This window comes from Sodaliphilus sp., assembly GCF_045598405.1.
Lineage (GTDB): Bacteria > Bacteroidota > Bacteroidia > Bacteroidales > Muribaculaceae > Sodaliphilus > Sodaliphilus limicaballi.
Genome location: NZ_JAZLLZ010000041.1, coordinates 1 through 42,785, shown reverse-complemented (window position 1 = coordinate 42,785; position 42,785 = coordinate 1). Strand labels below are relative to the sequence as shown.

Genomic DNA, 42,785 nt, shown 5'->3' with positions numbered 1-42,785 from the left:
GAGGATGACATATCGCCCCAACTGGAGCTCTTCCCACAAGAAGAGGGGCCCAATTTTGAGAATTACAAGACCAATGCCTATTTACAGGCAGTTAACCAATAGAATTAATCAAATCCCGATTTTTATCGGACAGCAATAAATAAAAATAGTTTCTTTTTTTACCGGACAACAATAATTTTCAATGAAAAAAATCAGTGAGTTCAGTGCGATTCGCACGGGGAATTCTATTGCTGAATAGTTACGAGGTCTCAATGATACTTGCGATACTGGAATAATTTTATCAAAAAATTTCTTCTGATTTCGGATAATTTCTAATTGCACAACACGCCTAAAATATTACCCCCATGTTACAATGTTTTTAAAAACAAACTTATAATTATCCTAGAACTTTTATACAACAAGAGCCCCGGAGAATCCTCCGAGGCTCTTAAGCGGTGCGTACAGGACTCGAACCAGCGACCTCCTGCGTGACAGGCAGGCATTCTAACCAACTGAACTAACGCACCAGTTGCTTTTAGCGTTGCAAAGTTAGTGCTTTTTTGATATATCTTCCAAATTTTTTGGAAAGTTTTTTTCAAAAAAATGTACTTAACTTTTCGCTAAAAATCGAGTGAGCTAATCTAACCAATTAGCTCACTGATATTTATTCGTATTTATAGATATCAACAAGTTTCACGTCAAACTGGAGCACACTATAGGGCTTGATGAGCTCGTTGATGCTATATGCTCCATATCCCTGCGGGTAGTTGATGACGATGCGGCAGCTGTCGCCCACATGCATCTGCGGCAAGGCGATGCCCCAGCCCTCAATCACGCCACCCTTCGAGGTGTTGCCTATGGTGAAGCGTGAGATGCTGTCGGCAGGGGTGGTGCTCAAGAACGACGAGTCAAAGGGGGTGTTGTTATATAAGCACCCTTTGTACTTCACATCTACTGTCGATGAGTAGAGCGGAGCGAGGTTGTCCTTGGTGAGCTCACGGTCGTTAAACCAGTGCACGAGAACCTTGGCATTGGGGTCCCAGGGAGCTGTGACGACGGTGTAGTAAAGTTTCCCTTTGTCGTCAAGCTTGATCTGCTGCTCGTTAAACCAGTTTTGGTTTTTCTCGCGCCAGTCCTTGTATTCGTCTTCAACGCCGTTGCCCAGGCATGAGGTAACCCCCATGGCTGTGGCAACGAGCATTATTGCATAGAATATTTTTCTCATAGTGATTTGTTTGCCAAAAAATGTTGGATTCTTTATGCTTCGAGTTTCTTGAGCAGGCTGTTGAGGCTGCACTCGCGGCCAATGATTGCGGCGAGGTCGTCGATAGCCACGCGCTGCTGCTCCATTGAGTCGCGGTCGCGCAGTGTCACGGTGTTGTCCTCGAGAGTCTGTCCGTCAACGGTGATGCAGTAGGGGGTGCCTATTGCGTCCTGGCGGCGGTAGCGCTTGCCCACTGAGTCCTTCTCGTCATACATGCAGGCGAAGTCATACTTCAGTGCCTTCATGATTTCCTGTGCCTTCTCGGGCATGCCGTCTTTCTTCACGAGGGGCAGGATAGCGCACTTGACGGGGGCAAGGGCCTTGGGCAGGTGCAGAACCACGCGGGTCTCGTTCTCCTCATAGGAAGAGCACATCACAGAGAGGAACATGCGGTCCACGCCGATAGAAGTCTCGATGACGTAGGGAGTGTAGCTCTCGTTGAGCTCGGGATCGAAATACTGTACCTTCTTGCCCGAGAATTTCTCGTGCTGCGACAGGTCGAAGTTAGTGCGGCTGTGAATACCCTCAACCTCCTTGAAGCCGAAGGGCATGCGGAACTCGATGTCGGTAGCAGCGTTGGCATAGTGAGCCAGCTTGTCGTGGTCGTGGAAGCGGTACTTCTCGTCGCCCATGCCCAGGGCCTTGTGCCATGCCAGGCGGGTCTCTTTCCACTTGTTGAACCACTCGAGTTCCTCACCGGGACGAACGAAGAACTGCATCTCCATCTGCTCAAACTCACGCATGCGGAAGATGAACTGGCGTGCCACAATCTCGTTGCGGAAAGCCTTGCCTATCTGCGCGATACCGAAGGGGATGCGCATGCGGCCGGTCTTCTGCACGTTGAGGAAGTTAACGAAGATACCTTGAGCGGTCTCGGGACGCAGGTAAACATCCATGGTGGAGTCGCTGCTTGAACCCATCTGGGTCTTGAACATGAGGTTGAACTGACGCACGTCGGTCCAGTTCTTGGTGCCCGAGATGGGGCACACGATCTCGTTGTCGATGATAATCTGCTTGAGCTCGTCGAGGTCGTTGGCGTTCATTGCCTTCTCAAAGCGAGCGTGCAGCGCGTCGCGCTTGGCCTGGCGTTCAAGCACGCGGGGGTTGGTCTGGCGGAACATAGCCTCGTCAAACGAGTCGCCGAAACGCTTTGCGGCCTTTGCCACCTCGGCGTTGATCTTATCGTCGATTTTAGCAAGTTCGTCCTCAATGAGCACGTCGGCGCGGTAGCGCTTCTTGCTGTCGCGGTTGTCAATCAATGGGTCGTTGAATGCGTCAACGTGTCCCGACGCTTTCCAGATGGTGGGGTGCATGAACACTGCCGAGTCGATGCCCACGATGTTGCCGTGCAGCAGGGTCATTGCTTCCCACCAGTAGCGCTTGATGTTGTTCTTGAGCTCTACGCCGTTCTGACCATAGTCATAGACAGCGCCCAGTCCGTCATAGATGTCGCTTGATGGAAATACGAAACCATACTCTTTGCAGTGCGATACAATTTTCTTGAAAACGTCTTCTTTCTGTGCCATAGTTATATGCTGTTTTTAAGTTTTAATTTTCTTTCAACCTACAAAGGTAATATTTTAATTTATAATAACACGCACATGGGCTCATATTTCACATTTTTTATAATGCAAACACAGGGAATGTAACTATTCAGCAATAGAATTTTGCATAGTCCCCGCACGGATCAGATTACGCTGAATTTATTAATAACTGAAAGAAATTAAATAATTAGAATAATTTCTTATTCAGTTAAATCAGAGCAATCTGTTGTTTTTTTTTCGTGAGATCTGTGCGGGGATATTACCCAAAATACCATTGCAGTATAGTTGCACATGGGAAGTGACTGTACGGCAACAACTATTAGCGTTTAGGCCGTTGGCATCAGGCCGGCTTTGATTTTGTCGATGAGGGCTTTGATGGATTCGGGGTTGTTGGGGTCGAGCTCGAGAAGATTGAGGAAATCTAGGTCGATGTAGGCCGCGGTCATGTAGGTTGTGAACCTGTGCATGAGTACATTGAGCATCAGCTCGGGCTTGATCCCGAAGTCAAGCATGCTGGTTTCTTTGAACGTGAGCCCGTAGTCCTTGGCAATTTGATTCTTCAAGTCGTTGTAGTGGTCGTTGAAGCCCGAAACTGTTACAATCGATGCTGCCAGGGTGCCTTTGTTGAAAGCATAGATGATAGCCGTCTGCGTTCTCTCGTTCTTAAAGAAAACGGTGTTGTCGGTGCTTGTGGTCTCAGTCCACCCGGGTGAGGCTGCCATGTAGGCACGCACGTCGGCAGGTGTTGCGTTCCAGTCGATACCGGGTTTGAAGTAAGTGTATTGTGGTGCGGGTTCGTCGTCGTTGCACGAAGTGAATGCCACAGCTGCAATAATGAGCAGCATCAATGAGAGGAGTTTGTTGTTCATAAGGCTTATATATCAGGGTTGTTTATCGTCTCTTGTAGGTGCGTAGTTGGAATGAGCGCATCATGTACATTTGCTTACCGTCGCTCATGCTGATGGTTACCTCGACGTTGCCGTCTTTGAGTTTGTGTCCTCCCACTACCTCGGCCTTGTAGCGCACTGCGCCGCTGGGAGCAAGCTCGCTGATGATGGCTGTGGGCGACAGATAGATGTGCTTGGTGCCGGTGACGGTGATCACGGGAGCGATGTCATAGACGTAGTTGCGGCCGTTGTTGCGCACCTCAAACACGAGTTGAGCGTGCTCGTCGGCTTCGAGCGAACGGCTGTTGTTCTGGTCGGCGAAGTGCAGGTTGTCCACGCTGATGTCCATGTAGGGGCTGTCGTAGTCGTTTGTGTAGTAGCCGCCGTCATTGTCGCTGGGATACTTGCTGGTGCTGTATTCGCCGTTGTCGGTCTTGGGGGCAGTCACGGCAGCGCCCACGGCTCCGCCTATCACCATGCCGGCAAGACGTCCGGCGTCGTGTCCGCGCCAGCCGCCCATGATGCCGCCGATGGTTGAACCAAACAAGCCGCCCACTGTGGCGCCGGTCATTGTGCCATAGAACTGCTGCGACGATGAGCAACTGGTGCCCAACATCATTATCATTGCCATTGATGCTAATATTACCTTTTTCATAATCGTGTGGTTTGTGTCGTTATTATTTAGACTTTGGCAGTTGTCAATGGTTTAACCCCCCACCGTCCGATTCACAGGGTGAGCAGGTAGTCTTTCACCTGGTTCATGAGCCAGCTGGGGGTTGATGTGGCACCGCAGATGCCTATGTTGCTGGTTCCTTCAAGCCACTTGGGGTCGATCTCGGTCTCGTTGCTGATGAGGTGCGAGTTGGGGTTGGCGTTGAGGCATTGCGCAAAGAGTATGCGTCCGTTGCTGCTCTTGCTGCCGCACACAAAGAGGATGAGCTCGTGCTGCTGGGCAAACTCGCATATTTGCGGTATGCGGTTGGCCACCGAGCGGCAGATGGTGTCATAGCTCTTGAACTCCACGCCGGGGGCGATGCGTTGCTTGATTGTTTCCACTATTGACTTGAATCCTTGCAGCGACTTGGTGGTCTGTGAGTAGAGCACGATGTCGCGGGTGAAGTCGATCTTGTCGATTTCTTCGACGCTCTCAATCACCAGTGCCGAGCCTTGTGTCTGCCCCACGAGCCCGTTGACCTCGGCATGACCGCGCTTGCCGTAGATCACAATCTGCGGGTTGGGTATGTCATGCTCGTGGTAGCTCTTGTGGATGCGTTGTTGCAGTTTGAGCACCACGGGGCATGTGGCATCGATGATCTCGATGTTGTTGCGGCGTGCGGTCTCGTAGGTCGATGGCGGTTCGCCATGGGCGCGCAGCAGCACCTTCACGTCGTGCAGTTTCTCGAGCTGCTCGTGTGTGATGGTCTCGAGCCCTATGCGTTGCAGGCGTTCCACCTCGTTGCTGTTGTGCACGATGTCGCCCAGGCAGTAGAGGTGGCCCGTCTTGTTGAGTTCTTCCTCGGCCTTGCTGATTGCAGTGGTCACACCGAAGCAGAACCCCGATCCCTTGTCAATCTCGATTTTCATTGCGTGAGACGGTTGAAATGATCCATGAGCCACTTGTCCTGCTCTGCGATGGTCATGTGTGAGTTGTCGAGCACCAGTGCGTCGTCGGCCTGACGCAGGGGGCTCTCGGCGCGGGTTGTGTCGATGCGGTCGCGCTCGGTCACGTTGGCCAGCACTTCCTCGAGGGTGGTTGTGGTGTCGCCCTTGCCGCGCAGTTCGTCAAAGCGTCGCTGGGCACGCACCATGGGGTCGGCGGTGACAAACACCTTCATCTCGGCGCCGGGGAACACCACGGTGCCTATGTCGCGGCCGTCCATCACGATGCCCTTGTCGCGGCCCATGGCTTGCTGCTGGCGCACCATGTCGCGGCGCACGAACCCCAGGGCGGCAATGATGCTCACCTTGCTGCTCACGCGCATCGAGCGTATCTCTTGCTCCACGTTCACGCCGTTGAGGTAGGTCTCGCTGCGGCCTTCGTCGTTGGCCTTGAAGGTTATGTGTATCTCGGGCAGAGCTGCTTCAAGTGCCGCCTCGTTGACAGTGTCGCCGTCGATGAGGTTGTTGTCGAGACAGTAGAGTGTGACGGTGCGGTACATGGCGCCGGTGTCGATGTAGGCATAACCGATTTTCTTGGCAAGTGCCTTTGCCATAGTGCTCTTGCCTGTTGACGAATAACCGTCGAGGGCTATGGTTATTTTTTTCTTTTCCATTACTAGTTTTGTTTATCTACTGCAAAGGTAATTCTTTTTTTAGTAATACATCGCTTTTTTAACAAAACTCATGCCACTTCGCCCATTATTTTGTAATTTTCTACTCTATGGAAATTTCCTTGACGTCGATGTAGCTGCCACGTGGGCCGTCGATGAAGTTGCCGAAGTAGATGCCAGTGAAGCCGCCTGCGGTCTCGGTGCTGATGAGGCGCGCGTCCATTTGTGCAATCTCCTTGCCGTTGAGCAGGAAGTGGTAGTCGTGGGCGGTGCCGCTGATGGCTATTGTTGCCGCTGTGCCGTCGAGGGCGATTTCTTTTTCCACGTGTGTCATCTTGCCCAGGCGGTAGGTCACCTGCGCGATGCAGTTGCCGTCGCGCTTCACGATGGCGATGTCGTAGTGGTATTCCTTGCCCATGTAGGCGGTGATGCCGGCACGTGCGCCGTTGCGCAATGTGGCAGCGTCGATGGTGGTTGAGTAGGTCTGGTCGATTGCAGTCTGGCGCACACCTATGAATGTGGGCGAGCCTGCCTGGTTGATGGTCTTGTTGCCGGCGCGCATGCGCAGGTAGCCCGGCCGCTCGTTGAGTGAGTAGTTGGCCTCAACGGGGTTGCACAGGTAGTTCAGGCGCATGTCCAGCTCTTGCCCTTGCGCGAAGGTGATCTTGCTGGACGGCTGTGGCAGCACAACCTGCGGCAGGGTGCGGCAGTCCATTTTGAGCTCGATGTTGTTGCCGCCGTTGAATGTGGGCCATTTGCCCTTGGGCCACTGCACGGGGGTGAGGAATGTCTCGCGTCCCAGCAGGTGGTGGGTGCCTGTCTGCCAGCGGAATGCAAGAGCCACTGCCCAGTAGCTGCCGTCGGGTGCCTCAACGATGTCGGCATGTCCCACGCCCTGTATCATGTTGTCCTGCCCCTTTTGGGTGAGGTGGGTGAGCACGGGGTTGCCCGGGTGTCCCTCGTAGGGGCCCCAGATGTTCTTGCTGCGGGCCATGGTCACTTTGTGTGAGAACTCGGTGCCGCCCTCGGCGATGAGCAGGTAGTAGTAGCCGTCGCGCTTGTAGATGTGCGGTCCCTCGGGGTAGCGTCCGCCGGTGCCTTGCCAAATCACCTTGCGGTCGCCTATGCGCTTGCCAGTGTTGAGGTCAATCTCGGTGAGCAGGATGCCTCCCCATGCATTGCCCACATAGTAGCAGCGCTCTTTGCCGGTCTTGGGATCGGTGTCCCAGAAGAGAGTAGGGTCGATGCCATCCTGATCTACCCACACCGGGTCGCTCCACGGCCCCTCGGGACGGTCGGCGGTGACAAAGAAGTTCCCGCCGTTTGCCTGGTTGGTGGTGATCATGTAGAACTTGCCGTTGTGGTGGCGAATTGTGGGTGCCCATATTCCTCCGGCGTTCTCGCTCTGTTTGAGTTCGAGCTGTGTGCGGCGGGTGAGGCAGTGTCCCACTTGCTCCCAGTGGATGAGATCCTTACTGTGATAAACGGGCACGCCAGGGAAGAACTGGAATGAGCTGTTGACAAGATAGAAGTCATCGCCCACACGACACACGCTAGGGTCGGGGTGGAAACCGGGTATCACGGGGTTATTGTATCCTTGCGCGCTGGCAAGTCCTGCGGTGACTGTGACCAACAATGATGCGATTGCTTTTACAAGTTTCATAGTTTCTGAAAGTGTTTTAAGTTGCTGTTACAAATTTAGTCATTTTTTCCGAAAAAGAAGTTGTTTGGAGGAAAATATCTACTTTTACCTGTCACCAAACCTCTCGCAGATTACGCTGATTAAACGAGAGGCAGAAAGCCCGTATTACTGCGCTTGCCATCATGGGGACTGTCCCTTTGATGGCATTTTCAAAGAACATAGATTAATTAGAAACTCAACTTTTGCTTTTATAGCAATTGTTGCTAATATATTGTCCGGCAGGACAATACCTGAATAACCCCCACCGTCGAACCGAGCGAAGCGAGCTCGGCAAAGTGAGCAGCGGTAAGTCGGCAAAGCCCGTGCTGCGACCAGCGAACCTCCCTTAAAATGGTGGACTCTGTTCACAAAATAAAAATACTCTATCTATCAGGTAATTATATTTTGCTTGCAGAGCAAGCTATTTTCTAAGCGAAGCATAAAAATCATAATAAAAATATTTTCTTTTTTTACCGGACAACAATAAAAATTATTATCTTTGCAAATTAATAAGTAAAGGAAACATAACATAATATGAGAAAACTAATATTCGTTCTTGCGGCGATGGCGTGCTTCAGCACGTGGGCTGCTGTGCAGAGGGGTGACACTTTCACCCTGGGTAACTTTAATTATCAAATTAACTTTGCAGCGTCATCTACCGAGCGTGCCGAGGCTATCATCACGGGCTTCTCGAGCGCTGGTAAGAGCACCTCGTTCTCCAACCTCACCCTGGGTGGCATCATTACCTATAACGGTGAGCAAATCGATGTTGAGACCGTTTCGTCACGAGCCTTTGAAGGCCAGACCAACTTCACCGAGGTTACTTTCAACTACGGTATGCGTGACGTGGGCACCTACGCCTTCAGCGGCTGTACCAAGTTGAAGACCGTGCACCTGCCCAGCAGTATGCGTTCGCTCCAGGGCAACGCCTTTGCCGGGTGTACTGCGCTGCAGGTCGTTTACCATGCATTGAGCGACCCCACTGGCTGCACTTTCAACTCCAGTGCATTCCCCAGCAACTCAACCATGCTGCTCTATGTGCCCAAGACTCACCCCAACTCGGTGGAGAAGTACAAGGCCATGAAGGCGTGGCAAAAGTTCATGATGGTCATCAAGTCGAGCGACGCCTGCGACTTCTCGCTCACCGATGGCGCACAGCTGGTGGTTACCAACAGTGCCAGCCTCAACAATGTCGGCAGCGTCACCCTGGTGGGATTCAACGGCAATGCCTCGGGCGCGACCAGCGGCAACTTTGTTCCATCGTGCGGAACAAGCTACTACAACCTGCTGGGTTACAAATATAACATCACGGCAGTAGCCGACAGTGCTTGCCTGGGCAACACTAAACTCAAGACCGTTGACCTGAGCAATATGAACAGCCTCAAGAAGATAGGCGTCGCTGCATTCCAGCACTGTGCTTATCTCACTTCGATAAAGGTGATGGCGGGCGAAATAAGCAACTTCGCATTCCGCTACAACTATGCCCTCACATCGTTGATTCTCAGAGAAGGCTGCGTAACAATGGGTGAGAAGGCACTTGAAGCATGCGACCAGATCGTAGGCATCGTCATCCCCAAGAGCATGACATTTGTCAAAAGTAATGCCTTCGACGGCTGCACCAAGCTCGCCACTATAAATGTCAATGACGGCAACCCGATGTACCGTTCGGTCAACGGCATTCTTTACAGGACCAACGACGGTGTTTGCTTGGTGCGCTGCCCCGAGGGACATCCCCAGGTTAGACTTGAAGAGGAAGACTTCTATATCGCTATGACGCGCATGGACGACTATGCGTTCTACAACTGCAAGAATCTTAAGGAGATATACTTCCCTTATGGTCTTCAAATAGTAGGTCAAAGTTGCTTTGAGAACTGTACAAATCTCGCATTTGTAAAGATTCCCGTTTCTGTTTCTGATATCAATAGCCGCGCATTCTACAACTGCACTTCACTCAAGGAAATGACGAGTATGTCTATTCCTAATCTGGGTTCAACCGTCTTCTACAACTGCCCCAAGACTAAACTCCACCTTTTAAATAGGGAATACATGAAACCTGAATGGAAGGATTGGGGTCAGGTAGTTGACAACATGCCATACGATGTGCGCCGTAAAGACTTCGTGGGCAATAATGGACAGACGGGGTATGTATATTATAGACTGTACAATAAGCCTACCGAAGTGGGACCAGACAGATACGAAAATAATGCAACCCTTTCGAGAGCAGATATAACATCCTTCCCTGGTACGCTCAAGGTGCCCGATGTTATCATTGGTCCCACAGGCAAGGAGTTTCCTGTTATTAATGTGGGAAGCGGTAAATTAGGTGTGTTCTATGGCGAGAAGCAAAACATTCAACCGTATGAGTTTGCTGTGGAATTAGGGCGATGTGTAAAAAAGGTGAGCGGCTATGATGACGAAGGTGCATTTAAGAACCAAACCAAACTCACTCGCCTCACATTGAATCCTTATTTGGAACGTATAGAATTATGTGCATTTGAAAATTGTCGCATTGCCAATGACCTCATCTTCCCTTATGGTTTCGGTACTCTTGGTGACAAGGCTTTGGCCGGCAATCAGTTCAAGCGCATTCTGCTTCCGTCGTCGCTTTATGTTATGTATGCGTCTTCTCTTCAAAACTGTAGCCAGTTGAGTGAAATCATCGTTAACAGTTCCGATGCTCACATTGCTAACCTGGGCACGACTTATAACTTCGACGGTGTTCCCTCGACTGCAGTGGTGCGAGTTCCCACTGGATGGGTCAACCAGTATAAATCTAACGAGAAGTGGAAGAAATTCAATATCACTGCCGGTGCCTACGACTTCTGTTACCAGAACAACCCCGACGGCACGATTTATTTCATGACCATTATGTCTGATAACCAGCAGTCTGATGGTAAAGAGACTTTTGACGGCATGGCGAAGTATGTTTACAACCCCAGAATCGCAGCCAGCACTAACACTGTGTTCTACTGTTCAAAAAGCGAAACCGACAAGACCTGCGGACGCAACAAGAGGTATATGATGGTAGCCTTCGGCGACAGCTGTCTCTATGGCGCGAGCCAGATTAAAAAGATAGATGTTGAAAACATGTCTGAACTTACCCAGATAGGCAACTACGCCTTTGCTGGCACAGGCATTACCAGCCTCAACGTGTCGTCTAGGGTGTGGAAGTTTGGCGAGAGGGCAGTGTATGGCTGCAAGAGCCTTACCGAACTCATTTTCAACATCAAGCACACCGAGTGGGAGCTGGGCAACAACTTCTATGGCAACAACGGCGGCCAGTTCTACTGCTATGTGCCTTGGGAGTACTACGATTTCTATCGCTCTAAATTGCCTGCAAGCGCAAGTCGCCCCAGTGAGAAGGCTCCGCGCGAGCAACTCAACGCCTATCTCTACATGACTATGTCGGGCCACAAGGCTTGTCTCGCCGTCGATCATCCCGTTGATTGGGAAAAGAGCGGCCTCAAGGCATGGAACGTGAGCGACTATGACGAGAAAACTCTCACTGTCAGGGCTACACCCATAACCGCCACACCTGCCAACCATGGCGTGCTCGTTGACTGGTATGACCTGAATACATGGAGCGTACAAAAACTGTATCGCCCGCAGTCAACACCTGCAGCACCCGCAACAGTGCTTGCCGGCGTGAACGATGAGCCCCTGAACATTGCTCCCATAGGCGTGTGGAACGTTGGCTACAAGTACAACCCCGACATCTACGGAGTGCCCAACAACGAGACATTCAACCACCCGAGCGATGCTTACTACATCAAGCCAGGTTATGCCTACATGGCACTCGATAAGACCCGCGTCACAACCAACTCGGGCACCGTTATCAAGGTCGTTTACGGCGACACTCCCACCCCCGGCGTGCTTGGCGACGTGGATGGCAATGGCGTGGTTGACATCACCGACGTGAATATCCTCATCAACATCGTGCTGGGCAAGGACAGCGCAAGCAAGTATGCTGGCGCCGATGTTGACGGCAACGGCGAGGTTGACATCACCGACGTGAACACCACCCTCAACCTCGTGCTTGGGAAGTGATCGCAACGCAATGCTGCTACTATGGTATAACCGACCAGCGAACCTCCCTTAAAATGGTGGACTCTGTCCTCAAAATGATAATAGACTATCTGTGAGGTAATTCCATTTTGCTTGTAGAGCAAGTTATTTTCTAAGAGCATAAAAATCAAAATAAAAATATTTTCTTTTTTTACCGGACAACAATAAAAACGTAACTATTCAGCAATAGATCTATTGCAGATTCCCCGCGCGGTTCTCACTGATTTCACTGATTTTTTTCATTTTTGTGGATTTTTTAGACCTCAGAGAGGTCGTAACTTTGGTTAACCGCTGGTCGCAGACCTGCGGGCTGCCGGTGGGGGTGTAAAGTGTGACAAAATCGCGGTTGAAGACCGCTACCTTGCACGTTTCGAGGTGGCGGTCTTCAACCGCAGTGTAAAACACCCCGGTGGTTTCGTTTTAAAAGTTTGTGATTTCAAACGAAAGAGTTTTTAATTTTGTTAAAAAGTTAAGGGTATTTTTATTTTTTAAGTCTTAAATTTTGTTATTTGAGCCAAATGTTATAATTTTGTGCACCTTTACGGAATAAAACAAACTTAAAATAAACCTAAACAACTATCTTTTAAAAGTTATTAACTATGAAGAAAGCATTAAGTGCTTTGGCGGCGTTGTCACTTCCCGCCTTGCTTCATGCTAGTGAAGCTAATCTGGAAATGCCTGCAGGTTTTGCCAGCGACAGCAAGATCCTTTACTGGGGTTTTGCAGTTGTATTGTTGGGCATGCTGTTTGGCTATTACCAATTTTACCGTGTAAAGAAACTCAAGGTTCATGCGTCAATGCTTGAAATGGGTAATGTGATATTCAAGACATGTTCCACTTATCTCAAGCAGCAGGGCAAGTTCCTGGGTATCCTGTTCCTGTTTATCGGTGCGGCAATAGCATTATACTTCGGAGTGCTGGAAGGCATGGAGATTTATAAAGTGTTGCTCATCCTGGCATGGACCGTAGTGGGTGTGCTGGGTTCTTACCTGGTGGCATGGTTCGGCGTGCGCATGAACACATTTGCCAACTCTCGCATGGCATTTGCCTCGCTGCGCCGCAAGCCCCTCGACCTGCTCAACATCCCGTTGAGCGCAGGTATGAGCATCGGTGTGCTCCTCATCTGCGTTGAGCTGGTGCTCATGCTCACCATCTTGCTGTGCATGCCTGGCGACCTCGCTGGCAGCTGCTTCATCGGTTTTGCCATCGGCGAGTCGCTCGGAGCTAGCGCGCTGCGCATCGCGGGCGGTATCTTCACCAAGATTGCCGACATAGGCAGCGACCTGATGAAGGTGGTGTTCAAGATTGGCGAGGACGACCCCCGCAACCCCGGTGTGATTGCCGACTGCACTGGTGACAACGCTGGCGACAGCATTGGCCCCACTGCCGACGGTTTTGAAACCTATGGCGTTACTGGCGTGGCTCTCGTGTCGTTCATCCTGCTGGCTGTTGACCCTCAGTACCAGACCCAACTGCTCGTGTGGATCTTCGTGATGCGCATCCTGGGCGTTGTGTCTTCTATACTCTCTTATTATATTAATGGTGCTATCGCAAAGGCTAAGTACAGCAAGGCCGATGACCTCGACTTCGAGAAGCCTCTCACCAGCCTGGTGTGGATCACTTCTATCCTCTCGATTATCGCTACATTTGCCACTAGCTACTTCCTGCTCAAGGACCTCGGTCATAACTACTGGTTGGGACTTTCTATCATCATCAGCTGCGGCACGCTCGGAGCTGCGCTTATCCCCGAAATCACCAAGTGGTTCACTTCGCCCACATCGACCCACGTCAACGATGTTGTGGAGACCTCTCGCCAGGGCGGTGCTTCACTCAACATCCTGTCGGGTCTTGTGGCAGGTAACTTCGGCAGTTTCTGGACCGGCATGGTATTCTTCGTGCTCATGCTTGGCGCTTTCCTCGCGTCAACCGAGTTCGGCATGGCAAACATATTCAGCGAGTATCACTCAATCTTCGCTTTCGGCCTTGTAGCTTTCGGTATGCTGGGCATGGGTCCCGTGACCATCGCCGTTGACAGCTATGGCCCTGTGACCGACAACGCGCAGAGCGTGTATGAGCTCTCGCTCATCGAGGACGACAAAGAGAAGGCAAAGAAGGAAATCGAAGACGAGTTTGGCTTCACCCCCGACTTTGAGAAGGCTAAATACTACCTTGAGGCCAACGACGGCGCTGGCAACACCTTCAAGGCAACTGCTAAACCCGTGCTCATCGGCACCGCTGTGGCTGGTGCAACAACCATGATCTTCTCGCTCATCCTCATGATCAAGGAGACCCTGGGCATCGAGCCTGCACAAATCCTCACCCTGCTCAATCCCTATTCAATCCTGGGATTCCTGCTGGGCGGTTGCGTGGTGTTCTGGTTCACAGGATCGTCAATGCAAGCAGTTACCACTGGCGCTAATCGTGCCGTTGAGTATATCAAAAAGAACATCAAGCTCGACTCTAACGCACCCAAGAAGGCCGACATCGCCAAGTCGCAAAAGGTGGTAGAAATCTGCACCGAGTATGCCCAGAGGGGTATGATCAACATCTTCATCGCCATCTTCTGCTTCGCGCTGGGCTTTGCATGCCTCTCGTCACCTGCCAGCATCGGCGGCGACGACGCAGTGTGCCTCTTCGTGAGCTACCTCATCTCTATCGCAGTGTTCGGCTTGTTCCAGGCAGTGTTCATGGCCAATGCCGGCGGCGCATGGGACAATGCCAAGAAGGTGGTTGAGGTTGATCTCAAAGCAAAGGGTACCGACCTGCACGACGCATCGGTGGTGGGCGACACCGTGGGCGACCCCTTCAAGGACACCAGTTCAGTGGCATTGAACCCCATCATCAAGTTCACAACCCTCTTCGGCGTGCTTGCAATGGAAATCGCCATCAGCGACGACTTCAAGGCCATCGCGCCTTATGTGGGCATCGTCTTTGTCCTCATCGCAGTTTACTTCGTGTACCGTTCATTCTACAAGATGACTAGTAAATAACCACTTATATTTTATTGCACATTGAATCAACCCTAGAGGCAAGGCGGAGTGTCGGCGAGACACCCCGCCTTGTGCTTTTTCTACACCTGCCAAAACGAGGATGTACCCGTCTTGGATACACCCTTATTCATTTTATTTAAAAAAATTTAAAATGTATAATATTGATACCCAATGTATTACCCCCCCGTTTTCGGTATGCGGTCTTATGCTTGTATGATATCGTTTTTTTTGTTAATTTTGCGGCATAGACATCACTTGTAAACGCCAAAAAAGATAGATATGAAACGATTATTATTTTTATTTACATTGTGTGCCATTGCATGGCAGGCTGCCTGTGCCTACGACTTCATGGCAGGCGGTATCGCTTATAATTTCAATAGCGACAGCACGGCGGTGAGCGTGACAGCTACCACTGAATCAATCCCCACAGGAGTTACGCCCTCAAACTATGCTGGCGACATCAGTATTCCGTCCTTGGTAGAATACTCGGGAGCCACATATCCTGTCACCTCAATAGACGATTACTCTTTTTATCATTGCAGCGATCTTACAAAGGTCTCAATACCCAATACGGTGACTAGCGTTGGCGAGTGGGCCTTCTATGGTTGCATCAGTCTCACAGAGGTAACCCTGTCCAACTCAATTAGTCATTTAAAGAGTTCGGTTTTTTCGAATTGTAGCGAACTTACACATATTACAATCCCTAATTCGGTATCGGTTATTGACAATTTTGCGTTCATGGGCTGTAGCAAACTGTCAACACTTGAAATCCCACGCTCGGTAACATCTATAAGTAAGTATGCGTTTTATGCATGTAGCGGGCTCGGTTCCATCATTGTTGATGAGGAGAATCCTGTGTATGACTCTCGCGATAACTGCAATGCAATCATTGAAACAAGCACTAATAACCTGATAAAAGGTTGCAAGGCTACTCTTATACCCGGCTCCGTGACTTCTATAGGTGAAAATGCGTTCATACTATGCACCTCACTCTCTGATATTACAATCCCCGGTTCGGTCATTTCAATAGGGGAAAATGCTTTCTCTGGCTGCAGCGGTCTATCGTCAGTTGTTCTACCTAATTCGGTCACTTCAATCGGAGGAACTTCATTTTATGGCTGCAGCAACCTGTTGTCATTAACCATTCCTGACTCGGTAGTTTCGATTGGCGAGTTTGCATTCTATGGAACCCCGTGGTATAATAATCTATACGCTACCCTTCCCGATGGCATTATATACCTGGGTAAAGTAGCATACACCTTCAAAGGTACAATGGCAGGTAATGCCAGGGTCGAGATAGCTGACGGTACATTAGGAATCGGAGACAACGCGTTCAATGCCGAAAACAATGGCGGGCCGTTATCAATCACACTCCCTAACACCGTTGTACACATTGGCCAACGAGCGTTCCTCAACTGCAGCTCACTGGCATCACTTTATATCCCCGCTTCGGTTAAGTCTATCGGTACATTTGCCTTTGGCGCATGTTGGGGACTTTCTTCCATTGTTGTTGATGAAGAGAACACAGTCTATGACTCTCGAGACAACTGTAATGCAATTATTGAGACCTGCACTAACACGCTCATAGCAGGATGCAGGGTGACTAATATACCTCGCACGGTCACAGCAATAGGTGAATATGCGTTTGCAGCCCAGCAGGGAATATCTTCGCTCACAATACCCGGCACAATCAACAAAATCGATGAAAATGCGTTTTCGGATTGCTTTGGCCTGAAAGATGTATATGCAGAACGCAAGGTACCGGTTGTGCTAAGCAATGACATATTTAGTAGCTCAACCTATGAAACTGCCACATTACATTGCCCTAAAGGCAGCGGAGACAAATATCGTGAAACCGATTATTGGAAACAATTCAATAATATTCTCGACGACCATATAATAACGCCAGGTGACATCGATGGTGACGATATTGTGGATATTATAGACCTCAATGCCGTTATAAATTCGCTCCTAGGCAAGTCAATAGTCTTCGATACCGATGTCAATAGAGACGGTGTTACCGATGTGAGCGACATCAACATGCTCGTCAATATCATGCTTGGTAAGGATAAGGACGCAGATACCCATGAGTATGTTGACCTTGATCTCCCTGGCGGCGTGTTGTGGGCAACATGTAACATCGGGGCCGAGACTCCACAGGACAACGGGCTATATTTCGCCTGGGGCGATGCCGCAGGATATGCTAGAAACGAAGCGCACACCTTCGACTGGGCACACTACAAGTGGATGACCCCAGGAGAAACATCGCCAAATCATGCAACCAAATATACCTTTGCCGATGGTTCAACAGGAAGTTGCTGGTACCAAAACGGCTATTACATTGGCTCAACGATAGACGGCGTAAAATACAAAAATCTCACTAACCTCCTCCCCAATGACGATGCCGCAACAATACACTGGGGCCATGGATGGCGCATGCCCAGTGAACAGGAATTTAAAGACTTGATCGATAGTCAATACACTACATGTGAGGTGATAAACACTAAAAATGTATATGCCCTCAAGATAACAAGCAAGAGCAACGGCAACTCAATTTTACTGCCATTGGCTGGATACCGCCAAGACTCCGCATTGAATAGCGATTGTAAGGCCGGCAGATATTGGTCGAGTACGCTCTCACGTGTGAATAGCACAGGTGGATATTGGTTGAGATTTAGCACAAGTTCGAGTCGTTTCGAATTGAGTCCAAATAACCGTTCATTGGGAGCATCTGTGCGTCCGGTACGCAACAAGTAAGACAGACTAACAGGTGGGGGAGCAGATGGTTTGTAAAATTTCTACGCTAAAAGTCTTCGATACCCACAAAAAATATTAAATTTTGCCATATTCTTGCATTTTATCCGTAAAAAAACTACGGATGTTGGTATTTATTTGTATCTTTGCACCGTCATCAATAAGTAAGTTATTATGCTTAGAAGGTTCAAGGTTTCAAATTTCAAGTGCTTCAAGGAAGATTTCTCTTTCGATTTGGCTTCTGCCAAGGCATACACGTTCAATCCCGAATGTGTAAAGAACGGTATAGTGAACAATGCTATGATTTATGGCTATAATGGCTCGGGCAAGTCAAACCTGGGCTGGGCAATCCTCGACATTATTGAGCACCTGACCGACAAGGCCCGCTGGGAGTTTCCGTATAAGCATTATATTAATGCAGAAACGGGTGACGATACTGCAAGGTTTGAATATGAATTTCTGATTGGTGGAAAGGTGGTGAAATACACATATTCAAAAAACGACTATCGGACGCTGGTTTCGGAGAGTTTTTCGATTGGCGAGAGGGAACTGATTGAATTCGACAGAACTGGTGGAAACACGAAATTCACCTGTCACCTGAAAGGTACGGAGAATCTGAACAAGGAAATAAAGGATGGCCAGTTGTCTGTCTTGAAATATATTAAGAATAACTCAACGTTGGCCGATAATGAAGATAATCGCACGTTTGCTGATTTTTTTTCGTTTGTGGAACACATGTTGTTCTTCCGTTCTTTGGAGGACAGGACGTACATTGGACTGGATGCTAAGACTGGCACCTTGGAAAAGGACATTATTGAGCAGGGGAAGGTTAGCGACTTTGAAACTTTCCTGAACGAAGCCAATGTGAAATGTCGTCTGGATGTGGTTGACATGATGGGGGAAAAGGCCTTAGCTTTTGTTTTTGGGGAGAAGAAAATCCGATTCCCGGAAATCATGTCAACAGGAACCAGCGCTCTGATGCTTTTCTATTGCTGGTACTTACAGATGCTGCGTGGTGGTGTCTCGTTTGTATTCATCGACGAGTTTGACGCTTTCTACCATCACGAGCTGTCGAGGTTGGTTATCAATAAGCTGAAAGAGACGGGAGTACAATTCATTGTCACGACTCACAACACTTCAATCATGAGTAACGATTTGATGCGCCCGGACTGCTATTTCCTGATGAACAACCGTAAGATTCTACCATTGCCCAAGTGTACTGAGAAGGAACTGAGGGAAGCTCACAATATTGAGAAAATCTATAAAGCCGGAGCGTTCTATGTCGGATAATGTCATCGACCAGAACATGTCAGCCCGAAACGAACTGCATCTGTTCATTTTTGAGGGTGGAAGCGCAGAGCCTCTGTATGTAAAGAAGCTCGAACAAAACTTCATGGGTGGACGGATTTCGGTAAAGACTGTATTTGATGCCGAAATATATCAATTGTATGAGTTTTTGAAGAATGAGGGCTTTGCTCTTGACATCGTGAATTTGCTTAAGGAACGTAGCAAGAAGAATGCCGAACTGTTGGAAGGATATACCCGCGACAGCTTTGCATACATCTACCTGTTTTTCGACTATGATGCCCATGCAACGAAGGCCGATGATGACAAAATCAGCCAGATGTTGGCCTTCTTCGACAATGAAACTGATAACGGCATGCTTTATATCAGCTACCCGATGGTGGAAGCTATCAGGCACTACAAAGATATGGAGAGTTTCAAGGAACTTACCGTAAAATGCAAACGAGCCAACTGTCCGTACAAGGATGATTGCGAGGATGTGGATGCTTGTTTGAAGGAGCCTCACTATAAAACCATCGTGCCGACAGAAAGCAGGAAATAGCTGACAAACATAAATGGATACACACGGGAAGTGTGGAAGGAGTTGATTAGTGCTCATGTTTCAAAGATGAATTATTTGGTGAATGGAAGGTTTGAACTGCCGAACAAAATAGAATCGCAAGAGTTGATTTTTGACAAACAACTGGATAAACATATTCTGCATAAATGTCCCAAAGTTGCAGTTCTAAGTGCATTCCCAGTCTATGTGCTGGATTATTTCGGTGCAGATACACTAAAAGAAAAGCTTGAAGAATAATTCACAAAGAGCCAGGAAGCAGGTCCCCGGCGACATTAATGGCGACGGTGTTGCCGACGTTGACGACATCAATGAGATGATAAATACAATCCTTCGCGCGCTTTACAGACAGAGCTGTGATGTAAACAACGATGGTTTCGTGGATGTAGATGACCTAAACGAACTTATCAATATAGTGCTTAGGAGTTAATCAATCTAACTTCTTGGTTGGATGGGGGCTTTGTGGGAGTTGGGAGAAAACGCTGTCTCTCACAGAAAAATTAGCAGATTACGCAGAAAAATACTAATTAGTAGAGTCGGCGTAATCTGCTTTTTTATCTTGTGTGGTAGATTTCACTTTAATTTCTGTTAATTAATTCTCTATTTTAACCTAAATACTTATCTTTGTGCAACGATAATAACCTAACTGAATGTTATGAATAGGATTCTAGTGTTTACGGTCGCTGTGGTGATGTGTTGCGTCACTGCTATGGCCGGTCATGTGATGGTTGATGGTGTGTTAGGCGACAGCAGGATTTATCCTGGCACGGTGCACACCTATCAGGTGTACGTGCCGCAGCAGTATGACGGCCGCCAGGCTGCGTGTCTCTATGTGGGGCTCGATGGCGTGCTGTGCAATGCTCCGCAGGTAATGGACAGCCTCATCACCGCAGGCAAGATGCCCGTCACCATAGGCGTGTTCCTGCAACCCGGACTCATCAAGGACGCGGAAGGCAACGTGGTGAGATATAACCGTAGCAATGAGTTCGACATGCCCGACGCAACCTTTGCCACTTTCCTCGAGAGTGAGTTGCTGCCGCAGGTCGAGGGCATGGCAACAGGCGACGGACGCACGGTGAGGCTCTCTGTAAATGCTAACGATCGCATGATATTCGGCTTGTCGAGTGGAGGCATCTGCGCTTTCAATGCAGCGTGGCACCGTCCCGACATGTTCTCGCGTGTATTCAGCGGTGTGGGCACATTTGTTGCTATGCGTGGCGGCAATGACATCCAGGCCATCGTGCGCAAGCACGAGCCCAAGCCCCTGCGCATCTTTTTGCAAGATGGAACCCAAGACGTGTGGAATGCGCTGTTCGGGCACTGGTATGAGGGCAACCGCATGCTTGCCACGGCACTGGACTTTGCCGGATATGACGCAGCCTATGACTGGAGCGACTGCAAGCACGGCGTGTCGCAGGCCTCCAAGATATTTGCACAAGTCATGGAATGGATGTGGCGTGACTATCCCGAACCCGTCAAGGCGGGAAAGACCCAGAACGACCTGCTCGCACAACTGTTGCCCGAGGGGCAAAGCGAATGGAGTTGGACGGTTTTGGATGCTCCCAGCGAGCGTGCCACGGCTGGTGACGCCGTGTATCCCGACAGCAGCTTTGTGGTGAAACGTCACGAGGGCAGCAACTGCCTGTGGCAATACACCATAGCCCCCGACGGCACACTCGAGAACGGACAGCGTTTCTACTGGCTGCACTCCTACGATAACTCCCTGCTCAACGTGGGCGGCATGGAGTTTGACTCGCAGGGAAACCTCTACGTGATCACTAATGTCGGCTTGCAGATCCTTGACCAGAACGGCCGCGTGCGTGGCATCCTCTCATTGCCTGTTACCGAACCCGAAATCATTGAAGGAACGACATTGCGCATCGACGAGGGCATGGTATCGCTAGTCACGCCCCAAGGGAAACTCGCACAGCGCAAACTCAACATCCAGCCCGCCAAGCAAGGTGTGCGCCCCAAGTCGCAAGGACAGGGATAATGCATTTAGGTGTATTTAGGTCGCTTTTGAGCCTCGACATAATTATTGAACCCACTTTTAAATTTTGACTTGACAAAAAATATGCGTATCTTTGCACTGATATTTGCAAATTTACGATTATGAAGAAATCAATGATACGGTTCACAGCGCTGATGCTGTGCTTGGTTGCAGTGCTCACTAGTTGCAACGATAAAAAAAGCGGTTACCCTTATGAGACCAACTATCTGCCTGTGCAGTTGCCCGGGTCTCAAAAGTGGAGCATCCTTGATGTCAACAGCGGCGAACTCCTGGTTAAGGACGCTTATGCCGAGGTGCCGTCGCCAGTGATTGACGACATGTTCTATGTGATGACCGAGGATGGCACTTACAACTACTATAATGTCGCTGCCCCCACAACACCTGTCAACGCCGAACCTTATGGCAGCGTGACCGTTTTCAGCGAGGACGGGCTCGCCGTGGCTAGCAAGCGCGGCGGCTCACTGTGTGTGATCAACAAGAAGTGCGAAGTAGTGAAAGAACTGCCCAAGGACGTGGCACAGTGCTCAATGTTCAGCCGCGGCATGGCTGCCTATCAGAACGACCTGGGACAGTGGGGATATATCGATACCAGGGGCGACACTGTCATTGCCGCCAAGTATGCTACTGCCAATCTTTTTGTCAACGATGACTATGCCATAGTCGTGGATGAGAACCTCATGAACGACACCACAATGTCTTACTCGGTCATCAACAAGAAAGGCGAGGTGATGTTTGAAGCCAACACTGCTCAATATCGCCTTGTGCAGCCTTACTTCATCGATGGCGTGCTGCCTGTGGTCAAGGGCGACACTATCGTGTGCCTCAACAGCAAGGGCGAGGAGACTGCCAACCCCAACAAGAGCTACGACGCAGTTGAGAAGGCGGGCTACAAGACCTTCTCTCGCTCGCCTGGCGGCAACTTCATCGTGCTCACCAAGGACAACAAGATGGGTGTTGTGGACTATGACAACAAAACCATCATCGAGGCCAAGCACGAGCGTCTCACCGACCTGCGCAAGGACCGTTACATCGTGGGTCAGGACTCCCTGTTCCACCTCGTCGATGGCAGCGGCAATCCCGTGGGCAACGTGAACTTTGTCCATGCCCATGGCGGCAGCGAGGCACTGTATGCTACACGTGGTTTCATCGACACCAATCTGGCGGCAGCATCAATGCTCATGATGGTGGGCAGCGACAACTGCGCCGGAGCCAACGCAAGCACCACGTTGCAAGACATGGTGGGAATGCTCAATCCCAACCCCGCAGGCAGCGTGGGCCAGAACGGTATTGCCATACCGCAGGGACCGTTCATCGTGAGATTTATGTTTGACAAGGAAATGGCATCGGTCATTAACGATGTGCCATGCTACAATATGGACGCACGCATCGTGTGTGTGGATGTATCGCTCAACGCCATCAACTGCGCCCTCGACACCGAGGAGCAGATTATGGGCAAGGTGAGCAGTGCAATGGGCACAAAGGGGTTCATTCTCGACACAGACAACATCTTCGTCAACGACCAGCACCAAGCCATCTCTATGGGTTACAGCCACGGCATCGTGAGCCTGTGTTTCTTTATGAACGCAAGCCAGGCCCAGTCGATGCCACGAGAACCACGCAAATAATACCTTGTGCAGTGCTCGCAGATATGATTTAGGATAAATAATTATTTGCTTACTGAAAAAACAACAATAGCATATTTAGATGAATAACCGAAAAACTCTTGTATCACTCATAGCCTTGCTGGTGCTGGCAGGAACGCCAGCAGCGCAAGCACGCAAGGCTAAAAAAACAACCGCCACTGCTGCTCGCGTGGAGTTTGCCCCTAGCCGCGACATCAAGCTCGGGGCTGGCGAGGCTGCGCCGCGCAGTCACCGCATCGCTCAAGACATGCGTCTCTTTGAGAGTCCAGCCATCGAGCAGGAGATAGCCCGCATCAAGGCGATGCTCACTAACCCCAAGCTGGCAGCGATGTTTGAGCAGTGTTTCCCTAACACGCTCGACACCACAGTGCATTTCAGGACCGACAGCACAGGCCAGTATGACTCGTTTGTCGTGACTGGCGACATCAATGCCATGTGGCTGCGTGACTCGGGCGCACAGGTGTGGCCCTACATCCAGTATGCCAGCCGTGACCCTCGTCTCAAAGCTATGATTGCAGGCACCATCAACCGCCAGTTCAAGTGCATCAACATCGATGCCTACGCTAATGCGTTTAACGACGGTCCCACTGGTGGTTACTGGCAGAGCGACGAGACCGAGATGAAACTTGAACTGCACGAGCGCAAGTATGAGATAGACAGCAACTGCTACCCAATTCGCCTCGCCCATGAGTACTGGCGCGTGACCGGCGACACCAGCGTCTTCGGGACCGAGTGGATCCAGGCCATAGAGAACACCCTGCGCGTGTGGGGCGACCAGCAACGCAAGGACGGCAAGGGACACTACTACTTCCGCCGCAAGACCACCATAGGCACCGACTTGCAGACCAATCGCGGCTGGGGTAACCCGGTCAAGCCCGTGGGCCTCATTGCCAGCGCATTCCGTCCTAGTGACGACGCCACGGTGTTCCAGTTTCTCGTGCCTAGCAATTTTATGGCAGTGAGCTCATTGCGCAAGGCTGCCGAGATTCTTACCCAAGTTAACCGCAACGAGCAACTTGCCGCGCGATGCACCGCAATGGCTCTCGAGGTGGAGCAGGCACTCCGGCAGTATGCCGTGGTCGAGCACCCAAAGTATGGCAAGATTTACGCCTTTGAGGTGGATGGTTACGGCGGACGCAACCTCATGGACGATGCCAATGTGCCCAGCCTGCTGGCAATGCCTTATCTGGGCGATGTGGACGTCAACGACCCCATCTATCAGAACACCCGCCGCTTCGTGCTCAGCAACGATAACCCTTACTTCTTCAAGGGGAAGGCAGCCGAGGGCATAGGCGGCCCGCACATAGGCGACAACATGATATGGCCCATGAGCATCATGATGCGTGCCTTCACCAGCCAGGACGATGAGGAGATAAAGCAGTGCATCACCACACTGATGCACACCGATGCCGGAACCGGATTCATGCACGAGTCGTTCCACAAAGATAACCCTGACGACTATACTCGCTCATGGTTTGCCTGGCAAAACACGCTCTTCGGCGAACTCATCGTGAAACTTGTCAACGACGGAAAAATAGATTTACTTAACTCAATAGAATAAAATACATCAGTTTATGAAACATATACTTGCAATCGCAGCCATCTCGCTCATGGCACTCACAGCAACTGCTCAACACAGTAAGGACTGGGCACAACTTCACAAATATGCTGGTCCCAACATCGAACTCAACAATCACAAGAACAACGGCAAGCGTGTGGTGCTGCTGGGCAATTCCATCACCGAGTACTGGGTGGGCAAGCACCCCGACTTCTTCAAGAACACGGGCTACATAGGCCGTGGCATCTCGGGACAGACAAGCTACCAGTTCCTGGTGCGCTTCCGTGAAGACGTGGTTGATCTCAAACCAAAGGTGGTGGTTATCAACGTAGGTACTAACGATATCGCAGAGAACACCGGCCCCTACTTTGAGGACCGCACTATGGGCAACATCATGTCGATGGTGGAAATCGCCAAGGCTAACAAAATCAACGTTATCCTCACCTCGGTGCTGCCATGTAAAAAGATGTATTGGAGTGGTGCAACTGGGGTGGCCGACAAAATCGCTAGCCTCAACAAGCGCATTGCCGAGTATGCCAAGAAGAACAAAATCCCCTATGTGGATTATTACAGCGCAATGGTCGAGGGCGACGAGCGCGCTCTCAACCACAATTACACCGAGGACGGTGTGCACCCCAACCCCGCAGGCTACGACGTGATGGAACCACTTCTCCAAACCGCCGTGCGCAAATATGTGAAGTAATCTCGCAAGAAACATAGTTCCACCAGAGCAATAACCACTTGTATGATAGTATCTAAACGAGGACTTGTAAAGGTAATCATCCTGCTTGCAATCGTTGATTTGATTGCGGCATTTTGGTATTTCACCCTGCGCATCGAGAGCAGTGGCGAGAGCCGCGACCTGTGGCACCACGACAATGTCACCGAGAATGCCGACACCGTCAAAGAAACCTCGATGGTTGACACATTCCAGTTGGCACATCAACGGCGATACTTCATCACTACAACACCATCGTTGACCAACAATCCTAGTTCGAAATTGCTCTGCATCAAGGTCGTCAAGGCACGGTTGCCCATCACCATCAACGGCAACGACAGCCTAGACCGTCTCAACGAAGCAATCGTCGAGAAAGCATTTGACCAGAAAACGTGCAACATCACCAACGCTATCTCCGCCTACCTCAACACGCCCAAATTCATAGGGAACAATGTGGACCAGCCCTACGTTTGCATCGACTCATTGCCCGTGAAGCACCCCGAGTTCACCAATGCGCTCAGCGTGCTCATCTTCCCGCGCATCACTTCAAATCGCCTCCTGGTGTTTGAGATAGACCATTGGCACACAGCAGGCAACACATCGACTGCAACAAGCTCCTACATTCACTACGACCGCGTTGCACAACACGTGATTCCCACGGAAGAGATACTCCAATCGGGCGAAGACCACGTTGTGCTAGCACTCATCAATGACAAAATTGAGTACCTCAACCGCAAGAAGAACCTCTCGCTTCTCAAAGCATCGCGAGTGCCTGCCGAGATGTGCGTGATGCGCACAGGCATTTCGTTCATGTTTCCGCCGGGCGAGATAGCCCAGCCTGGTGAAGGCGAGATAGAAATTCTAGTGCCACACGACAAAATCAAGTCATCGCTCTCCCCGTCGTTCCTCAACATCATGAACAACAACTCCGGCTGGTGGACCTACAAGCGCATCGACTGATGCCCATCAAAGACTTGATGCGTCTCTCAACTCTCGGCCCCACATACATTGAGGGCACAGAGGTTTATGTTTTCAAAAATGGGGCTCCCCTCCGGGGGAAAATGTAGTTTCTTATTTTATCAGGTTATTAAGTTCATCTACCGACAACCCTGTGTTTTTTGCCACAAACTCAATATCTAAACCGTTTTCAATTAAGTTCTTGGCGATTGTAATTGACGCATTCAGTTCGCCTTCAGCACGTCCTTCAGCGCGTCCTTCAGCACGTCCTTCAGCACGTCCTTGGGCACGTCCTTGGGCGTGGCCCTCGGCTCGTCCTTCCTTCATTGCGGTGCTAATCACGTCATTCTGAATCATCACTGCCTCGATGTGCTTGTCATAGGCAACCTTCTCGGTCTTATTCATTGCCATGTATTCCAGTTTTTTCTTGGCTTCTTGCAGACCTGGTGCGGTGGTGTTGTCGTCGATATCTCCATCCTTGAGATATTTCAGCCATTCTTCAAGATGAGTCTCGGCAATTTTGTTGAAAGCATTCACGCGCACCAAATAATACTCGGGGAATACCTCCTCGGGTGCCTTCATGTTGATTACATTCTTCTCCTTTGTCGTGATTTGAAGCGTGTCATGCTTGGTCACACCTGTAAATACCGTCTGTCCGCGATACACATAATCCTCACCCTTGCCAAGGTCAAAATACAATATACTTATTGAATAGACTTTTTTGACCTGGTCGTAGGTATTTCCTAGGTTGATGTGCTCTGTAATCGTCTTTGCAACTCCATAAAGGATGCGTTCAAGATAATACAACTCGCGGGTGAGCTGTATCTCCACAATGACAATCTCATCATGGCTGTTTTTAGCCTTGATATCCACACGGTTAAATTTGTCGCTGGGGTCATCCTGATTGCTTTCGCTCTCCAGCAGCTCGATGATGTGCATTTCTTCGCCCAGCAACACCGCTATGAGTCCTTCCAGGATACTGAAATTGGCCTTGTCACGCAAAATCTTTTTTGCGGCCCAGTCAAATCTGATGTAACGATTGTTTGCCATAGTCCTTTATTATTTGCTTTTAACATTGCAAAGTAACAACTTTATTGCTACAATTCCAAATCTTTTATCGAAATTCTTATCTTCCATGAGCAAATACGCTCCATGCTATATCTCACGTTCTTGCCCGCCCTGGACAACAGCGATGGCTGGTGGAACTACAAACGCCTAAAATGGTAGTATTGCAATACTTATTTGATTGGTAGGATTGGTTAGGTTAAAAATGTGTATGTATTTTTTTACCCAGGAATGACCAATATTCAAAGAAAATGATTACCTTTGTGTGGTAAAGAGTGCGAATAGAAACGTAACACAAGTGTAAAATAAAATATTATACAATTATGGCAACATCAACAACACAACAGCCGACAAGTCCTTTGGATGCACTAATGGCACACTTTGCATCATCATCAAAGAGTGTACAGCGTGCATTCACTAAATATATTATTGAGACAAATGCTGAGGAAGTAGAAACACGTCGCCAGCAGATAATGGTTAGGGAGAGCCTTAAACAGGCTTTCCAAGAGTTAAAGGAAGGCAAGGCTCGTCCTGTTGAAGAACTCTTAAACGAGTTCTGAACCACTCAAACTATTATGAAAGTAAGCATCAATACAATTCCTGAGTTTGACCGCAGGGCAAAGCGATTGGCAAAGAAGTATAAATCACTCAAATCGGATTTGCAACAACTCGTCAACACTCTACGTCAAACGCCGACACTTGGTACTGACCTTGGTGCGGGAATTTATAAGGTTCGTCTTGCTATAGCATCGAAAGGTCGCGGAAAAAGTGGCGGAGGGCGTGTGATCACCTTTACAGTTAAGCTCGCTGAACCTGATTGTTATGATGTGACACTTCTCACAATCTATGACAAAAGTGAAATTTCCAATGTCACAGATGCTTACATTAAAGAATTGCTACGTTTTTTGCAAGAATAAGATTGAAAAAACACAAAGTCAAACAATTAATTTTTAACTGATTAGTCATTGATACAGCATTGACACTACGAAACAGAAATAACAAACATTAAACAGAAGAACGGTACACCATGTGTGCAGCCACTTCACCGACGTATTAATCAAAACAAATTATTAACACGAAGGTAAGCATAAACCGTTCGACACTTACATATCTTGAGCAAACTGCTCTTGTTCTCTTCCTATCGAAACGACCAAATTCAAAGGCTATGAGAATAAGCAGCGGTGGGTTCACGCCTCGTTTAGGGCGTGGATTTCTCCGTACTTATCCATAGCAAAGGTTACTTGGTCGTACCTGATAGGAAGGATAAGCGTCGAGAAGTTCGCGCCCCTTCTTTTATTCGAAATCAAACTAAATGAAAAACAAACAAATTTTGGAGTATTGTAACAATCTTTGTACTAACGCTTAGCGCAACAATTGCTTTTTCATCTTGTAATAAGAACGAAGACGGAATTAATGAAACTGGGAATGGCGGAACGAATAAAGGTCACGAATATGTTGACCTCGGATTGCCTTCTGGAACACTTTGAGCTACTTGTAATGTTGGCGCTTCTAATCCCGAGGATTACGGTCTGTACTTTGCTTGGGGCGAGACCAAAGGCTATGCTAAAAGAGTGAGCCATAGTTTCGACTGGACTAACTACAAGTGGAGTAGGAATAACGGTATTATGGCCTACATGACCAAATACTGCACAGATTCAGAATACGGCACAGTAGATAACAAGACCATTCTTGACCCCCAGGACGATGCAGCGACTGCCAACTGGGGTAGTGGATGGCGCATGCCCTCCTTGCAGGAGATAAAAGACCTTTATGACAACAAGTACACCACTGTCGAGTGGGTGACAGTAAATGGTGTTAATGGTAGCAGGATTACGAGCAAGAGCAATGGTAACAGCATTTTCCTGCCCGCCGCAGGCTCCCGTAGCGACACGGACCTCTACAACGAGGGTCACTCCGGGTACTACTGGTCGCGGGAACGTGAAGCGAGAGATGCTTCAGCAGTTTATAGTCTGTGTGTAGGCTCGTACGGCTACATTAAATGGGCGTACAGAGAACGTTGCGAAGGGCTTCTTGTTAGACCTGTGCGTAAATCTTCTGAATAACTGTATTTTCTCCCCAGAAGGGTAACCGCAATCGCTCAGAGGAAGAAATCTCAGCGGTTGTGGGCAAACGGTGAGCAAGGGTGTGCTCGCATCCGCAATGGCATGGTATACTGATTGTCGATTCTGTTGATAGTATTTTCTTATTGCGAGGGTGTTGATACAAGGCACTGGTTTGACGATGGTAATTTCTTGTCCTATCGGACCTTAAAATGGAATGGTTGTGATAGACGTTATTTTGACTCAATACCTAGGCCGAAGAGGGCGTAGTCGTAGAAGATGGGGTCCTCGGGACGCATGGTGCGCAGGGCTTGGGTGATTTCGATCACCGTCTTGCGGTCGTTGGCTCGGCGAGTTGTCAGCCCTAGCGAGCGGGCAGTGTTTCCCACATGCACATCAAGCGGGATGAATAGTTGCGACGGCTTGATAGCGTTCCATACACCCATATCCACGATTCCATCGTCACGCACCAGCCAGCGCAACGCCATGTTGATGCGTTTGAGGGCAGTGTCATCTAGGTGGGTGGGCAGAGTGCGGGAATCAAGCATGCCGCCATTGGCCTGAGAAAACTTGTGCTGCATCAACGCCACTAGTTGCCACGACGGTGTTGCGTCATCACCTACATGATGATGCGTTGCAAAGTCGTTGAGCGACCCATGTGCCGAGTATATGGAGCGCAGTCCGCGCAGCATGTACTTGAAGTTGCGGGCAAAGAAGGTGCGGTGCAGGTTCATGTCGTCGGGCAGCGTTTCGTAGGCACCGTCCATCACATAGGCCAGCGGTTCATGCTGCATTAGGTCCAGCATGCGGTTGCAGTTGTTGCATATCATCTTGCGGTTGCCCCATGCTATGGTAGCCGAGAGCAGCGACACAATCTCGATGTCTTGCAATTTGCCGAACCGACGTGGGAACTGCACCGGATCGCTCTGGGCAAACTCGGGCACATTGATGCGAGTGGCCTCGCGATCAAGCAGTTTTTTGAGGTTTTCGCCAGCGGGTATCATAGCACGAACCATATCGAAGGCACAAACCGCGGCAAGGCATAGAGTTGCACGTCACGCTCGCGCTGGTCGGGGGCATTGCTGCCATCGCCCACGGTGAGTTCACGCATGTGCAACGCCTTGACGATGGCCTTGCGGGCAATCTCGGGCGTGTTGTTGTCCTTGCTCAAATGGCACATGAACACATGGGTAAGTCCAGGGTGATAGTGCTCGCTGATGAACTGCGCCGTCTGCTCGTTGTCGAGATGTCCGCGCTCGCCGCGCACACGGTTTTTAAGATATTCGGGATAATGTCCCTCGTTGAGCATTTTGAGGTCATAGTTGCTCTCAATCATCAGATAATTGGCTTGGCTCATATAGTGGCGTGCGCGCTCTGTGATCACGCCCATGTCGGTTGCCACGACAAAGTGCTTGCCACCCAGGTCGATGTCGAATCCCATGTTGTCGCTTCCGTCGTGCGAAGTCTCGAATGCGGTGATCTTGAAGTCGCCCAGCGTGAACGGTATCTCCTTGAAGATGCTCTCGTGATACTCCTTCACTCGGCGAGAGATGTTGTGGCGGCGCAGCAGGCCATTCAGCACACGGGGAGTGCAGTAGATGCGTATGTGCTTGTAGCGGCGCACTAGTGTGTAAACATAGCGCACGTGGTCCTGATGGTCGTGGGTCAGGACGATGCCCTTGATGTGGCTGGGGGTAATGCCGTTGTGCTTCAAGGTGTCATACACTGTGTCGGCATCGATGCCGGCATCGATAATCACCCCGCCCGCGTCGTTGCCCAGATAGGCACTATTGCCGCTGCTGCCGCTGCCGAAACTGATAAAACGAAATCCCGACGCAGCTTTTCTCGATGCTTGCTGCGCCTGGGTGTCAGGATGTTGGACCTGCTCTTCAAAGTCGTCACTGCCGAATCTGATGGTCTGCTCTCGCGCAGTGTCGCAGTTGACGTGTTTTGTCTTATTGTTGTGTATATTATTCATCAATGTGCTTGGGGCAGACCTCACTTGTAGAGCAAGAAGATGGTGGGCTTCTTGCCATAGTCGTAGGTTGCCTTGCTCCACTCCTTTATAGAGCGGGTGACGATGCTCTCGTTCTCGCCAGTGATGTCGCTTGCCACACACAGTTTGAGGTGTGCAGGCAGTGCCTTGACCATCGTAGCCATGAGGGCATTGTTGCGATAGGGCGTCTCAATGAAGATCTGGGTCTGGTCGCGGTGCATGATGTCATGCTCCATCTCCTTGAATTTTCGAGTGCGGGCCGCGCCATCGATGGGCAGGTAGCCCAGGAAGGCAAAACTCTGTCCGTTAAATCCCGAGCCCATGAGTCCCATGAGGATGCTCGACGGCCCCACCAGAGGTTTCACCTTTAACCCCTTGCGCTGGGCTATGGCCACCACGTCGGCTCCGGGGTCGGCAATAGCGGGGCATCCGGCCTCGCTTATCACTCCCATGGCATGACCTGCCTCTAACGGGGCTAGGTAAGAGGCGATGTCCTTGGGGTCGGTGTGGCGGTTGAGCTCATAGAACGTGAGTTCGTCGATGTTGATGTCGCGGTCGCACTTTTTGAGGAAACGGCGCGCCGAGCGCACATTCTCTACGATAAAATGCTTGATTTCGCGCACAACAGCAACGTTGACGGCGGGCAAAACCGTCGTCAAATCACCCTCACTGAGTTGAACAGGCACAAGGTATAGCGCTTTCTCTATCGTCATAATGTGCAAAGGTAGCAAAAAACAATGAACCACCCGCTACACTCCGTCACAAATTTTCTTAAAAACTCCCATATTGCCCCTATCGCTATTGAATTATCGCCTTTCACGCCGCAAGAAAGCCCCTGTGCAAGGAAAAGAGTGGCTTTTATTTTTTTCTTTTGAGAAAAAAGAGTAACTTTGCAGTTAGCGAACTGAATAACAAATGATGAAAAAGAAAATTATCACAAGCAAGATATTATTGGCCCTGACCGCGGGGATGTTGTCCCTTGGTGCTTGGGCGCAGGAATTTGACGCTGCGGGACTGCGCTTCAACGTGGTGAACGACCGCGAAGCCGAGGTCGTGCAGTCGTGGGCCGATGGCGCTAGCCGTTATAGCGGTGTGGTGCTTATTCCCGAGACTGTGAACTATGCAGGCGACAACTATCTGGTCACTGGCATCGCCGCCGAGGCATTCTCGCACTCAGGCGTGACCGAGGTGCAGATTCCCAATAGTGTCACTTCTATCGGCGAGAGTGCTTTTGCCTATGCCGAGAGCCTGCGCAGCATCACCCTCCCGCTCAATCTCCACACGGTGAGCAAGACCATGCTCGCCGGCACTGCCATCGAGAATATTGCTATCCCCGAAGGCGTGACCACCATAGGTTACGGCGCATTCCAGTCGTGCTCACAGCTGCGCACCGTGATGTTGCCCTCTACGCTGTCGCTCATCGACGCCTATGGTTTCAACAACTGCCACAACCTGTTTGAAATATATTGCGCTGCCCCCACGCCTCCCAAGGCTAGTGGCTGGGCTATCTTCATAGGGTTGAGCGGCATTGACGTGATTTTGCCCGATGACGAGGCTGTGGAAGCCTATGCCAATAACTCGGTGTGGGGCGATAGCGAGACCTTCTCGCTGTGGACCGATGAGGATATCTCAGTGTCGATGATGCTCACGGGCGAAACATTCCGCAACAACTGGATGAAGGTACCCCTGGGCAACAATCTCGCTTACCGCATCTATGGCGAGGACGGCGAGCAAATGGCGCTCACAGCTGCCGACCACTACTACTTCGCCATCCCCAACCATCCCGTAGATTTTGTGGTAGTGCCCACCAACATGATTAACGACTGCGACGACCAGTTTGAAATCACCATAGGAGAATACTCTTATGTTGAACAAATCGAGGACGAGCACCCCAATATTCATGTGATTGATGGCACAATCTACATCAGCGGTGACAACCATGGCAAGTGGACCACCGTGTATGACGCCTACGGCAACTTGTGGTACCAGCGCCCGTCGATCAACAACGTGATCAGCGACCTGCCACGCAACCGAGTATATATCGTTATCGTGGGCAACTACGTGAAAAAAGTATTCCTATGATTGACGCCGACCATCGATTCATGAAAATGGCTCTCGACGAGGCCCATCGTGCCGCCGAGCGCGACGAGGTGCCCATAGGGGCAGTCATCGTGAGCAACGGGCAAGTTGTGGCACGAGGTCACAACCTCACCGAGACGCTCACCGATGTCACCGCCCATGCCGAGATGCAAGCCATCACCGCAGCAGCCGGAACCCTGGGCGGCAAATATCTCACTGGATGCACGCTATATGTGACCGTGGAGCCTTGCCTCATGTGCGCTGGCGCCCTGGGGTGGAGCCAGATTTCACGCATCGTCTATGGTGCGGCCGACGACAAGCGTGGGTACCACACCTTCTGCACCAATCCGTTCCACAAGAAAACTGTGATTGATAGCGGTGTCATGGCCAAGGAATGCAGCGAACTAATGACCGAGTTTTTTAAGAAAAAAAGATAACATCTAAACACGATGAATATGTCAAAATTGAGTACAAGACTTATCATGCTCCTCATGGCATTCATGGCCATGAGCAGTACAGTGTGGGCTCAGGACTTTGAAGCCCAGCCACAAGCCGACACCATCACGGTGAAATCGGCAAAGATGAACCGCGCCATCAAGTGCACTGTGGTCGTGCCCGAGCAATATTTCGACGCCGATCTTCAAGAAGACCAGTACCCAGTGCTCTATCTGCTGCACGGCGCCGACGGCAGTTACCGCGACTGGCCCAAGAAGGCCAATCTTGATGACCTGGCTAGCAACTACTCGGTGATCATCGTGTGTCCCGACGGACAGGACAGCTGGTATTTCGATTCGCCAGTAGATCCTTCGTTCCAGTTTGAGACATTCATCAGCAAGGAACTTGTTGAGTACATCGACACTCACTTCCGCACCTTGCGTTCACCTGGTTATCGTGCCATCACTGGTTTGAGCATGGGCGGTCACGGAGCATTGTGGGTGGGACTTCGTCACCCCGAGGTGTTTGGCTCTTGCGGAAGCATGAGCGGCGGCGTGGACATCACCAAGTTCCCCAACCGCTGGAAACTCGACAAGCGTCTGGGTAAATACGAGGACAACAAGCAGGTGTGGGCCGACCACGCTGTCATCAACCTCGTGGACAAGATTAAACCCGGCCAGAACATCATCATCGATGACGGATGCGATGACTTCTTCTACGATGTGAACATGAACTTGCACAAGGCGTTGCTCGACCGCAAAGTGAAACACGACTTCACCATTCGCCCTGGCAACCATTCTTGGAGCTACTGGGTGAACTCTCTTGATTATCACATGTTGTTCTTCGCCAAGGCGTTTGACCAAGCACAATAAACCTGTCTCCTGTTATGTTTACGCAGTCATCACTCAAATACCTGGCGTTGCATGCGCTGATGCTGCTGGCACTGGTGTGCAGCAGTTGCAAGAACTCGACCCCGGCGACATCGCATGAAACCGCGGCCGAGGTCAAGACACAAGCGGCGGTGCAGCACCCCAGCGACACATTGCCCGCTCCCACCCAGGTGCAGAGCGTGGTCACCGTGCACAGCGGCAAGATGAAACGTGACATTGACAACACCATCACTCTGCCGCAAGGATATCTTGCCCAGGGTGACAACACTTGCTATCCGGTGGTGTATCTGCTGCACGGATATGGCGATACGCACGCTTCGTGGTCGCAGAAGTTTGACCTCAAGGACGCTGCTACCAAGCACGGTGTGATTATCGTGTGCCCCGACGGTCAAAACAGCTGGTATCTCGACTCGCCCGTTGACTCGACTATGCAATTTGAAACCTACGTGGCAACCGAACTGGTCAACTACATTGACACCCATTACCGCACCCGTGCCGACAAGGCTTCACGCGCCATCACCGGATTGAGCATGGGCGGCCACGGTGCATTGTTCCTGGCCATGCGTCACCCCGAGGTGTTCGGGTCGTGCGGTAGCATGAGCGGCGGCGTGGATATCACAAAATTCCCCGACCGATGGATGCTTGACAAGCGGCTCGGCAAATATGCCGCCAACAAAAAGGCATGGGCCGACCATTCTGTGATTAATCTAGTGGCAAGACTCAAACCTGGCCAACTCAATATCATAGTGGACGACGGCAGTCAGGACTTCTTCTATGAAGTCAACATGGCACTGCATGCTGCCCTCGACAAGCAAGGCATCAAGCACGATTTCAGCACGCGTCCTGGCAACCACTCGTGGAAATATTGGTGTGAGTCTCTGCCTAAACACCTTGATTTCTTTGACCAAGCGTTTGCAGGAAAAGAGGTTGTGTGCAAGACATCTATTAACAAGTCTCCGACTTCTCCCCAAGCCGCTAGCAGCGACACAATAAAAAAGAAAACAAATAATTAATACTATATAGCCATGGCTGATTTTTATTATCTAACCAACAACAATGAGCAACAAGGTCCTGTAAGTAAGGATGCGCTCAAAAATGTAATCAAACCAGAGACTCTCGTGTGGCGTGCCGGTTTAAGCAACTGGGTGCCTGCCGACTCTCTTGACGAATTGAAAGACTTGTTCCAACCCGCTCCTGCGGCTCCCGCCGCAGCCCCTGCACCCGCGGCAGAGGAAACGGTAATCATAGAAAAATCGGAACCTGCGGCTCCCGCTGCTGCCCCTGCACCCGCGGCACCTGCTGCTAACCCTGCACCTGCGGCACCTGCTGCCAAGCCCGCACCCGCGGCACCTGTTGCCAAACCCGCTCCTGCGGCACCTGCTGCCAAGCCCGCTCCTGCAGCTCCTGTTGCTGCCAAGCCCGCTCCTGCAGCTCCTGTTGCAGCCAAGCCCGCTCCCGCTGCTCCCGTTGCTGCCAAGCCCGCTCCCGCTGCTCCCGTTGCAGCCAAGCCCGCACCCGCTGTTCCCGTTGCCGCCAAGCCCGCTCCCGCTGCTCCTGTTGCAGCCAAACCCGCACCCGCGGCACCCGTTGCAGCCAAGCCCGCACCCGCTGCTCCCGCTAAACCTGCACCTGTCAAGCCCGCTCCGGCTCCCAAGCCGGTAACTGCATCAACATCTGCCGTGCAGCCTCCCAAAAAGAGCAACAAGAATCTCTTTATTATTGGTGGTATCGTTGGTGGTATTCTCCTCTTGGTCATTATCGGCATTGTAGGAACAGCAATCTGGTGGTACACTGCTCAAAAGAATTTAGACGATTATAATTACAGCACCGACACCGAAGAGGTTGTATATAACGACTATGAAGAGCAAGCCGAGGAAGCTGCTCCCGTCGAGGAAGTGCGCAAGGGTTTTGAAGAGGTTGACATGCCGCCTGCTGGGCAATTCAACATGGGTATCGAGCTCGCCAACATGGCAGCCGGTAAGAACTTTGCCGGAACCTACAAAGGCATGACTGTGGGCGACTTTGACGACATCTCTTATAAACTTACCAAAGCCGGCAAGCAGATGAAATATGACCGCGATGGCTACCGCTTCCAGTTCTTCTTTGACGGTAGCGTTACCGATGACAGCTCTACTATCACAGGTGTGGCAGTGAGCTCCGACCTCACAGGTCAGCCTGCGTCAAAATATGACCTGGTAACAGACTTTGAGGACGTTCTCGAAGAAATGACCCTGAGCAAATCGGGCAACAACTACATCACCAACATCGATTCATACGTTTCATGCGGTTACGTGGGTTCTCGTTTCTACGTTTATTACTACTACGAGAACGCTCCCGACAAGAGCCCTGCTCCCCGCAAATAACGCATTCACTGGCAATTAAAAAATTATTACATGGCTATACACTCAAAGCCAAGGATTCTCATCATCTACACCGGGGGCACTATCGGCATGATTGAGGACGAAGGCACGCACTCTCTGCGGCCATTTGACTTCACGCATCTCATCGATAATGTCCCCAAGGTGAAGAAACTGGATTATGACATCGACAACATCCAGTTTGACGCCCCCATCGACAGCGCCAACATGAGTCCCAAGCACTGGGCTGAGATTGCGCGCGCTATCGAGGACAACTATGACAAGTACGACGGTTTCGTAGTGCTTCACGGCACCGACACCATGGCGTTCACTGCCTCGGCGTTGAGCTTCATGCTCGAGAACCTGCACAAGCCTGTCATCATCACCGGCTCGCAGCTCCCCATAGGCGAAGTGCGAACCGACGGCGAGGAAAACCTCATCACAGCCCTGCAGGTTGCTGCTGCAACCGATGCAACAGGATCGCCCATGGTGCAGGAGGTTGCAATCCTCTTTGAGAACTACCTGTGGCGAGGTAACCGCAGCACAAAGATGAGCGCCGACAACTTCAACGCTTTCAAGAGCAACAATTACCCTGCGCTGGCCCACATAGGCCTGGGCATCGCATTCAACACCGAGGCCCTGTACCGCTCACCCTCTAAACGACCGCTCAAGGTGCATTATGACATGGACCCCAACGTGATGTTTGTGGAACTCCATCCAGGCATCACCGAGGGCACGCTCAAGTATCTGCTCAACACTCCGGGAATCAAGGGCATTGTGCTCAAGACCTACGGAGCTGGAAACAGCCCCAGCGAGCAATGGTTCACTAATGCCATCAGCGAGGCAACACAGCGCGGAGTGGTAGTGCTCAACGTGTCGCAGTGTGTCAACGGAGGCGTGCACTACGGCCTCTACGAGACCGGCAAACGACTCTCGGCGGCAGGTGCTACAAGCGGCAACGACATCACCAGCGAGGCTGCCATCACCAAGATGATGTATCTCTTCGGACTGGGACTCAACAGCGACAGTGTCAAGAACTACCTAGGCTACTCTTTGTGCGGTGAGATAACAGTGTGATGCCTGATATACGTTATGCAGCAATGAAAAAGGTAAAAATCACGGTGATGCGCATGGCGTGCTACCACGACCTCATCGAGAAATATGAGAACCCCATAGAACATGCCTGCGACATGAAGGTGGGCATGTCCTTTGTGAGCGAGAATGCCACACGGCCGCCAGGCATGTGCGACAGCGCATGGGAAACCCTGAAACCATGGGTCGCCCAACTTGCCAACGGCGGAGGAGATTTCTATGACGGATGGATGAAAAACAAGCACTCGGCAATGCTATCGTGCAACGACGGATTCAGGCCAGTGTCGTTTCTCATCGAAACTATTGAATGAACTTACGGTTAAACCACAATATAAAAAAAACAACGACTACAAATGAAGCATAGATTTCCACTCGAGAAGTTCCAGCAAATGGAAACACCCTTTTACTACTACGACCTGTCTCTGCTAGATGCCACCATCAAGGCCATCAAGAAACAAGTCAAGGACAAACCCTACGTGGTGCATTATGCCGTCAAGGCCAATGGTAACCCCACCATTCTCAGGGCCATCGCAGCCCATGGACTGGGCGTGGATCTGGTGAGCGGCGGCGAGATTGCAGCATCGCTTAAAGCTGGTTTTGACCCTGCCAAGATGGTTTATTCAGGCGTGGGTAAGACCGATTGCGAGATTATTCAGGGCCTCGAAGCTGGAATATATAGTTTCAATGTGGAGTCGATACCTGAACTAGAAGTCATCAACCAGCTGGCACAGGAACGCGGTCTCGTAGCGCCTGTCTCGATACGCGTCAACCCCGACATCGACGCGCACACCCACCGCTACATCACCACTGGCACAGCCGAGGATAAGTTTGGAATCAACATCGAGATGCTTGCCGCAGCCGTGCAGACAGCCCGTAACCTGCCCGCTATATACCTGCGCGGACTCCATTTCCACGTGGGGTCTCAAATCACGCAGATGAAACCCTTCGCCATGCTGTGCGAGAGCGTCAACACACTGCTTGACTACTTCGACCGCCACGACATCACATTTGAGATGATCAACGTGGGCGGCGGTCTGGGCATCGACTATGACTTGCCCGACGTGAACAGGATTCCCGATTTTGAGCACTTCTTCGACACCTTCAGCCGCAACCTCAACCTGCGCGAGGGACAAGAGTTACACTTCGAGTTGGGTCGTTCCATCGTGGCACAGTGCGGGTCACTCATTGCACGTGTGGTATATGTCAAGGAAAACCGCAACAAGAAGTTCGTCATCCTCGACGCAGGCATGACCGACCTCATACGCCCCGCCCTCTACGAGGCGCACCACGTGATCCAGAACCTCACCTCGCAGGACACCGCCAGCGACACCTACGACGTGGTGGGTCCCATCTGCGAGTCGAGCGATGTGTTTGGCCGTGATGAGAAATTGCCCGTGAGCCACCGCGGCGACATCTTCGCCCTGCGCAGCGCCGGTGCCTACGGCGAGTCAATGGCAAGCCAGTACAACATGCGCCGCCTCCCAGGCAACTACTTCGACGAGTAACTCCCAGGACTACGCACCCTCTAAGGGCGACTATTACAAATAAGCCCCTAGAAGTACCACATGGAAAAGAAGACAATCACGCGTGCTCAATGTCTTGAACTTAACGCTATGGCTGAAAGGATTGCTGCCAGGGACTAAACTCAGCCAGCATGCCAAGCGACGAAATCGCTTGGAACGGTAGTTCTACGAATCATAGAGGGCTACCGTTTTGCGACAGTTTTGCTGTCGCATACCCCAAAACAAAGGCACTTGTCTCCTTTTATGGTAGAGGAAACAACAAATGGCATCTCGGTAGCCGGGATGCCATTTGTTGTTTCGTTATGACTGGTTGGGATTGTGTCGTGTGTTAGTTGCCTATGAACAGGTTGGTGTAGTAGCGTGAACCTGTGCAGCTAATCTCGAGAGTCACATATCCGGTGTTGTTGCCGCCAAACCATGTCACGCCACGGTTGTCAATCTCGATGGGAGTGCCATAGACGGCACACAGGTCATGATAGATGCGGTTGTAACGGCTGCGGTCGTTATAGTAGCTTGAGTGGATGAACTGTGCGTTCATCAGGCGTCCGTACTCGTCGTAGCACAGCATCACGTCGGCCCAGGGAAGGTTGAGCATGTTCACGTCACGCAGGTAAACCACGTTGTTGTCATAGCCGTCGATGATGTAACCATTGGTGTACAGGTAGTTGAGCGACACGTTAAAAGTTGCTCCAAAGGTGATGCCCAGGATGCGGTCGATCACAGGCGCGCCGTAGTAGGGGCGGTAACCCACGGGGATGTGGGGACGGTGGTAGCGATAGGGTGCTGGGCGATACATTCTGGCAGGAGGAGGCAACGGACGTGACCAGTCGTTGTGGGCGTGGTTCCAGCTGTAGTGGTCGCGATAGGCGTTGTGTCCGCGGTTGCGGTCATCGCGGTAGTGACTGCTATAATTGTCATGGTTGTTGCGATTGCCATAGTTGTCGCGATTGTTGCCACGGTTATCGCGGTTGTGGTTATCGCGGTTACCATAGTTGTCACGGTTGTTGCCGCGATTGTCAAGGTTGCTGCCGCGGTTGTCGCGGTTGTTGCCACGATTGTCAAGGTTGCTGCCGCGGTTGTCGCGGTTGTTGCCACGGTCGTTAGGTCTAACGGTGCTGTTGTCGTGGCCGCGATCGGTGGGGCGAGTGTTGAAATCGGTGCGGGTGCGAGTCACATCGCGATTTGTCTCACGAGTCACGCTCTCTTGGCGGGCGGGACGCTCACGAGTCACGCTTTCCTGACGGGCGGGACGTTCACGAGTCACGCTTTCCTGACGGGCGGGACGCTCACGAGTCACGCTTTCCTGACGGCTGCCGCCGTTTCCTCTTTCGCGGTTATTCCGCATTTGTGCTGATACCGGACTTGCCATCACCAGGCTACCGGCGAGCGCGAGGCTCATCACCATATTTCTTAAATTAGTAGTCATAACGATTAAGTTCTAGTAGGTTCCACAATGTCTTTTCTTGTTGTTTTAGACTATCAAGCAAGGGTATGGTTTAAAAATGCCCTCTATTTTTTAGGTAAAGCCTATTAATTTAGAGAAAAGATATATTATTCACCTTTCAGGAACAGGCATCCGTCGCCGTAGCTCAGGAACCTGTAGCCATTGTCCATGGCGTGGTCATAGAGGCAACGCCACTTGTCCTCTCCCACAAAGGCTGCCACGAGCAGCAGCAACGTGGATTGAGGCTGGTGGAAATTGGTGATGATTCCGTTCACGATGCGGTAGGTGAAGCCGGGGGCAATCATGAGCTGCGTGCTGCCCATATACACGTTGCTGCCCGTGCGGTCGAGGTAATCAACGATGTTTTGCAACGCCTTGCGTGTGTCTATCTCGCAGGGGGTGGTGTAGGGCATCCACTGCTTCACTGTGAGTTCGTCGCCATCGGCCTGTGGGTTGTGTTCCAGAATCTGCCCCACGTAGTAGAGACTCTCAAGCGTGCGCACAGAAGTGGTTCCCACTGCCACGACAGGACCGTTGCATGCAATGAGTTCCTCGATGAGAGCGCGTTTCACTGCGATGAACTCGTGGTGCATCTCGTGGTCTCCTATGTTCTCACTCTTCACGGGCTGGAATGTGCCGGCACCCACATGCAGTGTGAGTTCGCGGCGCTTGATGCCGCGATGGTCGCACTCGTCGAGCAACTGCTGGGTGAAGTGGAGTCCGGCCGTGGGAGCCGCCACACTGCCGTTGATGTGAGAATACACCGTCTGGTAGTCGTCGCTGTCGCTGCCCTCGGTGCCGCGGTTCAGGTAGGGGGGGATGGGAATCTCGCCTGTGGCTTCAAGCACGCTGGCAAATGTAGCCCCGGCAGTCCAAGTGAACGTGATTTCCCACGAGTTGCCACGGCGCTCGCCGCGTGTGGCGCGCAGGGTCACTGCGGTGCCGTCGATGGTGACCGTCTGCTCCAGGTCGCCCTGTTTCCAGCGCTTGCTATTGCCCACCAGGCATAGCCACGTGCAGGAATCGGTGGTCTGGAAAATCTGCTCATAGTCGCACGGAGTGACCGGCTCAAGACAGAATATCTCAATCACCGAGCCGGTGGCCTTGGCAAAACGCAGGCGTGCATTGATCACGCGCGTGTTGTTATAGATGAGTGTAGTGCCCTCGGGCAGCATGGCCGGCACGTCATAGAAATGGCGGTCATGCACTGTCTCTCCGTCATAGTGCAGCAGTTTGCACTGCTCGCGCTCGGCCAGCGGATGCTTGGCAATGCGCTCATCGGGCAGATCGTAGTTATAGTCACTAATGCTTATATTGCGTATTTTTTCAGCCTTATCCATAGTCAAATTTTTTTCAACTTGCAAAGTTAGTGATTTTTGTGCAAATGTTAAATCTGTGGTTATTTTTTTTGACATAAGAAACGAAAGACGAAAAACGAAAGCAACGATTCCCTGCTACTGTCTAACGGTTTGTTCTATAAACAATTAACGAGATTAATTATTCTAATTACTCAACTTTAGCATTTGATAATAAATATTGCTAATTTATTGTCCGGCAGGACAATACCTGAATAACCCCCACCGCCGAACCGAGCGAAGCGAGCTCGGCAAAGTGAGCAGCGGTAAGTCGGCGAAGCCGGTGCCGCGGATAGCGAACCTTTGC

36 protein-coding genes and 1 tRNA gene are annotated in these 42,785 nt (G+C 50.9%); 23 read left to right on the top strand and 14 right to left on the bottom strand.

Translation table 11 applies throughout. The annotated features are described in order from the left end of the window. Positions 1 to 432: 432 nt before the first annotated feature. The 8 genes from ACKI3C_RS03875 to ACKI3C_RS03840 all read right to left on the bottom strand — a co-directional run bounded on the left by ACKI3C_RS03875 (position 433) and on the right by ACKI3C_RS03840 (position 7,607). A tRNA-Asp gene (locus ACKI3C_RS03875) sits at positions 433 to 506 on the bottom strand. 137 nt (positions 507 to 643) lie between these two features. Beyond that, positions 644 to 1,204 (bottom strand): FKBP-type peptidyl-prolyl cis-trans isomerase, encoded by a 561-nt coding sequence (locus ACKI3C_RS03870; RefSeq protein ID WP_407402242.1) that lies wholly within the window; start codon positions 1,202 to 1,204, stop codon positions 644 to 646. A 32-nt stretch (positions 1,205 to 1,236) separates the two neighbouring features. Next, positions 1,237 to 2,769: a glycine--tRNA ligase gene (locus ACKI3C_RS03865; protein WP_407402240.1), complete on the bottom strand. Its 1,533-nt coding sequence runs from the start codon at positions 2,767 to 2,769 to the stop codon at positions 1,237 to 1,239. A gap of 344 nt (positions 2,770 to 3,113) precedes the next feature. Next, positions 3,114 to 3,656 (bottom strand): hypothetical protein, encoded by a 543-nt coding sequence (locus ACKI3C_RS03860; RefSeq protein WP_407402238.1) that lies wholly within the window; start codon positions 3,654 to 3,656, stop codon positions 3,114 to 3,116. A gap of 22 nt (positions 3,657 to 3,678) precedes the next feature. After that, the gene (locus ACKI3C_RS03855; protein WP_407402236.1) at positions 3,679 to 4,329 is read right to left on the bottom strand and encodes a hypothetical protein; all 651 of its coding nucleotides are present in this window, start codon (positions 4,327 to 4,329) and stop codon (positions 3,679 to 3,681) included. Positions 4,330 to 4,400: 71 nt separating this feature from the next. Then, entirely contained in the window at positions 4,401 to 5,258 is an 858-nt protein-coding gene (locus tag ACKI3C_RS03850; RefSeq protein ID WP_407402234.1) for a 4-hydroxy-3-methylbut-2-enyl diphosphate reductase, read from the bottom strand. Next, complete coding sequence (gene cmk, locus ACKI3C_RS03845) at positions 5,255 to 5,947, bottom strand: (d)CMP kinase (protein ID WP_407402232.1); 693 nt, start codon at positions 5,945 to 5,947, stop codon at positions 5,255 to 5,257. The genes ACKI3C_RS03850 and cmk overlap by 4 nt, the downstream gene beginning before the upstream one ends. Before the next feature lie 100 nt (positions 5,948 to 6,047). Next, positions 6,048 to 7,607: a glycoside hydrolase family 43 protein gene (locus ACKI3C_RS03840; protein WP_407402230.1), complete on the bottom strand. Its 1,560-nt coding sequence runs from the start codon at positions 7,605 to 7,607 to the stop codon at positions 6,048 to 6,050. 552 nt (positions 7,608 to 8,159) lie between these two features. Here ACKI3C_RS03840 and ACKI3C_RS03835 point away from each other — a divergent pair. The 12 genes from ACKI3C_RS03835 (at position 8,160) to ACKI3C_RS03780 (ending at position 26,185) form a co-directional block, all read left to right on the top strand. Further along, positions 8,160 to 11,672, top strand: coding sequence for a leucine-rich repeat protein (locus ACKI3C_RS03835; protein ID WP_407402228.1), 3,513 nt, complete (start codon positions 8,160 to 8,162; stop codon positions 11,670 to 11,672). A gap of 617 nt (positions 11,673 to 12,289) precedes the next feature. Further along, positions 12,290 to 14,680 (top strand): sodium-translocating pyrophosphatase, encoded by a 2,391-nt coding sequence (locus ACKI3C_RS03830; RefSeq protein ID WP_407402226.1) that lies wholly within the window; start codon positions 12,290 to 12,292, stop codon positions 14,678 to 14,680. 279 nt (positions 14,681 to 14,959) lie between these two features. Then, positions 14,960 to 17,437 (top strand): leucine-rich repeat protein, encoded by a 2,478-nt coding sequence (locus ACKI3C_RS03825; protein ID WP_407402224.1) that lies wholly within the window; start codon positions 14,960 to 14,962, stop codon positions 17,435 to 17,437. Positions 17,438 to 17,608: 171 nt separating this feature from the next. Continuing rightward, positions 17,609 to 18,724, top strand: a complete 1,116-nt coding sequence (locus ACKI3C_RS03820) for an AAA family ATPase (RefSeq protein ID WP_407402222.1) — start codon at positions 17,609 to 17,611, stop codon at positions 18,722 to 18,724. Then, complete coding sequence (locus ACKI3C_RS03815; RefSeq protein WP_407402220.1) at positions 18,684 to 19,280, top strand: hypothetical protein; 597 nt, start codon at positions 18,684 to 18,686, stop codon at positions 19,278 to 19,280. Before ACKI3C_RS03820 ends, ACKI3C_RS03815 begins: the two co-directional genes overlap by 41 nt. A gap of 66 nt (positions 19,281 to 19,346) precedes the next feature. Then, positions 19,347 to 19,535: a hypothetical protein gene (locus ACKI3C_RS03810; protein ID WP_407402218.1), complete on the top strand. Its 189-nt coding sequence runs from the start codon at positions 19,347 to 19,349 to the stop codon at positions 19,533 to 19,535. Then, entirely contained in the window at positions 19,525 to 19,725 is a 201-nt protein-coding gene (locus tag ACKI3C_RS03805) for a dockerin type I domain-containing protein (RefSeq protein WP_407402216.1), read from the top strand. Before ACKI3C_RS03810 ends, ACKI3C_RS03805 begins: the two co-directional genes overlap by 11 nt. A gap of 225 nt (positions 19,726 to 19,950) precedes the next feature. Then, positions 19,951 to 21,288 carry an alpha/beta hydrolase-fold protein gene (locus ACKI3C_RS03800; protein ID WP_407402214.1) on the top strand — a complete coding sequence of 446 codons (1,338 nt, stop codon included), beginning with the start codon at positions 19,951 to 19,953 and terminating at the stop codon, positions 21,286 to 21,288. Between the two features lie 119 nt (positions 21,289 to 21,407). After that, positions 21,408 to 22,931, top strand: a complete 1,524-nt coding sequence (locus ACKI3C_RS03795) for a WG repeat-containing protein (protein ID WP_407402212.1) — start codon at positions 21,408 to 21,410, stop codon at positions 22,929 to 22,931. 79 nt (positions 22,932 to 23,010) lie between these two features. Further along, a complete protein-coding gene (locus tag ACKI3C_RS03790; protein ID WP_407402210.1) occupies positions 23,011 to 24,510 on the top strand; it encodes a glycoside hydrolase family 125 protein in 1,500 nt (499 codons plus the stop codon). A gap of 13 nt (positions 24,511 to 24,523) precedes the next feature. Beyond that, on the top strand, positions 24,524 to 25,210 hold the full coding sequence (locus ACKI3C_RS03785; RefSeq protein WP_407402208.1) for a GDSL-type esterase/lipase family protein: 687 nt from the start codon (positions 24,524 to 24,526) through the stop codon (positions 25,208 to 25,210). 42 nt (positions 25,211 to 25,252) lie between these two features. Further along, on the top strand, positions 25,253 to 26,185 hold the full coding sequence (locus tag ACKI3C_RS03780) for a hypothetical protein (protein ID WP_407402206.1): 933 nt from the start codon (positions 25,253 to 25,255) through the stop codon (positions 26,183 to 26,185). A gap of 111 nt (positions 26,186 to 26,296) precedes the next feature. Here the strand turns inward: ACKI3C_RS03780 and ACKI3C_RS03775 are convergent, their stop codons facing one another. Further along, positions 26,297 to 27,232: an Rpn family recombination-promoting nuclease/putative transposase gene (locus ACKI3C_RS03775; protein WP_407402204.1), complete on the bottom strand. Its 936-nt coding sequence runs from the start codon at positions 27,230 to 27,232 to the stop codon at positions 26,297 to 26,299. A gap of 338 nt (positions 27,233 to 27,570) precedes the next feature. On the opposite strand from ACKI3C_RS03775, the gene ACKI3C_RS03770 reads away from it, so the two are divergent. The 3 genes from ACKI3C_RS03770 to ACKI3C_RS03760 all read left to right on the top strand — a co-directional run bounded on the left by ACKI3C_RS03770 (position 27,571) and on the right by ACKI3C_RS03760 (position 29,310). After that, positions 27,571 to 27,807, top strand: coding sequence for a hypothetical protein (locus ACKI3C_RS03770; RefSeq protein ID WP_407402202.1), 237 nt, complete (start codon positions 27,571 to 27,573; stop codon positions 27,805 to 27,807). Positions 27,808 to 27,822: 15 nt separating this feature from the next. Next, complete coding sequence (locus ACKI3C_RS03765; protein ID WP_407402200.1) at positions 27,823 to 28,164, top strand: type II toxin-antitoxin system RelE/ParE family toxin; 342 nt, start codon at positions 27,823 to 27,825, stop codon at positions 28,162 to 28,164. A gap of 708 nt (positions 28,165 to 28,872) precedes the next feature. Beyond that, positions 28,873 to 29,310, top strand: coding sequence for a hypothetical protein (locus ACKI3C_RS03760; RefSeq protein WP_407402198.1), 438 nt, complete (start codon positions 28,873 to 28,875; stop codon positions 29,308 to 29,310). A gap of 230 nt (positions 29,311 to 29,540) precedes the next feature. Here the strand turns inward: ACKI3C_RS03760 and ACKI3C_RS03755 are convergent, their stop codons facing one another. From ACKI3C_RS03755 to ACKI3C_RS03745, 3 genes are read right to left on the bottom strand one after another with little or no spacing between them, the layout of a single operon-like run. Then, positions 29,541 to 30,323 (bottom strand): TIGR02757 family protein, encoded by a 783-nt coding sequence (locus ACKI3C_RS03755; protein WP_407402196.1) that lies wholly within the window; start codon positions 30,321 to 30,323, stop codon positions 29,541 to 29,543. Beyond that, positions 30,308 to 31,285 carry an MBL fold metallo-hydrolase gene (locus tag ACKI3C_RS03750; RefSeq protein ID WP_407402194.1) on the bottom strand — a complete coding sequence of 326 codons (978 nt, stop codon included), beginning with the start codon at positions 31,283 to 31,285 and terminating at the stop codon, positions 30,308 to 30,310. The genes ACKI3C_RS03755 and ACKI3C_RS03750 overlap by 16 nt, the downstream gene beginning before the upstream one ends. Before the next feature lie 20 nt (positions 31,286 to 31,305). Next, positions 31,306 to 32,016, bottom strand: a complete 711-nt coding sequence (locus ACKI3C_RS03745; protein WP_407402192.1) for an SAM-dependent methyltransferase — start codon at positions 32,014 to 32,016, stop codon at positions 31,306 to 31,308. A 202-nt stretch (positions 32,017 to 32,218) separates the two neighbouring features. On the opposite strand from ACKI3C_RS03745, the gene ACKI3C_RS03740 reads away from it, so the two are divergent. The 8 genes from ACKI3C_RS03740 to lysA are packed head-to-tail and all read left to right on the top strand — an operon-like array spanning position 32,219 to position 39,661. After that, a complete protein-coding gene (locus tag ACKI3C_RS03740; RefSeq protein ID WP_407402190.1) occupies positions 32,219 to 33,385 on the top strand; it encodes a leucine-rich repeat domain-containing protein in 1,167 nt (388 codons plus the stop codon). Further along, positions 33,382 to 33,819, top strand: coding sequence for a nucleoside deaminase (locus ACKI3C_RS03735; RefSeq protein WP_407402188.1), 438 nt, complete (start codon positions 33,382 to 33,384; stop codon positions 33,817 to 33,819). The genes ACKI3C_RS03740 and ACKI3C_RS03735 overlap by 4 nt, the downstream gene beginning before the upstream one ends. An 18-nt stretch (positions 33,820 to 33,837) precedes the next feature. Continuing rightward, the gene (locus ACKI3C_RS03730) at positions 33,838 to 34,689 is read left to right on the top strand and encodes an alpha/beta hydrolase (protein WP_407402186.1); all 852 of its coding nucleotides are present in this window, start codon (positions 33,838 to 33,840) and stop codon (positions 34,687 to 34,689) included. Positions 34,690 to 34,703: 14 nt separating this feature from the next. Continuing rightward, positions 34,704 to 35,720, top strand: a complete 1,017-nt coding sequence (locus ACKI3C_RS03725) for an alpha/beta hydrolase (protein ID WP_407402184.1) — start codon at positions 34,704 to 34,706, stop codon at positions 35,718 to 35,720. A 12-nt stretch (positions 35,721 to 35,732) separates the two neighbouring features. After that, positions 35,733 to 37,070: a DUF4339 domain-containing protein gene (locus ACKI3C_RS03720; protein ID WP_407402182.1), complete on the top strand. Its 1,338-nt coding sequence runs from the start codon at positions 35,733 to 35,735 to the stop codon at positions 37,068 to 37,070. A 30-nt stretch (positions 37,071 to 37,100) separates the two neighbouring features. Further along, positions 37,101 to 38,141: an asparaginase gene (locus ACKI3C_RS03715; protein ID WP_407402180.1), complete on the top strand. Its 1,041-nt coding sequence runs from the start codon at positions 37,101 to 37,103 to the stop codon at positions 38,139 to 38,141. Between the two features lie 23 nt (positions 38,142 to 38,164). Then, positions 38,165 to 38,467, top strand: a complete 303-nt coding sequence (locus tag ACKI3C_RS03710; RefSeq protein ID WP_407402178.1) for a TIGR04076 family protein — start codon at positions 38,165 to 38,167, stop codon at positions 38,465 to 38,467. A 42-nt stretch (positions 38,468 to 38,509) separates the two neighbouring features. Then, on the top strand, positions 38,510 to 39,661 hold the full coding sequence (gene lysA, locus ACKI3C_RS03705) for a diaminopimelate decarboxylase (protein WP_407402176.1): 1,152 nt from the start codon (positions 38,510 to 38,512) through the stop codon (positions 39,659 to 39,661). A gap of 346 nt (positions 39,662 to 40,007) precedes the next feature. Here lysA and ACKI3C_RS03700 read toward each other — a convergent pair whose 3' ends face one another. Continuing rightward, positions 40,008 to 41,105: a hypothetical protein gene (locus ACKI3C_RS03700; protein WP_407402174.1), complete on the bottom strand. Its 1,098-nt coding sequence runs from the start codon at positions 41,103 to 41,105 to the stop codon at positions 40,008 to 40,010. A gap of 125 nt (positions 41,106 to 41,230) precedes the next feature. After that, positions 41,231 to 42,463, bottom strand: coding sequence for an S-adenosylmethionine:tRNA ribosyltransferase-isomerase (locus ACKI3C_RS03695; protein ID WP_407402172.1), 1,233 nt, complete (start codon positions 42,461 to 42,463; stop codon positions 41,231 to 41,233). Positions 42,464 to 42,785: the final 322 nt, after the last annotated feature.

Coding starts and splice junctions, on each gene's coding strand:
- ACKI3C_RS03870 (WP_407402242.1), bottom strand. CDS start 1,204: ATGAGAAAAATATTCTATGCAATAATGCTCGTTGCCACAGCCATGGGG.
- ACKI3C_RS03865 (WP_407402240.1), bottom strand. CDS start 2,769: ATGGCACAGAAAGAAGACGTTTTCAAGAAAATTGTATCGCACTGCAAA.
- ACKI3C_RS03860 (WP_407402238.1), bottom strand. CDS start 3,656: ATGAACAACAAACTCCTCTCATTGATGCTGCTCATTATTGCAGCTGTG.
- ACKI3C_RS03855 (WP_407402236.1), bottom strand. CDS start 4,329: ATGAAAAAGGTAATATTAGCATCAATGGCAATGATAATGATGTTGGGC.
- ACKI3C_RS03850 (WP_407402234.1), bottom strand. CDS start 5,258: ATGAAAATCGAGATTGACAAGGGATCGGGGTTCTGCTTCGGTGTGACC.
- cmk (WP_407402232.1), bottom strand. CDS start 5,947: ATGGAAAAGAAAAAAATAACCATAGCCCTCGACGGTTATTCGTCAACA.
- ACKI3C_RS03840 (WP_407402230.1), bottom strand. CDS start 7,607: ATGAAACTTGTAAAAGCAATCGCATCATTGTTGGTCACAGTCACCGCA.
- ACKI3C_RS03835 (WP_407402228.1), top strand. CDS start 8,160: ATGAGAAAACTAATATTCGTTCTTGCGGCGATGGCGTGCTTCAGCACG.
- ACKI3C_RS03830 (WP_407402226.1), top strand. CDS start 12,290: ATGAAGAAAGCATTAAGTGCTTTGGCGGCGTTGTCACTTCCCGCCTTG.
- ACKI3C_RS03825 (WP_407402224.1), top strand. CDS start 14,960: ATGAAACGATTATTATTTTTATTTACATTGTGTGCCATTGCATGGCAG.
- ACKI3C_RS03820 (WP_407402222.1), top strand. CDS start 17,609: ATGCTTAGAAGGTTCAAGGTTTCAAATTTCAAGTGCTTCAAGGAAGAT.
- ACKI3C_RS03810 (WP_407402218.1), top strand. CDS start 19,347: ATGAATTATTTGGTGAATGGAAGGTTTGAACTGCCGAACAAAATAGAA.
- ACKI3C_RS03800 (WP_407402214.1), top strand. CDS start 19,951: ATGAATAGGATTCTAGTGTTTACGGTCGCTGTGGTGATGTGTTGCGTC.
- ACKI3C_RS03795 (WP_407402212.1), top strand. CDS start 21,408: ATGAAGAAATCAATGATACGGTTCACAGCGCTGATGCTGTGCTTGGTT.
- ACKI3C_RS03790 (WP_407402210.1), top strand. CDS start 23,011: ATGAATAACCGAAAAACTCTTGTATCACTCATAGCCTTGCTGGTGCTG.
- ACKI3C_RS03785 (WP_407402208.1), top strand. CDS start 24,524: ATGAAACATATACTTGCAATCGCAGCCATCTCGCTCATGGCACTCACA.
- ACKI3C_RS03780 (WP_407402206.1), top strand. CDS start 25,253: ATGATAGTATCTAAACGAGGACTTGTAAAGGTAATCATCCTGCTTGCA.
- ACKI3C_RS03775 (WP_407402204.1), bottom strand. CDS start 27,232: ATGGCAAACAATCGTTACATCAGATTTGACTGGGCCGCAAAAAAGATT.
- ACKI3C_RS03770 (WP_407402202.1), top strand. CDS start 27,571: ATGGCAACATCAACAACACAACAGCCGACAAGTCCTTTGGATGCACTA.
- ACKI3C_RS03765 (WP_407402200.1), top strand. CDS start 27,823: ATGAAAGTAAGCATCAATACAATTCCTGAGTTTGACCGCAGGGCAAAG.
- ACKI3C_RS03760 (WP_407402198.1), top strand. CDS start 28,873: ATGGCCTACATGACCAAATACTGCACAGATTCAGAATACGGCACAGTA.
- ACKI3C_RS03755 (WP_407402196.1), bottom strand. CDS start 30,323: ATGGTTCGTGCTATGATACCCGCTGGCGAAAACCTCAAAAAACTGCTT.
- ACKI3C_RS03750 (WP_407402194.1), bottom strand. CDS start 31,285: ATGAATAATATACACAACAATAAGACAAAACACGTCAACTGCGACACT.
- ACKI3C_RS03745 (WP_407402192.1), bottom strand. CDS start 32,016: ATGACGATAGAGAAAGCGCTATACCTTGTGCCTGTTCAACTCAGTGAG.
- ACKI3C_RS03740 (WP_407402190.1), top strand. CDS start 32,219: ATGATGAAAAAGAAAATTATCACAAGCAAGATATTATTGGCCCTGACC.
- ACKI3C_RS03735 (WP_407402188.1), top strand. CDS start 33,382: ATGATTGACGCCGACCATCGATTCATGAAAATGGCTCTCGACGAGGCC.
- ACKI3C_RS03730 (WP_407402186.1), top strand. CDS start 33,838: ATGTCAAAATTGAGTACAAGACTTATCATGCTCCTCATGGCATTCATG.
- ACKI3C_RS03725 (WP_407402184.1), top strand. CDS start 34,704: ATGTTTACGCAGTCATCACTCAAATACCTGGCGTTGCATGCGCTGATG.
- ACKI3C_RS03720 (WP_407402182.1), top strand. CDS start 35,733: ATGGCTGATTTTTATTATCTAACCAACAACAATGAGCAACAAGGTCCT.
- ACKI3C_RS03715 (WP_407402180.1), top strand. CDS start 37,101: ATGGCTATACACTCAAAGCCAAGGATTCTCATCATCTACACCGGGGGC.
- ACKI3C_RS03710 (WP_407402178.1), top strand. CDS start 38,165: ATGAAAAAGGTAAAAATCACGGTGATGCGCATGGCGTGCTACCACGAC.
- lysA (WP_407402176.1), top strand. CDS start 38,510: ATGAAGCATAGATTTCCACTCGAGAAGTTCCAGCAAATGGAAACACCC.
- ACKI3C_RS03700 (WP_407402174.1), bottom strand. CDS start 41,105: ATGACTACTAATTTAAGAAATATGGTGATGAGCCTCGCGCTCGCCGGT.
- ACKI3C_RS03695 (WP_407402172.1), bottom strand. CDS start 42,463: ATGGATAAGGCTGAAAAAATACGCAATATAAGCATTAGTGACTATAAC.